A 56,674-nucleotide genomic window follows, 5' to 3' on the forward strand; every position below is an offset into this window, starting at 1 on the left:
GCGGCTGCGCACGGCGTCGGCATCTGACGCCACCCTCGCGACGCCACGAGATCGCGTCAGAGAGCGGCCGACTTCTTCTTCTTGCCGCTCTTGCCGCCGCCGGTCGTCGGCGCGGCCTCGGAGGCCGCCTCGGCCGCCTCGGCCTTGTCTTTCGCCCGGCGCTTCGCCTGCGACGCGAGGCGGGCGAGGTCGACCATGCGCAGGGCATCCATACGGGCACGCCGCATCGTCGCGTACTCGGGATCGGCGTCGGCCGTCATCCCCTCGACGTCGAGACGCTGGCTGAGGTTGGCTTCGACGTCGCCCCACGCCGCGATGCGCGCTGCGGCGACGAGCTGGCGCACGCGCTCGGGATCGTCGGCGAGGGCACGAAGCTCTTTGGCGACGCCGTGCGACTGCTTGGCACGACGGCGCAGGTTGCGGGTGTCTCGGTCGCGGTAGTCGTGCGTTCCCGACGAGTCGGAGAATCGGCCCCACGCACGCTTTCGCTGATGCGTCACGCGTTCGGCGGCCTGGTCCTGCTCGTCGGCGAGGGAGCTCAGGGTCTTCCGGGCGAACTCCGCGAAGACGTCACCGTCGAAGTGACCGCCCCGGGCGATCGTCTCGACCAGGATGCGGTTGCGCAGCGAAAGCCGGGCCGCGGCCGTCGCGATCGACAACCCCTCGGCAATGGCTTCCTTCGTGCGCCCCACGTGACCTCCCGCTCCAGGCTATCGGTCGCGCGTCCCCCACGCGGTCCGTCGAGCTCAACCGAGCTTCGTCGCGAGGGAGGTGATGCGCCGCGCGCGGGTGTCGGCCGTTTTGGCCCCCTCGACGTTCGCGACGTGGGCCTTTCGGGCGCTGGGAGCGAGAGCGTCGAACGCGGCGCGCGCGCCCGCCGCGTCGAGAGCCGCGGCGAGATCGTCGGGGACCTCGACGGTGCGCGGAGCGGTGTCGAGTCGCAGCTCGACGACGATCGGATCGCCGCCCGACAACCCCGTCGCCGCGCGTTTGTCGGCCGAGAACGGGATGAGCTGCCGCCCGCCCATGACGGCGAGCGTACTGGGATAGACGTACCCGTTCACATCGACCACGACGGCGGCGCGTCTGCCGCCGCCGAGGGCCTCGACCACCTCGGCGGGCACCTCGATACCGGTGTTGTTGCCCATCTGCGACAGGGTCGTCTCGAAACGCATGACCGCAGTGTGGCAGAACCGCGGGTTACGTGAACAGCGAGGGAAACGCAAGACCCCGAATCCGCATCCGGGGCCCACCTATAGTCGGTGACGTAGCGGAGGGCCTCGGAGAGTACTCGGGGGCCTTCTGTCGTTTATCGGAGCGGATCGACGCGCCCGGGTTCTACCGGATCGCCTGCCACTGACGCAAAGGCCAATCCAATCCATGCATTGCCTTCGAAGATGAGGTGACGCGGCCGGACGGTCGCTGCCAACTCTCTGGGAGGTTCATCATGAGCTCATCACCCAACCGTCTCGTGGCCACCGTCTTCGGCGCTGTCTACCTGCTCGTGGGTCTGCTCGGCTTCGCCGTCACCGGCGGTGTCGGATTCATCGCCACGCAGGGTGGCCTGCTGCTGGGCATCTTCGAGGTCAACCCGCTGCACAACATCGCCCACCTTCTGATCGGTGGCGCCCTGCTCGTCGCGGGTCTGGCCAACGCACGTGCCGCCAAGGGCGTCAACACGACCGTCGGCGCCGTCTACCTGCTGCTCGGTATCGTCGGCTTCTTCCTGGTCGGCACCTCGGCGAACATCCTCGCCCTGAACGTGCCCGACCACTTCCTGCACCTCGGCAGCGCCGTCGTGCTGCTGGGTGTCGGCCTGGGCACCGAGCGCAACGTCCCCCGCACCGCAGCGGTCTGACGATGACCGCCGCGACGTTCGTACGGTCGTGGCCCTCCGTGTCCGCATGGGGGGCCGGGCTCATCACCGCCGCCCTCGGTGCGGGCGCCATCATCACCACCGGCTCCGGGGTCGCCGCGCGCGGCCTCGGAGTCGGGGCGGTGGTCCTCGGACTCGCCGCCCTCGTGTGGGGCGCCGCGGTTCTCTCCGCCGGGCGCCTCGTCACCCCCCGGGCCGCTCTCGCGGGCAGCCTGGTCTCTCTGTTCACCGTCTTCGCCCTGATGTTCGCCGCTTCCGCGCGCACCAGCATCGTGGCCGTCGCCGCGGCATCCTTCCTACTGGTGGTCGTCGGCGCGACCACGGCCGTGCACCTGCGCCGGCAACGCCGAGCCGCCGCACCCGAGCGCACCGCCAAACCCATGAGCGTGATCGGCCTGCTGGTCGCCGCCGCCGTCATCGCCGTCGTCGTCACCCCCGCCCTCGGCGCCACGCAGAACGCCGTGCTGCTGCGCGACGACGGCACCGTGCCCGTCATCACCCACGAAGGTCACTGACCCTCTCTCCACGGAGCCCACCCGCTCAGACGGTGGCACGCTGGAAGGGTGACCGACGCTCCCCACTCCCCCGCTCCCGACTGGATCCAGTCGCTGCGCGGGAAGATCCTCGTCGCCCTCGCGGGCGACCCGACCGGCATGGCCCCCTACGTGCGCGCGATCGCCGAGGGCGACGACGCCGGCTACTTCGTCGAGAACGGTCCCGCGTGGACCGTGCACGCCGGAATGGGCACGCTGGTCGCCGGCATCCGTGCCCTGCTGCTGCAGGCGCTGCACCCGGGGGCGCTGGCGGGCGTGCACGACTGGTCGCGCTACCGCGAGGATCCGATCGGACGCCTCACCGGCACGGTGCGCTGGGTCATCACGTTGACCTACGGCTCGCGCACGCAGGCGGATGCCGAGACCGCCCGCGTCGGACGCTTCCACCAACGGGTGAAGGGCGAGTACCAGGCGGGCGACGGGGAGGAACGCCGGTACACGGCCGAGGCGCAGGACCTCGTGCGGTGGGTGCACCTGGCCTTCACCGATGCGTTCCTCGCCGGGCACGAGGCCTCGAAGAAACCCATCCCCGGCGGACCCGATGCCTACGTCGCCGACTGGGCGACCGCGGGGCGGCTCATGCGGGTCGTCGACCCGCCCCTCACGCGCGCGGCCCTGCGCGCCGAGATCGACGGGTTCTGGGAGCGTGGCGAGCTGCGCGGAGACGAACGGGTCGCGGACGTGGTCTCGTTCCTGCGCCGACCGCCGTTCCCCGGCGTCATGGGGTTGTCGTACCGCGTGCTGTTCGCGGCGGCGGTGGCGACGATCCCCCGCCGCTACCGGAAGATGCTCGGCGTGCGGCGCTGGCCTCTTCCCGTCCTGACGCTCACGCGCGTGATCCTGCGCGTCACCGAGCGGGCCCTGGGCTCCGGCCCGCGGGCCCAGGACATGGCGCGCGAGCGGCTGCGGCGCCTGGAGCGTGAGGGGCGGGAAGCCGCGTGAGCGACGACCCCCGCCAGGCAGCCGAACGGTATCGCCTCGATCGCGCGCTCCGAGACGACGGCCTGCTCGAACCCGCGTCGGATGAGCGTCCGGCGCGGGGGTCGACGGCCGCCGAACGCGCCGCCTTCGTCGAGACGGCGATCCAGCAGGCGATCCGTCGCGGCGAGTTCGACGACCTCCCCGGCGCGGGCAAGCCCCTGCCCGACCTCGGCGGCGCTCACGACCCCGACTGGTGGATCCGCCGCAAGATCGAGACCGAGCAGCTCACCGGCCTCGGACCGCCCGCGCTGACCCTGCGCGTCGAGCACGCCGAGATGGCGCAGAGGCTGGACGCGCTCACGCGCGAGCCCGAGGTGCGGGAGGCCGTGGAGGACTTCAACCGCCGGGTCATCGAAGCCCGCCGTCAGCTGCAGGGCGGGCCGCCGGTGGTGACGCCGACCGTCGACGTCGAGGCCGAGGTGCGGGCATGGGGTGAGCGGCGGCGTGCACGCGAGGCGGCGGTCGCTGTGGCACCGGCTCGGCGTCGGCGTTGGTTCGGGCGGGGCCGCTGAGGCGCCGACCGGCTGGGGGCCCGGGGCGCTGAGACGGAGACCCGGCGACAGACGGATCCCGACCTCGTCGACACCACCGGGGCCTGAATGCGGGCCGGCCCCGCGACAGGCTCAGGGCTGCGGTCAGAGCGAGGCCAGCGCTTCGGCGCGCTCCACCAGGGCGCGGGCACGCGCGAGGGTCGGGGCGTAGGAGCCGTCGACCGGACCGTCGGGCGTCGCCGACAGCAGCGCGAGAGCGGCGTCGACCTCGGCCGGCGACGGCGTGAACGCGGCATGTGCGCCGGCGACGGCGGCATCGTGGAGCGCGAGCGTGCCTGTGAATCCCATCGCGACGGCGTGCGCGGCGGCATCCTGAGCCTGATCCACCGGGCCGCACGGGCCGTCGATCGGTCCGGCGATACCGGCCGCGGCGGAGGCGACGACCAGCTGCGCCCGCGGCCACGACAGGGCGAGACGGTCGGTGCCCATGCCGGTGTCGCGGCGGAAGTCGCCGGTGCCGAACGCGAGACGGCGGGTGGCCGGGTGCGCGGCGATCGCGGGGGCGGCCAACAGGGCCGCGGCCGATTCGACCATGGCGACGATGGGAGCACCGGCGGGAAGGGATGCCGCCACATGGGCGACGTCGGCAGGCCCGGCGCACATCGCCAGCACGACGCCGGCCAGGCGGTCATCGAGCTCGCGCCCGAGAGCGAGGTCGGCCTGACCGTCGCGGGTTCCGGCGGCGCTGATGCGCAACCACACCGGAGCGTCGGAGGCCGCGGCGCGGGCGCGGTCGCGACCCTCGGCCTTGCGGCCGGCCGGGAGGCCGTCTTCGAGGTCGAGCACCAGCACGTCGGCCGACGTCTCGAGTCCGCCGGCGAGCGGCGACCGCAGCATCCACGTACGCGCGAGGTCGACACGCGCCGGGGCGGGGGCGGCCGAAGCCGCCCCCGCCGAGGTGTCGTGCGTCAGGCTCACGAACGACCCCGCGCCGCTGCCTCCGCCGCCGCCTGGGCGCGGAAGGCGTCGAGCGACTGCGTGTCGACCTTGACGGCGGGGCCGGCGCCGACCTCTGCCGAAGCGAGCTCCTTGGCATCCGCCGCCGGGGTGGCCGAGTGGTCGTGTCCGGTGAGCAGGGTCTCGTCGAACGGGATGTTGCCGGAGAGGACCTCGCGCACACGCTGACCGTCGTACTGCTTGGTCCAGACGCCGATCAGCATCGTGGCCACGGCGTTGCCGGTGAAGTTGGTGACCGCACGGGCCTCCGACATGAACCGGTCGATGCCGACGATCACGCCGACGCCGTCGACCAGGTCGGGGCGGTAGGCCGAGAGGCCGCCGGCGAGGGTGGCGAGGCCCGCACCGGTGACACCGGCCGCCCCCTTCGAGGCGATGATCATGAAGATCATGAGGCCGATCTGCTCGCCGATCGACATGGGCGAGCCCATGGCCGAGGCGATGAACAGCGACGCCATCGTGAGGTAGATCGCGGTGCCGTCGAGGTTGAACGAGTAGCCGGTCGGGACGGTGATGCCGACGACGGGCTTCGAGACACCGAGGTGCTCCATCTTGGCGATGAGGCGGGGAAGAGCCGCCTCGGACGAGGAGGTGCCGACGATGAGCAGGTACTCGCGACCGAGGTACTTCATCAGCGTGAAGATGTTGGTGCGGGTCACGACGTAGAGCAGCGTTCCGAGCACGAGGGTGATGAAGAGGAAGCACGTGAGGTAGAACGCGCCCATCAGGACACCGAGGCTGATCACAGCCTGGAAGCCGGTCTTGCCGACGACCGCGGCGATCGCGCCGAAGGCACCGATCGGGGCGAGCCAGAGGATCATGCCGAGGATGCGGAAGACGAGCACCTGGAAGTTGCGGATGCCCTCGACCATGCGAGCACCGCGCTCGCCCATGCCCTGCAGGGCGAAGCCGACGAGGAGGGCGATGAACAGCACCTGCAGGATGCTGCCGCCGGTGAACGCCGAGAAGAACGTGGTTGGAATGATCCCGAGGATGAAGTCCTGGGTCGTGGTCGCTTCCGCGGCCGCCTCGTACGTCGAGCCCGAGATGTTGAGGCCCTCGCCGGGGTGGATGATGTTGCCGACGACGAGGCCGATGATGAGCGCGAACGACGACATCACGAGGAAGTAGACCATCGCCAGGCCGCCGATCTTGCCGACCGTGGAGGCCTTGGCGATCGAGCCGATGCCCACGACGATCGTGCAGAAGATGACCGGGGCGATCATCATCTTGATGAGGCTGACGAAGCCCTTGCCGACCGGCTCGAGCGTGGTGGCGAACGCCGGAGCGACGAGACCGACGACGACACCGGCGACGACGGCGATGATGACCGAGATGTAGAGCCAGTGGTTGCGGTCGATCTTCTTGCGAGGCCGACCGTCTCGGGTGGTGCGGAGTGAGAGTGCCATGGGCGACTTCCCCTTTTCTGAACGCCTTCGTTGAGTCCGGCGGGGGTGCCGGTCGATGTCATGACTTTGATCGACGCGGGACGCGGGAGCGATTTGTGGTCGTATTGTTCACGGCAAGCGCGACGAAAGGTGCGGTGATGCGACTGAGCGTGGGTGGACGCCTGGCGCTCGTGGCGCTCGGCGTCGTCGTGCTCGTCGCGGGAGTCCTCGCCGCCCTGCTCTCGATGCAGCTGAGCGACTCCGGCCAGCGCGAGGCCGAGCAGGTCACGCGCTCGGTCGCCGAGACGTTCGCGCACGAACCCGACGTCGCCGACCTCGTCGAACGCGGCGACTCCGACGCGCTGCAGCCCATGGTCGAGTACATCCTCGACGACGCCTCACTGTCGTTCGTGACGATCATGACCCCCGACGGCATCCGGCTCACCCACCGCAACCGCTCCGAGATCGGGCAGCAGTACCAGGGCTCGCGGGCCGAGGCCCTCGCGGGCGAGTCGTTCACCGAGGTGTACGAGGGGACGCTCGGCCCCTCGGTGCGCACGATCGTCCCGATCCGCGACGGCGGCGACGAGAACGGCACCATCGTCGGACTCGTGGCCGTGGGCGTGACGCTCGGCGCCGTGCAGCAGGACCTCGCCGCCCGCGTGCCGGTGATCGTCGCCGCCGCCGCCGCCATCGTCGGCTTCGGCGTGCTGGGCGCCCTCTACATCCGCCGCAGTGCGCGCCGCGTGACGGGGTCGTACACCCCGGGCGAGCTGTCGCGCCTCGTCGAGAGCTACGAGACCGTGCTGCACTCGCTGCGCGAGGGGCTCGTGGTCACCGATCGCGACGGACGCATCGTGCTGTACAACGACGAAGCCGCCGACCTGCTCGCCCTGCCACCGGCGACGAGCGGGCAGGTCTCGCTCGACCCCCGCGACGTCGAGATGGACGCCGCCCTGGCCGACGCCATCGTCACCGGGCGGCGCATGGTCGAGGAGACCATCGTCAACGGGGACCGCGTGCTCCTGGTCAACCAGGAGGAGGCCCGCGACCTCGCCGGCCGCCGCGCCCCCGAACGCGGACACGTCATGACCCTGCGCGATCGCTCCGAGCTGCAGGCGCTGCTCGGCGAACTCGAGGGCGTGCGCACCCTCAGCGACACCCTGCGCTCGCAGACGCACGAGCACGGCAACCGGCTGCACGCGCTGCTGGCGCTTCTCGAACTCGGGCGGATCGACGACGCGCGGCGGTTGATCGTGGCATCCACGGGGGAGCGACAAGAACTCGCCGACCGCCTGGTGTCCGACGACGAGGGCGCCGTGGTCGTCGCGTTGCTGCTCGGCAAGCTCGACGAGGCCGCCGAGCGGGACGTGCGCCTCGACCTCGACGTCGCCGAACCGACGCCCGCACTGCCCCTGGCCCCGGCCGAGGCGGTCACGATCGTGGGGAACCTCGTCGACAACGCCCTGGATGCCGCGAGCTCGGGCGCCGAGCCGCGGTGGGTGCGCGTGGTGGTGCGCGAGGGCGGCGGCGACGTCGTGCTCGAGGTGAGCGACAGCGGAGCCGGGTTCGACCCCGCGCTGGACGACCCCTTCGCCTTCGGGGCGTCGACCAAACCCGCCCACGCCGTCGGCGGGCGCGGCGTGGGCCTGGCCCTCGTGCGCGACATCGTCGCGGCGCACGGAGGCACCCTGCAAGTGGGCACCGACCCCACGACCGTGCGCGTGTTCCTGGCGGGGGCGCCGTCGTGATCCGGGTGCTGGTCGTCGACGACGACGCACTCGCCCTCGAACTGCACACCGCCTACGTCGCGCGAGTGCCGGGCTTCGAGGTGGTCGGGCAGGCCGCCGGCGCCCGGGCCGCGCTCACCGCCCTGTCGGACGCGCAGCGCCGCATCGACCTCGTGCTGCTCGACATGACCATGCCCGACGGCTCGGGTCTCGACGTCGCCCGGCGCGTGCGCGCCGCGGGCTCGCGCGTGGACATCATCGCCGTCACGGCGGTCCGCGACGCCGCGACCGTGCGCGCCGCGGTCTCGATCGGCGTCGTGCAGTACCTGATCAAGCCGTTCGCGTTCGCCGCGTTCCGCGAGCGCCTCGAGGCGTACCGCGCGTACGTCGAGGGCCTCGACCGCGCAGCCGGAGAGGCCACGCAGTCCGAGGTCGACGCGCTGCTCGGGTCACTGCGCACCGTGGCGCCGCCCCTCATGCCGAAAGGCCTGAGCGACGAGACGCTGCAGGCCGTGGCGGAACGGGTGCGCACGGCATCCGGAGCCGTGTCGTCGACCGAGGTCGGCGAGAGCGAGGGCATGTCGCGCGTCACCGCCCGGCGCTACCTCGAGCACCTCGCCGACGTCGGCCGCGTGCGCCGCGAGCCCCGCTACGGCGGACAGGGGCGCCCCGAGATCACGTACGCGTGGGTGCGGGGCTGAGTCGCTCGAGCCCCCGTCGAGTGTCCAGGACACGCCGCTCGGGCGCGCAGGCGCGCGGCGTGTCTCGGACACTCAACAGGGGGTGAAGGACGTCTGGGGAGTCAGAGCGAGAAGGCGGCGCGGACGCCCTCGTTCACCACGACGCCGGCGCGCACGTTCAGCCCCCTCGCGAGGGCGGGATCGGCGGATGCCGCGGACTCCCAGCCCGCGTCGGCGATCCGCGTGATGTAGGGGAGCGTTGCGTTCGACAGCGCCCGCGTCGAGGTGTGCGGAACGGCGCCGGGCATGTTGGCGACGCAGTAGTACAGCGCCTCGTGCACGCGGAACGTGGGGGCGTCGTGCGTGGTCGCGCGGGAGCCCTCGAAGCAGCCGCCCTGGTCGATCGCGATGTCGACGAGCACCGAGCCGGGCTTCATCGACGCGACCATCTCGTCGGTGACCAGCTTCGGGGCGGCGGCGCCCGGGATGAGCACCGAACCGATCACGAGGTCGGCGTCGGCGAGCTGCTCCGCGATCTCGAGGCGCGTCGAGACGCGGGTCTCGATGGCGCCGCCGAAACGCTCCTCGAGCTGGCGCAGCTTGGGCAGCGAGATGTCGACGACCGTCACCCGAGCGCCGAGGCCCAGCGCGTTGGCCGCGGCGTGCTCGCCCGCGACGCCGCCGCCGATCACGACGACCTTGGCCCGCGGGGTGCCGGGAACGCCACCCGGAAGCAGGCCGCGCCCGCCCGACGCGCGCAGCAGGTGATGCGCGCCCTCGATGATCGACAGGCGTCCCGCGACCTCGCTCATGGGCGCCAACAGCGGGAGCGCACGGTCGGCGGTCTGCACGGTCTCGTAGGCCACGGCCGTGGTGCCCGCGGCCATGAGCGCGTCGGTGAGAGGGCGGTCGGCGGCGAGGTGCAGGTAGGTGAAGAGGGTGAGGTCGCGGCGGAGGAAGCCGTACTCGGGCGCGATGGGCTCCTTCACCTTGACCAGCAGCTCGGCTCGCGCCCACGTCTCGTCGGCGGTCGGGACGATCTCGGCCCCCGCCGCGCGGTACTGCTCGTCGGAGAAGCCGCTCCCGACCCCGGCACCGGCCTGCACGAGAACCTCGTGGCCGCGGTGCACGAGCGCGTCGACCCCGGCGGGGGTCATGGCGACGCGGTTCTCGTTGTTCTTGATCTCAGTCGGCACAGAGACGCGCATGGGTTCCTCCTCGAGCGGATGGGCGTGCCGGAAGAATCGCAGAACAGGGTGTTTCGGTGGTGTAAATCCGTAGATTCTTCGCGCAGTGGTCGAGGAGCGCGCGTATCGTCGGATCCTGACGCTCCGAGCGCGACCGACGGCCGAAGGATCTGCGATGCCCGACGACGAACTGCACCCGCACGACGCCCGCATCATCGAGCTGCTCTCGGTCGACGCGCGCATGACCAACGCGGCACTGGCCGAGGCGCTGGGGGTCGCCCCCTCGACCGCGCACTCGCGCCTGCGCTCGCTCGTCGACCGCGGCCTCGTCACCGGGTTCCACGCCGCCGTCGATCAGCGTCGCCTCGGCCGCGGGCTGCAGGCGATCGTCGGCGTGACGCTGCGGCCCGGGCAGCGGCAGGAGAGCATCCACGCCTTCGCGCACGAAGTGCGCCGGCATCCCGACGTCATCCAGCTGTTCTTCCTGGGCGGCGCCGACGACTTCCTCGTGCACATCGCCGTCGACGACTCCTCGGCCGTGCGACGCTTCGTCGTCGATCACCTCTCGGCGCGGCACAGCGTGGCATCCACGCGCACGAGCATCATCTTCGAGTACCACCGCAACGCCGTGGCGGCCGATTTCGACTGATCCCGCGTACGGCGACGTCGACTCCCTGTCACGTTCCACGCCCGGCGTCAACACCCGCCCCCACTCCACGGCGCGTGCGGCGCGGCGGCATGATGGGGCGCGGGGGTGCCATGCTGCTGTCGATCGGGGTGCTCGTGATGTGCGCCGGCCTGGCCGCCGGCATCATCGTCATCGTGCTGCCGCGCGTGGGAAGCCCCACCCCTCTCGGCGTCTTCCTGCGACTGTCATCGGTGGCGGGCGCCATGTCGGTGGGCGCGGGAACCCTGTACGTGGTGCGCTTCAACGGCGGTGGAGCGGTGTCACAGGTGATGGCCGACACCGCCATGGTGCTCGGCCCGGCGACGATGTGCCTCGCGGTGTCGGCGCCCCGCGGGCGGCGCCTGCGCGCGGCCGTGGCTTTCGTGCTGGTCGTCGGGGCGGGGGTCGCGGCGAGCTCCGCGCTGCTTCCGCACGGCGGCGCGCTCGTGGTCAAGGCGGCCGCTCTCGCCCTCAGCTGCACGGTCTGCGCGCTGCTCACCGTGCGCAACCGCGCGCTCCCCCGAAGCTCTCGACGAGTGCTGCTCGTGACGACGGCCGCTTACGCCCTCTACTCGGCGGGTCGGGCGGTGACGGCGCTGCCCGGTCTGGGATCCCCCGCCGCCGACCTCGTCTTCTCGCCCGCGGGGATCGTCGTCGCAGCCATCACGGCGATGATGCTGACGGGACTCTCGGTCGCCCTCGTGGGGCGCCCGGCGACCGTCGGAACCTACGCCGATCGCCGGCCCCGCACCGCCGTGGTGATCGGCGACTGGAAGCTCGCGACCGCGGCGTACGGAAGAGACCGCGTGCTCGCCCTGCTGCTGGACCTGCGCTTGGCCGCCCGCGAGGTCGACCCCTCGGCCGTCGACGCGATGCACGGCGTCGAAGTCGCGCACCCCTCGGCCGTCTCGACGCTCAGCGCGCGCATGCGCGACTCCCACGGCTGGAAACCCGAAGAGGTCGCGCTGCTCACCACCGCCGCTCCGCGTTCGCTCCGCCGCAGCGATCGGGAGCTGCCGCCGTCGGTGACTCCGCTCGCCGGCGGGGAGGTCGTCGACGGGGACGGCGCCGCGCTCCCCGGGGTCGACGCGCGGTGACCGTGCGGGGTCAGCGCACCGCCGCCGCGATCGCGGCGATGTCGACCGGCATCGAGCGGCAGCAGCCTCCCACGATGCGCGCTCCCGCGGCGACCCACGCGGGTACGCCTTCGGCCAGCGGGGCGGTGCCGCCGTGCCAGGTGCGGGTCTCGGCATCCCACCGCTCCCCCGTGTTCGGGTAGGCGACGAGCGCCATGCCGGGCGCCTCGGCCAGCGCGGGCAGCACCGTGTCGGGCGCGCAGCAATTCACGCCGACGGCGAGGACACCGGGAACGGATGCCGCGAGGCGCAGCGCCGCGGCCCGAGAGCCGGGAACGGAGAAACCGGTGCTGTCGGCCGAGAGGCTCACCACCGCGGGGACTCCGAGGTCGGCGAGCTCGAGCGCCACCGCCTCGAGCTCGAGGGGAGAGGGGATCGTCTCGACCGCGAGCACGTCGGCCCCGGCGTCGGCCAGCACGTGCAGGCGCCGTCGATGCGCGCGACGCAGCTCGTCGAGCGACAGGCCGTACTCTCCCGTGTACTCACTGCCGTCGGCGCGCAGCGCTCCGACCGGACCCACGGATGCCGCGACCACGACGTCGGCGGGCTCTCGCGCGAGCGACACCGAACGCCGCAGGAGCGTCTCGACCTCGTCATCGGGGATCTCTCCGCCGAACCCCACCTGATACGACGCCGTGATCACGATCTCGGCGCCCGCGGTCGCGAACTGCGCGTGCGCCGCGCGGATCTCGTCGGGGGCGTCGCGCAACACCTGCGCCGACCAGAGGGCCGACGATACGTCGTTGCCACGGGCCTCGAGCAGGGTGCCGAGGCCACCGTCGAGCACGACGGGACGCTGCCGTAGGGTCGCGGCGAGGTCGATCACGCCTCGTGCGTCTCGCCCGCAGCGAGCACGCGCAGGGCGCTGGCGAGCAGGGCCTGGTCACCGCGGCTGACATCGCGCAGGGCCTCGCCCTCGAGGCGGACGAGCTCGGTCATCGCGGCGTCGACGCGCTCGATGCCCTCGGGAGTGATCGCGACGAGGATCGCGCGGCCGTCGGACGGATTGGGGCGTCGGTGCACGAGAGCGCGCTCGGCGAGCTTGTCGAGACGGTTGGTCATGGCCGCGCTGCCGATCATCGTGGCGGTGATCAGGCGCGTCGCGCTCAGCTCGGTGCCCGCGCGGCGGAGCACGGCCAGCACATCGAACTCCCACACGGCGATGCCGGCGCTGGCGAACGCCTTCGCGCGCAGCTTCGACAGGTGGAACGCCGCACGGCGCAGGCGCGACATGACGTCGAGCGGGGTGAGGTCGACCTCGGGCAGCAGCTGCGACCAGGCGTCGATGAGCAGGTCGACCTCGTCGTCTTTGCTGCTGGCGGTAGTCACACCTCGACGGTACCGGAGCCGCGAGGGGATGCGGCGCGCGACGGGGGCGTGTGCGGGGCTTTGGGAGGTGCGCCGGCCGAGAGGCGCGGCGCCCTACGTCGGCCGGAGGGCGTCGAGTGTCCGAGACGCGCCGCGCGACGAGGGGCACGACCGGCGTGTCTCGGACACTCGACCTGGGGGAAACGCCGAGGAGGCGCAGCGGTCAGCGACGCCCGGCGGGCACCGGCGCGTCGCGGCGGGCGGCGGCCTCGAGGCGCTCGCGGCGCGCATGGCGGGCGTGCTGCAGCACGCTCACCGTCACGATGATCGCGAGCAGCGCGTACAGCACGATGGTCAGCGGCGAGGCGACGAGGATCGTGGGGTCGCCCTCCGACACGGCGAGCGCCCGGCGCAGCTGCGTCTCGGCCATGGGTCCGAGGATCGCGGCGATGAGCACCGGAGCGAGCGGGATCGAGAAGCGCCGCATGACGAACCCGACGACGCCGATCGCCAGCGCGAGCCACAGGTCGACCACGCGCGAGGCGATCGCGTAGACACCGAGCATCGCGACGACGGTGATGCCCGCGTACAGGTAGTGGCGCGGGATGAGCAGGAGCTTGGCCCAGACCGCCGCGAACGGCAGGTTGATGATCAGCAGGATGATCAGGCCCAGGAACAGGCTCGCCAGCAGCGGCCAGACGAGATCGCCGGAGCGTTCGAACAGCAGTGGGCCCGGCTGCATCCCGTACTGCTGGAACGCGGCGATCATCATCGCCGCCGTGGCCGAGGTGGGGAGGCCGAGTCCGAGCAGCGCGCCCATGGCGGAGCCGGCGGTGGCGTTGCCGGCAGCCTCGGGGGCGGCGACGCCCTGAATCGCTCCGCGCGAGCCGAAATCGGTGTCACCGCGGCGGCGGGCGAGGCGCTTCTCGGTGCCGTAGGCCAGGAACGTCGGTACCTCCGACCCGCCGACCGGGATCGCCCCGAACGGGACGCCGAACGCCGTGCCCCGCAGGAACGCGGGCAGGGCCTGACGCCATTCGCTCCGTGACAGCAGCGGCGAGCCGCTGGGTGTGACGAGCTTGCCCGGTCCGCCCGCGCGGCGGATGTGCGACGACACGTGCAGCACCTCGCCGATGGCGAGCAGACCGACCGTGATCACGATGATCGAGATCCCGTCGAAGAACACGGGGCTGCCGCCGGTGAAGCGTTCGGCTCCCGTCATCCCGTCGATACCGACCAGCGCCAGGGCGAAGCCGAGCCCCAGGGCGACGAGACCGCGCACGATCGAGTCGGCCACGACGGCCGAGATCGCCACGAACGCGAAGACGGCGAGCGCGAAGTACTCCGCGGGGCCGAAGACCTTGGCGAGTTCGACGATGTACGGGGCGAAGAACACCACCAGCACGCACGCGATCGTGCCGCCGATGAAGGCGCCGATGGCCGACGTGCCGAGCGCCTTCGCCGCCCTGCCGCTCTTGGCCATCCGATGACCCTCGAACGTCGTCGCGATCGCCGAGGAGTTGCCGGGGGTGTTGAGCAGGATGCCGGCGGTCGAGTCTCCGAAGAGCCCCCCGAAGTAGATGCTCGCGAACATGATGAACGCGCCGGTGGGGTCGAGGCTGAAGGTGACCGGCAGCAGCAGCGCGACCGCCATGGCCGAGCCGAGGCCCGGGAGCACGCCCACGGCGGTGCCGAGCACGGCGCCGATGACGAGGAAGAGCAGGTTCTGCGGTGTGAAGGCGACCGCGAATCCATCGGCGAGGTTGATCAGCTGATCCACGGCGAGAGTCCTTCCAGGATGCCGGCGGGAAGCGACAGGCCCAGGCCCGCGCCGAAGGCGAGCTGCACCAGCGACGACACGATGATGCTCACGCCGATGTCGAGAAGGGGCCGGCGACTGCCGAACGCCCACGAGAGCACCCAGAACAGGGCCGCGGCCGAGAGGAGCCAGCCGAGCACCGGCAGCACCACGATGAACGCGGCCAGGCTGACGACGGTGATCCCGAGGGTCCGCCAGTCGACGCGTGCCGGCGCCGACGACGAGGCGACGTCTTCGGGTGAGACGACACGGATCTCGCCGGTCTCGTCGATCGCGCCGAGGTCCTCGAGCATCTCGTTCGAGATCTCGACGGGGTCGTCGGCGACGTGGGAGCGGCGGGTCGTGCGGAGCACCTCGACGAGCAGGCCGACACCGGCGAGCCAGAGGAAACCGCTGACGAGCATCGGGAAGAACTGGGGACCGGGGACGGCGACATCGGCGGGCACCTGCATGGTGACCGTGCCGTGGGTCATGAACCCGGCGAGGACGAAGACTCCCGCGACGACCACCAGCTCGCTGCGGCCGGTGTACCAGCGGGGCGTGCGCTGCACGCGCAGCGATCCCGTGGTGAGGGTGGACGGTTCGGTCACAGACCCAGCTCCTTCATGATCGCGGTCGTGCGTTCGGTCTCGTCCGCCAGGTATGCGGCGAACTCCTCGCCGGCGAGGAAGCTGTCGACCCAGCTGTTGCGGGCGAGCACCTCTTGCCAGGCGTCGGTCTCGCGCATCTCGGATGCCATGGCCACCAGTTCCGCGTGCACCTCGTCGTCGATGCCGGGCGGCGCCACGAGCCCGCGCCAGTTCGACATGGCGACATCGACCCCCTGCTCGCGGAAGGTGGGCACGTCGACGTCGTCGAGCGGCTCCTCGGCCGACAGCGCGAGGGCGCGGAGATTGCCCGACTCGATCTGGTCGCGGAACTCGTTGTACCCCGAGAGCCCCGCCTGCGTGGTGTGGGACAGCAGCGAGGTGACGACCTCGCCACCGCCGGGGTACGCGAGGTAGTTCACGCGCTGCGGATCGATGCCGCCCTGCTGGGCCAGCATGCCGGCGAGCAGGTGGTCGATGCCGCCGAGCGACCCGCCCGCGATGGCGGTGCCCTCGGGGTCGGCGAGGAACGCGGCCATGAAGTCGTCGAGGGTCTGGAAGGGCGAGTCGCCGGGCACGACGAGCACGTTGAAGTCGTCGGCGAGGCGCGCGATGGGCCGCACGTCCTCGAGGCTCACGGGCGAGCGGTTGACGATCACGCCGCCCACCATGACGCCGCCGGTGACGAGCATGATGTCGTGCCGATCGCCCATCTCGGCGACCGCGCCGAGGCCGATGGTGCCGGCGGCTCCCGGGATGTTCATCACCTGCACGGCGCCGGCGATGCCCTCTTCGCGCATGACCTGCTGGGCCTCGCGGCCGAAGGTGTCCCACCCGCCGCCGGGGGCGGCCGGGGCCACGATGGTGAGCTTCGTGCGGGGGTTCGCCACCCCGCCGCTCGCTGCCGCGCTCAGACCCGCCGTCACGAACAGGGCGGCGGCGACGACGCCCACGATCGCTCCGGTGATCCGCTTTCGCGCTGATGACTGCATCGTCGCCCTCCCGGGACATCGTCGTTGCCGGATGAGAAGCTAGGTTGACAGCGCCGTCCCCCCTGCGGCGCCGTGCGAAGGCATTGCGCTCTTAGATGCTCACGATTCGCACTCACCCGCGATGCGCACGAGGAGGTGCCCATGTCGACCGCCCCCGTCGACCGCGCGGCCGACCGTGCGCCGGTGCGCGTGCGCCTCGCCGTGCTGCTCGCCCTGCAGTGCACCGTCGTGCTGGTGTGCGTGCTCGCCACGACCCTCGTCGCCATGTCGACGCAGGAGCGCAGCATCCGCACCGCGACCGAGGAGCGCGTTCTCGACGTCGCTCGGAGCCTCGCCGAGCTCGATCAGGTGCGGCGTGCCGTGCTGCTCGACGCCGACGCCGCCACCGCGGAGCTCCAGCCCCTCGCCGACGTCGTCGCCGCGGCATCCGGGGTGGATTACGTCGTGGTGACCGATGCCCGCGGCATCCGTCTCACCCACCCCAACCCGGCGGAGCGCGGGCGCAGCGTGTCGACGGATGCGACGGCGGTGCTGGCCGGCGAGACGTTCCTCGGCACCGAGACCGGCACGATCGGCCCGAGCCTGCGCGCCAAGGTGCCCGTGCGGGCGGGTGATGCGGAGACGGGGGCGGTCATCGGCACGGCCTCGGTCGGCGTGCTGGAGTCCGAGATCGCCGGCAGCTACGAGGAAGCCGTCGGCGGGTTGCTGCCCTGGGTCGCCGGGTCGATCGTGCTCGGCGTCGTGCTGAGCGGTCTGCTGACGGCGGCACTGCGTCGACGCGTGCGACGACTCGAAGCCGACGCGCGCGAACTCGAGACCCAGCGCCGCATCTCGGGCGCCCTGCGCGACCAGACGCACGAGTTCCACACGCGGCTGCACGTCATCCGCGGGCTCGTCGCCGAGGGCGAGACCGGCGACGCGCTGACCTACATCGGAGGGCTGGCGCCCGTGGCGTCCGGTCTCTCGATCGACGACCCGGCGCTGCGCGCCCTGCTCGACGGGCTGGCGGCCGAGCACCGGGGCCTGCGGGTCGATCCGGCGAGCCTCGTGCCGCGCGGAGTCGTCGACGACGACGCGCTGAGCGTCATCGGCAACCTCGTGCGAAACGCCGCCGAAGCGGCCGGTCCCGGCGGACGCGTCGACGTGCTCGTGCTCGCCGGCGACGAACGGCTCACGATCGACGTCGCCGACGACGGCCCCGGCGTGCCGCCCGCCGACGTCGCCCGCATCTTCGACCGCGGCGTCAGTTCGAAGGCCCCCTCGGGCCGCGGCGTCGGCCTCGACCTCGTGCGCCGCATCGCGGGAGCGCGCGGCGGTTCGATCACCGTCGGCGCGGCGGCCGCGGGCGGGGCGCGCTTCACGGTGGAGCTGCCGCACGCGGGGGTGCGGGCATGACCCCGGATGCCGCGATCCGCACCGTGATCGTCGATGACGACCCCGCGGTGGTGCGGCTGCACACCGCCTATCTCGAGTCGCTGCCCGGGTTCCGGCTCGTCGGGACGGCGCGGACGGGGGCCGCGGGGGCGGCGCTGGCGACGGGCACCGACGTCGAGCTCGTGCTGCTCGACATGAACCTGCCCGACTTCAGCGGCGTCGAGGTGCTGCACCGACTGCGGCTCGTGCGGGAGTGGAACGTCGACGTGCTCGTCATCAGTTCAGCCCGTGACACCCTGACGATCCGGCAGGCCGCGGCCGCCCACGTCGTGGGGTATCTCGCGAAGCCCTTCACGCGCGAGGCGTTCGTGCGCCGGCTCGAGGAATACCGCCGCGGTCGCGCCGCCCGCCCCGCCGAGGTGCCGGTGAGCATGGGGCAGGGCGACATCGACCGACTGGTGGGTCCGGCGACCGCTCCGGTGCGTGCGCTGTCGGCATCCGAGCCCCTCCTCCCCAAGGGCCTCGCGGAATCGACCCTGCACACCATCCGCGCGGCGCTGCACCCGGTGACCCCGGCGAGCGCCCGCGACGTCGCCGCCGCGTCGGGCGCCTCGCGTGCGACCGTGCGCCGGTACCTCGACGCCCTCGTGGCTCGCGGCGAGGTCGATGTCTCGCACCGCTTCGGCGCTCGCGGACGACCCGAGGTGCTGTACCGGCTGGCGGCGCGCTGACGCGGGGGTTCGAGTGCGCGGCGCCACCGGAGCTCGGCGCCGCGCGCGGTGTCAGCCCGCCCGCGGCGGCGCGGTCGTGCCACGCGCGACCAGGCGCGTCGGCAGCTGGATGTGCGTCTCGGGCAGTTCCTCGCCGGCGAGCAGGGCCAGCACCATCCGCACCGCCTCGGCGCCGAGGCGCTTCATCGGCTGGCGCACGGTCGTGAGCGCCGGTTGGGCGCGGGCGGCCTCGGGCACGTCGTCGAACCCGACGACCGAGAGGTCTTCGGGCACCCGCAGCCCGCGGTCGGCGGCGACGTCGATGATCGACAGGGCCGACAGGTCGTTCGCGGCGAACACCGCGGTGGGCGGGTCGTCGAGCGACAGCATGGCCTCGGCCGCTTCGCGCGCGACGTCTTGGGCGTAGCGCCCCACCCCGACGAGGGCGGGATCGAAGGGGATGCCGGCCGCCGACAACCCCGCGCGGTACCCCGACGCGCGGGCGACCGCCGAACGCAGATCCGGGCGCCCCGCGATGAAGCCGATGCGGCGGTGGCCGAGCTGCACGAGGTAGTGCACCGCCTGCTGCGCACCGGTGAAGCTGTCGGATTCGACGGTCGGTACGACCCCGCGGCCGGTGTGCGGGTCGATCGCGACGATCGGCACCTCGCTCGCGACCGTGACGATGGTCGGCGTGACGATGATCGCGGCGTCGATGAGCGTGCCGCTCAGACGGCTGAGCGAGCGGCGCTCCCACCCCTCGCCGTCGCGGCGCGCGCCGGTGTAGGCGAGCAGGTCGTATCCGGTGTCGGACAGGGCCCCGCCGACGCCCTTGAGGATCTCGGCCGAGAAGGGCTCGATGTCGGCCACGAGCACGCCGATGACCCCCGTGCGGCGCGAGCGCATGCTGCTCGCGACGAGGCTCGATTCGTAGCCCAGGGTCTTCACGGCGTCCAATACCCGGCTCACCGTCGTGGGCGAAACCCCGTAGCGGCCGTTCACGGCTTTCGACACCGTGGCGACCGAGACGCCGGCCGCCGCGGCGACGTCGTGGATGGTCGGGCGCCTCGTCATGGCATCCGACCCTAGCGTGGAAATCATTTTCGAAAACGTTTGACGACCCTTCCGCACGGGGCGACACTGCTCAGACCCGGGGCGCAGCAACACCCCGGGAAACGGCAACGCTGCCCATGACAACCGACGCCTCCTCACGGACGCACCTCGACGAAGAGAAACGGGAATCACATGAACACGCGCAAGATCCTCGCCGGAGCGGCCCTCGCCGTCGCCGGCACCCTGGCCCTCGGCGGCTGCGCCGGCGGCGGCGGCGCAGAGAACGCCGACGGCTCGGTCACCCTGACCCTGTGGCACAACTCCACCACCGGCGACGGGAAGCAGTACTGGGAAGACACCGCCAGCGCCTTCGAGGCAGCCAACCCCGGCGTCACCGTCGAGATCCAGGCCGTGCAGAACGAGGAGATGGACGGAAAGCTCCAGACCGCCCTCAACTCCGGCGACGCCCCCGACCTGTTCATGGCCCGCGGCGGCGGCAAGCTCGCCGACATCGTCACGGCGGGTCAGGCGATGGACCTCACCGACAAGATCTCGGCGGAGGCCAAGACCGCCCTCGGCACCTCGCTCGACGCCTTCGAGGTCGACGGCAAGAACTACGGCATGCCCGTCGCCGTGCTCCCCTCCGGCATCTTCACCGCGCAGGACCTGCTGAGCGCGGCAGGCGTCACCGAGGCCCCGGCCACGATCGAGGACCTCGAGGCCGCCGACGCGAAGATCCGCGCCACCGGCGTCGCCCCCATCGCGGTCGGCGCGAAAGACGCCTGGCCCGCCGCGCACTGGTACTACAACTTCGCCCTGCGCGCCTGCGCCAAGGACGTGCTCGACGAGGCCGCGCAGAGCCGGAGCTTCGACGACCCGTGCTGGCTCGAAGCCGGCGAGAACCTGCAGTCGTTCCTGCAGACGCAGCCGTTCAACGACGGCTTCCTCACCACCGCCGCCCAGCAGGGCGCGGGATCGTCGGCGGGCCTGCTCGCCAACCACCAGGCCGCCATGGAGCTCATGGGCGCGTGGAACCCCGGCGTGATCGCCTCGCTGACCCCCGACGAGAAGCCGCTCGCCGACCTCGGCTGGTTCCCGTTCCCCGAGGTCGCCGGTGGCGACGGTGAGCCCGGCGCGATCATGGGCGGCGTCGACGGGTACTCGTGCTGGGTCAACGCTCCCGCGCAGTGCACCGACTTCCTGAACTTCCTCGTCAACAAGGAGAACCAGGAGAGCTACGCCGACGCCTTCCAGACCATCCCCGCCTCGAGCGAGGCCACAGAGGCCGTCACCACCCCCGCCCTGCAGTCGGCGCTCCAGGCCTACACCGACGCCCCGTACGTCTCGGTCTGGCTCGACACCCTGTACGGCCAGAACGTCGGCAACGCGCTGAACGTCGCGGTGGTCGACCTGTTCGCCGGCAAGGGCAGCCCGCAGGGCATCGTCGACGCCGTCAATGCCGCGGCCTCGCGCTGAGGACGACGGCCATGACCACCCAGCTCGCCACCTCGGCGACCGACGCCGGGTCTCGCCGCCCGGCCGGGGAGGGCGCTCACCGCGTCCCCTCGGCCGGGCGGCCGCCCGCGCGGCGCCGACTCGAGAATTGGCGCATCCGCGGCGAACTCGCGATCCTCCTGGGCCCCGCCCTCGTGGTCTTCGTGTCGTTCGTCATCCTGCCCGTGGCCCTGGCCGCCTATTACGGCTTCTACAAATGGTCGGGCTTCGGCACCCCCGTCGACTTCGTCGGCATCCGGAACTACGTCACGATCCTCACCGACCCCGCCTTCCACGAGGCGCTCGGTCACAACGCGTTCATCGTCGTCGGCTCGCTGGTGCTGCAGGGACCGCTCGCGCTCGGTCTGGCCCTGCTGCTGAACCGCAAGATGCGCGGCCAGTCGCTCATCCGCGTGCTGATCTTCGTCCCCTACGTCATCTCCGAGGTCGTCGTCGGCCTCGGGTGGGGCCTCATGCTGCAGTCGGGCGGCGCGCTCAACGGGGCGCTGGACAGGATCGGCCTCGGCGCCCTGCGCGCCGACTGGATCTCGGATCCGGCGCTCGCGATCTGGACGCTGCTCATCATCATCACGTGGAAGTACATCGGCTTCGCGGTGATCCTCTTCCTCGCCGGGCTCCAGGGCATTCCCGAGGAGCTCAGCGAGGCCGCCGCCATCGACGGCGCCTCGTACTGGCAGATCCAGCGCTACATCGTGCTGCCCCTCATGGGCCCGACCATCCGCATCTGGGCGTTCCTGTCGATCATCGGCTCGCTGCAGCTGTTCGACCTCGTCTGGATCATCTGGGGCCAGTACGTCGCCTCGACAGCGGGCACCTCGACCATGGCCACGTACATGGTCGCCAACGGCCGCAACGCCGGCAGCTTCGGGTACGGCAGCGCCGTGGCCGTGGTGATGTTCCTCATCTCGCTCGCGGTCGCCCTCATCTACCAGCGCTTCGTGCTCCGTCGTGACACGGCCGGCGCCCTCACCGGAGGCACCAAGTGACCGCCACCGCCACCCTCGTCACCCCGCGCGGAAGCAGGACCCCGCGTCGGGCCCCCGTCGGATCGAGCCGCGGCACCTCGGTGATCGTCGGGTTCGTCGCCCTGCTGCTGATCGGCATGATGCTCGCCCCCGTGGTGTTCATCATCCTGGGCGGGTTCCGCTCGAACGCCGAGATCACGGTCGACCCCTCGGGCTTTCCCACCCGATGGAACTGGGAGAACTACTCCGACGTCCTCACCAGCGGCATCTTCTGGGGGCAGGTCGGCAACTCCGCCATCGCCGCGATCGCGACGACGCTGTTCGTCGTGGCCCTCGGCCTGATGGCGGCCTACGCCCTCGCCCGTTACCGCTTCCGCGGGCGCGGGGCCGTCTACGCCCTCTTCACCGCCGGGCTCATGTTCCCGATGACCGTCGCCATCACGCCCCTGTACATCCTGGTGCGCAACCTCGGCCTGATGAACTCCCTCGCGGGCGTCATCGTGCCGCAGATCGCCTTCGCGCTGCCGTTGACGATCATCATCCTGTCGCCCTTCCTCGCCGCGATCCCCGCCGAACTGCAGGAGGCCTCCTCGATCGACGGCCTCGGCCGCCTGGGCTTCTTCTGGCGCATGGTGCTGCCGCTCGCGGTCCCCGCGGTGGTGACGGTCGGCATCCTGGCGTTCGTCAACAGCTGGAACTCGTACATGCTTCCGCTGTTCATCCTCAACAACGAGGCCGCGTACACGCTGCCCCTCGGCACGCAGGCCTTCGCCTCGCAGTACTCCGTCGACACCGCGCGCGTGCTCGCGTTCACCTCGCTGTCGATGATCCCCGCTCTGCTGTTCTTCAGCGTGTTCGAGCGACGGATCGTCGGCGGTCTCACCGGCGCCGTGAAGGGCTGACCCCGCCATGACCATCCACAACACCGACGTCGGCGCTGCCCTGGCGGCGGGCTTCTCGCCCCGGGTGCAGGCTCTCGTGGCCGACATGACCCTCGACGAGAAGCTCGCGCAGCTCGTGGGCTACTGGGTCGACCAGGGCGACGAGGTCGTCGCCCCCCTCTCGGGCGAGAAGGTCACCTCGGCCGCGTACACCGACGCCACCGTGCACGGCCTCGGCCACCTCACCCGCGTGTACGGCACCCGGCCGGTCGATCCGATCGAACGCGCCGCCTGGTTGTGGGGCGAGCAGCGGCGACTGAGAACCGAGACGCGCCTGGGCATTCCCGCCCTGGTGCACGAGGAGTGCCTGACGGGCTTCGCGGCCTGGCAGGCGGCGACCTTCCCGACCCCGCTCGCCTGGGGCGCGTCCTTCGATCCGGATGCCGTGGAGCTCATGGCATCCGCCATCGGTCGCTCGATGCGCGAACTCGGGGTGCACCAGGGCCTCGCGCCCGTGCTCGACGTGGTGCGCGACGCTCGCTGGGGCCGCGTCGACGAGTGCATCGCCGAAGACCCCTACGTCGTCGGCACGATCGGCACCGCCTACGTCCGGGGCCTGCAGGGCGCGGGCGTGCACGCGACCCTCAAGCACTTCGTCGGCTACTCCGCCTCGCGCGCCGGTCGCAATCACGCGCCCGTGCACGCCGGTCAGCGCGAGCTGCAAGACGTCTTCCTGCCGCCGTTCGAGATGGCCGTGCGCGACGGCGGGGTGCGCTCGGTGATGAACTCGTACACCGAGATCGACGGGGTGCCCGTCGCCTCGTCGCCCGAGCTGCTGACCGACCTGCTGCGCCGTCGGTGGGGTTTCGACGGCACCGTCGTCTCGGACTACTTCGCCGTCGAGTTCCTGCGCTCGATGCACGGTGTCGCCGGGTCGCTCGGCGAGGCGGCGCAGCTGGCGCTGGAGGCGGGGATCGACGTCGAGCTCCCCGGGCCCGACGCGTATCCGCACCTGGCCGAGCGGGTGGCATCCGGCGCCCTGCCCGAGGCCGTGATCGACCGCGCCGTCGCCCGCGTGCTCGCCGAGAAAGAAGACCTCGGGCTGTTGGATGCCGACTTCGACGACGTTCCGACCGCGGTCGACCTCGACGACACCGAGCACCGGGCGCTGGCCCGCCGCATCGCCGAGGAATCGGTCGTGCTGCTGCGCAACGACGGCGTGCTGCCGCTCGCCACCCCCGGTCGCATCGCCCTGATCGGGCCGAACGCCGACAGCGCCGAGGCTCTGATGGGCTGCTACTCGTTCGCGAACCACGTGCTCGCGCATCACCCGGGCTTTCCGATGGGGTTCGAGATCCCCACCGTGCGCGAGGCCGTGGCCGCGCGCTTCGGCGAGGTCGCGTACGCCGAGGGCTGCGCGGTCGAGGGCTCCGACACCTCGGGCTTCGACGCCGCCGCCGAGGTCGCACGCGGCGCCGACGTCGCGATCGTCGTGGTCGGCGACCGCGCCGGGCTCTTCGGCCGCGGCACGGTCGGCGAGGGCAACGACGCCGACTCGCTCGAGCTCCCCGGCGTGCAACGGCAGCTCGTCGAGGCCGTCGTCGCCACCGGCACCCCGGTCGTGCTCGTGCTGCTGACCGGCCGCCCCTACGCGATCGGGTGGGCGCTCGACACCGTCGACGGCCCCGCCGCGGTGCTGCAGGCGTTCTTCCCGGGCGAAGAGGGCGGCCCCGCGCTCGCCTCACTCCTGTCGGGGGATGCCACTCCCTCGGGGCGCCTGCCCGTCTCGCTCCCCCGCTCGGCGGGCTCTCAGCCCTACTCGTACCTGCACCCGATCCTCGGCGGCCCCTCGGGCGTGACGAGCACCGATCCGACGCCCGTGCGGCCGTTCGGCTTCGGACTGTCGTACACGTCGTTCGAGCGCGACGAGTTGCGGGTCGATACGGCACCGGCCGGGGTCACGGCATCCGGGACCGCCGCCGAGGTGCGCGCGGGCGACGCGTTCCGCATCAGCGCTCGGGTGACGAACACCGGGCGGGTGCGGGGGGCCGACGTCGTGCAGGTGTATGCGCATCGCGCCGTGGCCAGCGTCACCCGCCCCGTCGCGCAGCTCGTGGCCTACGCCCGCGTGGAGCTCGAACCCGGCGAGAGCGCTGACGTGCGCTTCACCGTGCCCGCGTCGCGGCTGGCCTACAGCGACCGGGCGCTGCGCCGAGTGGTCGAGGCCGGCGAGGTGGAGCTGCGCCTGGGCCCGTCGTGCGCCGCGTTCGACGCCGTCGCTGCGCTGCGCATCACCGGCCCGACGTACGAGCTGAGCGTCGACGACGCCCGCGTGGTCGACGTGGAGGTGCGCCGGGGCTGAGGGCGGCGCGGCGCCCTGGGTTGGTGTGGAGCCTGTTGAGTGTCCAGGACACGCCACGTGACGAGGGGCGCGAGCGGCGTGTCTCGGACACTCAACAGGGGGGGCGGCGGGGGCTCGCGAGCCCGCCGAGTGTCGGGGGCGGCGGGGTGACGCGAGCCCGCAGAGCGTCGGGGGCGGCGCGGTCGCACAAGCCTGTTGAGTGTCCAGGACACGCCGCGTGACGAGGGGCACGAGCGGCGTGTCTTGGACACTCAACGAAAAGAGGGAGGCACGCGACGCGAGCGGAGCGACGCGCGGCGGCGAGCGGGCCGCGCATCCGCGTTAGCGTTGACCCACGCCGCCGACGCCGCGAGAGGACCGGATGACCCTGCACGACGAGACCCCTCCCCCGGCCGCGGACGCGCTCGCCACCGCCCCGACGCACCCCGACACGGTCGTGGGCAACCCGGCCTCGCGGGTCCACCCCGATCGCGACGACGCCCGCGCCGACCCGTGGTCGATCGATCTGGAGCGCATCCAGTTCTCGCCGTACTTCTCACGCCTCTCGGCCGTGACCCAGGTGGTGTCACCGTCGATCGGCGGCGCCCCCGTGCACAACCGCCTCACGCACACGCTCAAGGTCAGCGCGATCGCCCGCGTGGTGGCCCTGCAGCTGAACACCCGGTCGCGCCGAGCGGGCGAAGGCGACGTCTGCAACGCCACGGTCGTCGAGGCCGCGGCCTACGCGCACGACCTCGGGCACCCGCCGTTCGGACACCTCGGCGAGTCGACGCTCGACCGCCTCGCCCGCACCGAGCTCGGCCTCGCCGACGGCTTCGAGGGCAACGCGCAGACCTATCGCATCCTCACCGCCCTCGACGTCGTCGAGAACGCGCCCCGCGGACTCAACCTCACCGCGGCGGTGCGTTCCGCCTCGGCGAAGTACCCCTGGGCGCCAACGGTCGACGCCGCCGACATCGAGCGGATCGGCCCGCCCCGCGGCATCCGTCGCTCCTCCGACGGCGCGTACCGCGTGCACAAGTACTCGGCGTACGACCTCGATCTCGACGACCTCGTCGAAGCGCGTCGGGGAGTGGATGCCGAACCCCTGCGCCAGAGCATCGAGGGCGCCGTGATGGACCTGGCCGACGACATCGCGTACTCGGTGCACGACGTCGACGACTTCTACCGCGCGGGGATCCTCGACCACGCCCCCATCGCGGCGGAGTTCCGCGGCTGGCTCGACGACGTGCTCGAGTGGCGCTCCCGCGACGACACCGAGGTGCGCGCCGAGCTCGCCCCCGGTGCGGGGCTGGAGCGGCTGCGCCGCAAGATGCGCCGCGACGACCCGTGGATCGCCGACGACGAAGCCTTCCTCGCCGCGGTCAGCGACGTGGATGCCGAGATGGTCACCGACCTGCTCGCCCGCCCGTTCGACGGCTCGTTGACGGCCGAGCGGCGCCTGGCCTCGTTCACCGACCGGTGGATCCGCCGGTTCCAGGAGTCGGCGCAGCTACGCCCGCTCGACACCCCGCGGGCCGGTCCCGTCGTGCTGTCGCCGTGGGCCTGGCACCACGTCGAGGTGCTGAAGTTCGTGCACAAGCGGTTCGTGCTCAGCCGACCCGACCTGGCGATCCAGCAGCGGGGGATGAGCCGCATCCTCGCCCGCTCGGTGCGCGCCCTCGGCGAGTGGCTCGACGACGACCTCGACCGCGCGCGCACGCCGCGGCGCCTGCGCGAACTCATCGCCCTCGCGCACGAGCAGTACGCGCAGCTCCCCGCCGATCGCCGCCCCTCGGATGCCGATGCCGAGACGCTCGCGCGCTCCCGCGGAATCGTCGATTACGTGGCATCCCTCACCGATTCGCAGGCATTCGCGCTGTCGGAGGCGATCTCGGGGCGAGCGGATCGGCTGTGGGCACTGGGGCAGCGACTGTGATGCCCCGGCGCCGACCGGCCGGCGGCGCCCCGCTCAGGGAATGAGACGCGCCGCGCGGTACCGCTCGAAGAGCCGCGTGAAGGAGTCCCGCGTGCGGTGATGCTCGGTGAAGCCCGCGAGACGACTCTTCGACATGTCGGTCATCACCTCGATATCACGCCCCAGATCGGCGTCGGTGTGCCACCACGAGGCCACCCGCGTGAGGTCGGACTCGATCAGGCCGTGCTGCTCCACGATCTCGGCCCACAGGGGCGCCGCGTCGGCCATCTGCTGCTCGAAGGGGCGGGGAGCGGTGTCGAATCCTTCGGCCTCGACACCGAGGTCGGCGGCGATCCGCGGCCACATCCAGCGCCAGCGGAACACGTCGCCGTTCGCCGTGTTGAACGCCTCGTCCGCGCCCTCGGGATGGGTGGCCGCCCACACCATCTGATTCGCCAACAGATCCGCATCGGTCACGTCGGTCAGCCCGTTCCACTGCGTCTCGCTGCCGGGGAAGATGAACGGTCGACCGGTGTGGCGACTGATCGCGGCCGCGACGGCGATCGTGAGGCCCATGTTCATCGCGTTGCCGACCGCGTGCCCCAAAACGGTGTGCGAGCGGTGCACCGACCAGGTGAATCCTTGACGATGCGCGGCCGCGAAGACCTCGTCTTCTTGCGCGTAGTAGAAGTTGTCGACGTCGAGGCGCGGCTCGTCCTCGTGGAACGGAGTGTCGGGCATGTCCCCCTGGCCGTAGGCCTCGAAGGGGCCGAGGTAGTGCTTCAACCCGGTCATCAGCGCGACGTGGCGTACCGGGGCGTCGGTGAGCGCCGCGAGCAGGTCGCGCACCATTCCCCCGTTGACGGCGATGTTCTCGGCCTCGGTGTCCTGCCGCGACCACGCGGTGAAGAACACGTGCGTGACCGGAACGCCTCGCAGCGCATCGGTCAGCGCGGTCGGCGAGCGCAGATCGGCGGACCGCCACGTCACTCCCGTTCGCGCCGCACCGGGCCGACGCGACAGTGCCGTCACCTCCCAGCCGTCGTCGACCAGACGGTCGAGGAGGGCGCTCCCGGCGATACCGGTGGCGCCGACGACGAGGGCGTGTGAGGAGTCTGTCAAAACGGGGGTTCCCATCGGGTCGAGGTGAACCGGGGGAAACCACCCTCTCTCAACGACTATTCCCCGGACGGGTCCCGGTGCCGACGTGCGCCACCGCAGCGAGCACGCGGACGACAGCGGTCATCGGAGAGGAAATGCCCCGGTACCTCCGCAGCCCACCGCTGCGACGGCACCGGGGCACCATCCGTGCATCGGGGCGTCCGTCGGACACCTCAGCGCACGGGCCGCGCCCCGAGCGAACGGGACGCGTGCATCCAGCACCGTCCCCGGATCTCGAAGGATCCGGGGACGGCGGGTCTTACAGGCCCTGGGCCAGGCGGTAGTACGCCTGGTTCCAGCGCAGCTCACTCTGGAAACCGCGGACCGTGGTGTCCTCGTCGATGACGACGAGCTCGGTCTTGGCGATCTCGGCGAAGTCGCGGAACACCTCGATGCCCACCGCCGTCGTCATGACGGTGTGGTGCGCGGCACCCGCGGCCAGCCAGCACGAGGCCGACGTCGCGAAGTCGGGCGCGGGCTTCCACACGGCGCGGCCGACGGGGAGCTTCGGCAGGTCGGGCGCCTCGACGTTCTCGACGACGTTGGCGGTCAGGCGGAACCGATCGCGCATGTCACTGAGGGCGACGACGAGCGCGGGGCCGGGGTCGGCGGTGAAGACCAGGCGCACCGGGTCGTCCTTGCCGCCGATGCCCAGCTCGTGGATCTCGAGGCGCGGCTTGGCCGTGGTGAGCGAGGGCGAGACCTCGAGCATGTGCGCACCGAGGATGCGCTCGGCCCCGGGAACGAGGTCGTAGGTGTAGTCCTCCATGAGCGACGCGCCGCCGGGGAGGCCGGCGCCCATCACGTTCGCGACGCGCACGAGGATCGCCGTCTTCCAGTCGCCCTCGGCGCCGAAGCCGTAGCCCTCGGCCATGAGGCGCTGCACAGCGAGACCGGGGAGCTGCTTCAGCGCACCGAGGTCTTCGAACGACGTGGTGAAGGCGCCGAAGCCGCCCTCCTCGAGGAACGAGCGCAGGCCCACCTCGATCGCGGCGCCATCACGCAGCGACTGGTGACGCGCGGCGCCGGGGAGCAGCTCTTCGGCGACGTCGTAGCTGTCGACGTACTCCTGCACGAGCGCGTCGATCTCGGCATCCGAAGCGCTTTCGACGGCCTCGACGAGTTCGTTGACGCCCCAGGTGTTGACCTGCACGCCGAAACGCAGCTCGGCCTCGGTCTTGTCACCCTCGGTGACGGCGACGAAGCGCATGTTGTCACCGAAGCGGGCGAGCTTGAGGGTTCGCGACGCGGTCCAGCCGGCGGCCGCGCGCTCCCAGTCCTCGATCTGCTGACGCACGGCGGGGTTCGACACGTGGCCGACGACCGTCTTGCGCGCGACTCCCAGACGCGTCTGGATGTACCCGAACTCGCGGTCGCCGTGAGCGGCCTGGTTGAGGTTCATGAAGTCGAAGTCGATGTCGTTCCACGGCAGCTCGACGTTCGCCTGCGTGTGCAGGTGCAGCAGCGGCTTCTGCAGGGCGTCGAGCCCCGAGATCCACATCTTGGCGGGGCTGAACGTGTGCATCCACGCGATCACGCCGATGACGTCGTCGCGGCCGTTGATCTCGAGCGCCATGCGGCGGATGCTGTCGGAGTCCTTGAGCACGGGCTTCCAGACGACCTTCACCGGCAGGCCGTTGAGGCCCTCGACGACGGCCTGCGACTGTTCGGCGACCTGCTTCAGCGTCTCTTCGCCGTAGAGGTTCTGGCTACCGGTGACGAACCAGACCTCGTAGCCGTCGAGGTCGTTCTTGAGGGGGGTGCGGGTCATGACGTTTCCTTTTCGGGTGATCAGAGGGATGCCACGGCGGCGGCCTCGACGGCGAGGCCTGCGCGATAGCGGTCGAGGTAGGTCGAGAAGCCGGCGACGTCGGAGGCGTCGGGCTCGGCGGTGACGATCGGCGCGTCGGCGAAGATCGCTTCGCGCAGGTACGTGTCGAGGTCGCGGCCCTGGCCGTCGACCACGTAGGCCGCGAGCACCGCGATGCCCCACGCGCCGCCCTCGGACGCCGTCTCGGCGACGGCGACGGGAGCATCGAGCGCCGCTGCGAGGAAGCGCTGTGCGACACCCGCGGTGCGGAACATGCCGCCGTGCGCATACATGCGATCGAGCTGCACCCCCTCGCCGTGGAGCACGTCCATGCCGAGCGCCAGCGTGCCGAAGACGCCGTAGAGCTGCGCGCGCATGAAGTTCGGCAGCGTCAGGCGGCTGTCGGGCGTGCGCACCACCAGCGGTCGCCCCTCGGCGAGGCCCGCGATGGGCTCACCGGCGAGGTGGTTGTACGCCAGCAGCCCGCCCGCGTCGGCTTCTCCCGACAGGGCGGCGTCGAAGAGCGCCGCGTAGGTGGCATCCGGGGTCACGGGCGTGCCCGCCGCGGCGGCGAAGGCGGTGAAGAGGTTCGCCCAGGCGGCCAGTTCGCTCGCGCCGTTGTTGCAGTGCACCATCGCGACGGCGTCGCCCGACGGGGTCGTGACGAGGTCGAGCTCGTGGTGCACCTGGCTGAGCGGACGCTCCAGCACGACCATCGCGAAGATGCTCGTGCCGGCGCTGACGTTGCCCGTGCGCGGAGCCACGGCGCCGGTGGCGACCATGCCCGTGCCGGCGTCGCCCTCGGGCGGAGCGAAGGGGATGCCAGGATGCAGGGTTCCGCTCGGGTCGAGCAGGGCCGCACCCTCGGCGGTGAGGCTGCCCGCGGAGGCTCCGGCCACGAGCGACTGCGGGAGCAGGTCGCGGAGGGCCGGCAGCCGGCCGGCGGCGAGCGCGTCGTAGCGGGCGACGAGGTCGGCGTCGTAGTCACGGGTGGCGGAGTCGATCGGGAACATGCCCGAGGCGTCGCCCACGCCGAGCACCTTCTCGCCGGTCAGCTTCCAGTGCACGTACCCGGCGAGGGTGGTGAGGAAGCGGATCTCGGGGACGTGCGGCTCGGCGTCGACGACGGCCTGGTGCAGGTGAGCGATCGACCAGCGCAGCGGGATGTTCACGCCCAGCAACTCGGTGAGTTCGGCCGCCGCGACGCCCGTGTTCGTGTTGCGCCAGGTGCGGAAGGGGGCCAGCAGCTCGCCATCCGAGTCGAACGCGAGGTAGCCGTGCATCATCGCCGAGACACCCATGGCGGCGTAGCGCTCGGGGGTGACGCCGAACTGCTGTCGGACGTTGTCGACCAGCTCGGCATAGGCGGCCTGCAGGCCCGACCACACAGCATCCAGGGAATAGGTCCACAGCTTATCGGCGTAGACGTTCTCCCACTCGTGGGAGCCGGTGGCCAGTACCTCGGCGTCGGGGCCGATGAGGCAGGCCTTGATGCGGGTGGATCCGAGTTCGATGCCGAGGGAGGCCCGGCCTTCGGTGATGGTGGTGCTCATCGGCGGTCGTCCGAGCTCTGTCCGTAGACGTTCTGGTAGCGGTTGTAGAGGGCGTCGATCTTGTCCTGCGGGATCGGGATGAGCGGGCCCGCTTCGCGCGCGATGTGCACGGTGCGGGCGACGTCTTCGAGCATGACGGCGGCCTTCACGGCATCCTTCGCGTTCGTGCCGATCGTGAAGGGACCGTGGTTCTGCATGATGACGCCGCGCGAGCGGTGCCCCCGCAGGGTGTCGACGATGCCGCGCCCGATCGAGTCGTCGCCGATGATCGCGAACGGACCGACCGGGATGGGGCCGCCGAACTCATCCGCCATCGCCGTGATGACGCACGGGATCTCTTCGCCCCGCGCAGCCCACGCGACGCCGTAGGTGGAGTGCGTGTGCACGACACCGCCGACCTCGGGCATGTTCCGGTAGACGTAGGCGTGGGCCGCGGTGTCGCTGGAGGGGCTGCGCTCACTGCCGGGAGTACCGGGGATGGCGTTTCCGTCGAGGTCGCACAGGATCATGTTCTCGGGGGCCAGGTCGTCGTACGAAACGCCGGAGGGCTTGATCACGAACAAATCGGCACCGGGGACGCGGCCCGAGACGTTGCCGCCTGTCCAGACGATGAGGTTGTAGCGCACGAGTTCGGCGTGCAGCTTCGCGACGTCGGCGCGCACGGCGTCGATCGCCTGCTGCACCTCGGGCGCGAACGGGGCGGCATCGGTCACGCGGGGTCTCCTTCGACTCGTTCGGGTGGGGCTTCGGTCGCAATGTTACCGGTAACATCGCGGCGGCGCGAGAGGTAATTCGGCGTGCGGGCGGGCGCGGCGGCGCAAGAGGTAATTCGGCGGGCGGGCGTCCGGCCGTGCGGGGCGGCGCCGCGCGGTGCGGGCGGCGCGGGGCGGCGGGGCGGTGCGGGGCGCCGGGGCGGCGGGGCGCGGTGCGGGCGGCGCGGGGCGGCGGGGCGGTGCGGGGCGCCGGGGCGGCGGGGCGCGGCGGGGCGCGGCGGGCGGGGCGGGGAGCGACGCAAGGCGACCCGGGCGCAGCGGGAAGAGCGAGCGCGAGAGACACGCAACGTCGTACGGTGGGCGGATGCTGTGCGCCACCGACCCGCTCCCCGCGCGACCTCGACGCATCGTCGTGGCGGGGGTCTCCGGTGTCGGCAAGACCACGCTGGCGCGACGGATCGCCCGCGTTCTCGGCATCCCTCACACCGAGATCGACGCGCTGTTCCACGGTCCGGAATGGGCCCCTCGTCCCGACTTCCTCGACGACGTCCGAACGCTGTCCGCCCAGACCGCGTGGGTCACGGAATGGCAGTACTCCGAAGCGCGTCCGTTGCTGACCGCACGCGCGGACCTGCTCGTGTGGCTCGACCTTCCCTTCGCGACCGTGACCCTCCCCCGGGTGATCGGGCGGACACTGCGCCGTCGCCTCCGCCGCGAGCGCCTGTGGAACGGCAACGTCGAGCCGTCGCTGCTGACGTTCTTCACCGATCGCGAGCACATCGTGCGCTGGTCGATCTCGACCCGCAACATCTACCGCGAGCGGATCCCCTCTCTGCGCGCAGACCTGCCCGTCGTGCGGTTGCGCCGCGTGAGCGACGTGGAGCGGTGGTTGGCCGGCCCGTTGTCCGACGCGTCGCGCTGAGTTCCCGGGGCCGCTCCCCGGCGTCCAGGCCGCGCAGGACGGCGCCGAGATCACACGGTCCTGCCGAGAACACCCGCTTTACGCTGGGACCTCGAAGCCGGACCCACGCCGCGCGAAGCCGCCGTCAGCGCGGAGCGGTCACCGAATCCCGCGCCACGAGCACGGGGGCCGCGGGTGCCGGGGCCGCGTCGCCGAGGACGGCGGCGACCGCGTACTCGGCCTCACCCTCGACGTCGAGGCGCACCGTGGTGAGCGCGGGCGTGTAGAACGCGGCATCCGGGTTGTCGTCGAACCCGGTCACCGAGACGTCGGCGGGAACACGCCTGCCCCGCGCGGCGAGACCGGCGATGAGACCCAACGCCATCTGGTCGTTGGCGGCCGCCACGGCGGTGGCACCTTCGGCGACCCGCGCGGCGACGGCGTCGGCTACGGCGGATCCCGAGGCGGCGCTCCAATCCCCCTCGACCCGGTCGACGATCTCGAGCCCCCGCCGGGCGGCGGCGTCGGCCACGCCCGCGGTACGAGCGAGCGCCTCGCGCCAGTCCGACGGGCCCGCGAGCTCGACGATACGGCGATGTCCGAGGTCGGCGAGATGATCCACGACGAGGGCGGCTGCGTCGCGTTGGCGGATCCCGGATTCGCCGTACAGCGGCACGATCGGCACGTCGTACCCCTCGAGAGGAGTGGCTCCGTGCGCGGCGACCAGCACGATCCCGTCGACCCCCTGATCCAGCAGGTGCCGCACGGCGGCGTCGATGTCGGCGGGGTCGTCCGAGTCGGTGTAGGCGGTCGTGATCCACCGACCGCGCGTCCGCGCGGCCCGCTCGAGCGCCGCGATGCCCGCCGAGGGACCGTGCAGAACGGCATCGGATGCCACGACCCCCACCGTCCGGGTGAGGCTCGTGCCCAGCGCCCGCGCGGCGTTGTTCACCCGGTAGTCGAGGGCGGCGACCGCGTCGAGCACGCGCTCCCGCGTCGCCGCGCGAATGCCGGGATAGCCGTTCAGCACCCTCGACACGGTCTGCGTCGACACGCCCGCGGCAGCCGCGACCTCGCGCACGCCGCTGCGCTTCGCCCCGACCTCGCCGCTCATGGTCCCTCACAGTAGCGTCGCGAGACTCCCTCGGCCGCAGCGGCGACGCGTCCACCGAGCCCATCCGCCGCGGAAAGCAGAGACCGCCGACATCCCCCTTACAAGATGTCGACGGTCCCAGGTCTACTCTGCCGCACGCAGCGCTGCGACGACGTCGTAACGTTCGCGAATCTGCGGCCGGTGATCGGTGTCGACAGCGCGCGTCGTCGCGACCGACCAGTCGACCGGTCCGCCCGCGAGCACACCCGCGGCCTGTCGCGCCGCACCGAGCGCGACGTACTCCCCCGCCGCGGGCACCACGATCTCGGCGTCGAAGACCTGTGCAGCGATCCGCGCGACACCCTCGTTCGCGGCCGCGCCGCCGATGAGCAGGATGCGCCGCACGTCGACGCCCTGCGCCTGGATGGCCTCGAGCCCCACGGCCAGACCGCTCAGCATGCCCTCGATCGCGGCGCGCGCGAAGTTCGCGCGGTTCGTGGATGCCAGGGTCAGCCCCGTCAGCGACGCCTGCGCCCGCGGAAGGTTGGGTGTGCGCTCCCCCTCGAACCACGGCACGAGCACGACGCCGTCGGCGCCCGGCGCAACCTCGAGGGCGAGCGCTCCGAGCTCGTCGTGCGTCACACCGAGCAGCCCCGCGAAGGCGTCGAGCACCCGGGCAGCGTTCAGCGTCGCCACCAGGGGCAGGAACTTGCCGGTGGCGTCCGCGAATCCGGCGACGGTGCCCGTGGTGTCGCGCGTGGGTGTGTCGGCGACGGCGAAGACGGTGCCCGAAGTGCCGAGAGAGACGACGACGTCGCCGACCCCCGCGCCCAGGCCCAGCGCTGCGCCGGCGTTGTCACCGGCGCCGGGGCCGACGAGGGCGCCGCCCGAGAGGGTTCCGGCGCTCTCCCACGGGCCGAGCACGCGCGGCAGCACGGCGTCGTGCCCGAGCGCGCGGCGGAACAGCTCGAGGTCGTACCCGTCGGCGCCCCAGTACGCGGTGCCCGAGGCGTCGGAACGGTCGGTGACGAGCTCGTCGAGCACGGCGTTGCCGGGACCGAAGCCCCGCAGACGCCAGGTCAGCCAGTCGTGCGGCAGCGCCACGGCGGCGACGCGCGCGGCGTTGTCGGGCTCGGCATCCCGCAGCCATCGCAGTTTCGTCCCGGTGAACGAGGCGACCGGCACCACGCCCGTGCGCTCGGCGTACGCGTCGGCACCGACCTCGTCGATGAGGTCGCGCGCCGCCTGCGCCGAGCGGGTGTCGTTCCACAGCAGGGCGTCGCGCACGACGCGACCCTCGGCATCGAGGGCGACCATTCCGTGCTGCTGCCCGGCGATCGAGACCGCGGCGACGTCGTCGAGACCGCCGGCCTGGGCGATGGCATCCTGGAGCGCGCTCCACCACGCCTCTGGATCGACCGCGGTGCCGGAGGGATGCGACGCGCGCCCCTCGCGCACCACGCGTCCGGTCTCGGCGTCGACGACGACGACCTTGCACGACTGCGTCGACGAATCGACTCCCATGACGAGCGCCATGCTCACCCTCTCTGCCGTCCGCACCGTCATCGGCGCGGGATGTTCGTGTGGTGTTCTCGTCGAGTGTCCACGACACCCGGATGTTCCCGGAAGGCGTCCGGGTGTTCCTCGACACGCGACGCGGATGCCGCGAGGTGCAGCTGAGTGTCCAGGAAACGCCGCGTCCACTCGGTCCGGAACGGCGTGTCCTGGACACTCAACGGGGTGATGACACGGCGGTTGGGCGGGCCGGACGGGCGGCGCCGCCGCCGGGCGGGGCGGCCGGGCGGGCAGGCCTCCCCTGGTCGAGTGTCCAAGAAACGCCGCACCCGCTCGGTGCAGAACGGCGTGTTCTGGACACTCAACGGGGTGATGACGCGGCGGTTAGGCGGGGCGACCGGGCGGCCCGGCCTCCCCCGTCGAATGTCCAGGAAACGCCCCATCCGCTCGGTCCGGAACGGCGTGTTCTGGACACTCAACGGGGTGCGACGCCGAGACCTGACCCGGGCGGGGCGTCGGGCCCGGATGCCGCGGCATCCGGGCCCGTGCCGTTCAGCGCGCGCCGAGCAGGTGCTCGGTGGCGAGCTGCTGCAGGCGGACGAAGCCGAAGCCCTTGCCGCCGAGGTACGCGTCGGTGTCGAAGTCCTCGTAGGCCGAACGGTCGGCGAGGAAGTCGTCGTAGGTCTCGCCCTCGTTCAGCGTCGGCTGAGCGAGCTCGGGGACCTTCGATGCCTCGAGCGCCGCCTGCACCTCGGGGTCGGCGCGGAAGGCCGCGGCGCGCTCCTTCAGCAGCAGGTAGGTGTTCATGTTGGCCGAGACCGAGTCCCAGACGCCCGTCTCGTCTTCGGTGCGCGAGGGCTTGTAGTCGAAGTGGCGGGGACCGTCGTAGGCGGGAACGCCGCCGGGGCCACCGTTTTCGAGCAGATCGACGAGCGCGAACGCGTTGTGCAGGTCACCGTGGCCGAAGACGAGGTCCTGGTCGTACTTGATGCCGCGCTGGCCGTTGAGGTCGATGTGGAAGAGCTTGCCGTGGTACAGCGCCTGGGCGATGCCGGCCGAGAAGTTCAGGCCCGCCATCTGCTCGTGACCGACCTCGGGGTTGACGCCCACGAGCTCGGGACGCTCGAGCGAGTCGATGAAGGCGATCGCGTGGCCGAGGGTCGGCAGCAGGATGTCGCCGCGGGGCTCGTTGGGCTTCGGCTCGATCGCGAAGCGGATGTCGTAGCCCTTGTCGGTGACGTAGTCGCCGAGCAGGTTGACGGCCTCGCGGTAGCGCTCGAGCGCCTGGCGGATGTCTTTCGCCGAGTCGTATTCGGCGCCCTCGCGGCCACCCCACATGACGAAGGTCTTCGCACCGAGTTCGGCGGCGAGGTCGAGGTTGCGCAGGACCTTGCGCAGGGCGAAGCGGCGCACATCGCGGTCGTTCGAGGTGAAGCCGCCGTCCTTGAAGACGGGGGCCGAGAACAGGTTGGTGGTGACCATCGGCGTGATGATGCCGGTGTCCTGCATCGCGCCCTTCAGGCGGTCGATCTGCTTCTGGCGCTCGGCGTCGGTGGAGCCGAAGGCGAAGAGGTCGTCGTCGTGGAAGGTGAGGCCATAGGCGCCGAGTTCGGCGAGCTTCTCGACGGCGTGCACGACGTCGAGGGCGGGGCGGGTCGGGCCGCCGAACGGGTCGGCGCCGTTGTAGCCGACGGTCCAGAGGCCGAACGAGAACTTGTCATCGCGGGTGGGGGTGGGCATTCCTGCTCCTTCGCATGGAGACGCACGAGTGCGCGGTGACGCACGGCGGGTTTGTTGGTTCTCACAACATATAACCCGGATGCCACGGCGTCCAGCGTTCCGGTCAGATTCCCAGGGCCTCGTCGACGACCGCGAACACCGCGGGGTCCCAGGTCAGCGCGCGCTCCCACGGCAGCCCGAACGCATCGGCGAAGAAGATGCTGTGCACGTCGTCGGGGAACGCGTGACGCCTCGCCTCGGGAAGCACCTCGGCGGGGATGTCGTCGGCGCGTCCGCTGCGGAGCGAGACGAGACCGTCGTGCGGCCAGAGGCGCGCCGGCTCGACCGCCGCGGCGAAGTACCCCGCGCCGATCGCGGTGACCGGGATGCCGTCGAGCACTCCCGTCTGCGCCCGATTCCACTCGCGCAGGTATCGATGGGACACCTGCTCGGCCGCGCCCTCGGAGTTCGCCGCGGCGTACGCGCGCGCCTGCAAGAGGATCGTCGTCGTCGACGGGTCGCCGTGCGCGTCGGCATCCGTGATCTCGCCCGCGACGGCATCACCGAGCACCGCGCCGTCCCACGGGGTGCCGAGGGTGATGAGCCGCTCGGCACGCGGGTCCTCGTCGCCCAGCTCGCGGATCGCGGCGCGGGCGAACAGCCCGCCCATCGAATGCCCCACGAGGTCGACGCTCGTCACCGCGTGCTCGGCGGCGAGCCGGTGCAAGAACGCGGCGAGCGCGACGCCGGCGTCGTCGATGGTGCCGACCGAGTTGATCGTCATCTCGGCGGGCAACACGACGGGCACGTCGTCGAAGCCCTGCCACCCGGCATCGGCCCGCACCTCGCCGACCCCGAGGCGGGCGGGTGCGGTGAACACCCGCAGGCCACGATCGAGAAGGTGCCGGCGCAGCGCGGTGAGCGTGTTTCCCGCGGCCAGCCCGCGGCCGGCGGCGTGATCGGGGTCGGTGTACGGCGAGACGGCCGCACCACCGGAGACGAGGACGACGGCATCGGCCATGGCGGCTCCTTCACGGGTCAGGTCCCGGTCAGGATAGGGCAGCCCTCCGACATCGACCCGCCGCGTTCTCGTGCCCCGTTCGCGATCCCCCGTCGAGTGTCCAGGGCACGCCGCGCCGCCCCGGGCGGAGACGGCGCGTTCTGGACACTCGACAGGCGGGGCACGCCGCCCTCGGTGTCACGGCTCCGGGAGGGCGCCAGCGCGTCAGGGCGTCAGCGCGTCAGCGCGTCACGGCGTCAGCGCGTCGCCGCGCCAGCGCGTCACGGCGCCAGCGCGCCAGCGCGTCAGAACGTCAGCGCGGGAGCGCCCCCTCGATCGCGGCGATGACCTCGGGGTCGTCGGGCTGGGTCCGCGGGCTGAAGCGCGCCACGCGGCCGTCGGGGGCGACGACGAACTTCTCGAAGTTCCACGAGATGCGACCGGTCTTGCCCTCGGCATCCGGGGTCGTCGTGAGCTCCTTGTACAGGGGGTGGGCGCTGCGCCCGTTGACCTTGACCTTCTCGGTCATCGGGAAGGTGACGCCCCACGTCGCCGAGCAGTACTGCTCGATCTTCTCGCTGTCGCTGAGCTCCTGCAGGAACTGGTTGCTCGGGAAGCCGATCACGGTGAATCCGCGCTCGGCGTAGCGCTTGTGCAGCGCCTCGAGGATCTCGTACTGCCCCGCGAGCCCGCAGCGCGAGGCGACGTTGACCACGAGCGCCGCCTTGCCGTCGGTGAGCGCGCCGAAGGTCGTCTCTTCGCCCTGGAGGGTGGTGATGGGGATGCCGGAAAGGTCCATGCTCCGATCCTGGCACCGCTAGCTAGGCCCGGGGTGGGAACATCGCCTCTTCACGGCAAGCGGCGCAGGCCCCGCACGGGACACCGACGCGCAGGGGCCGAGCGCTCGGCGCATGGCACAGTGGTCGCATGGTCACCGCGGGCACTCGGGGCGACGGCATGCGCCGCGCCAATCTCTCGCTCGTGCTGCGAACCGTGCACCGCGAGGGCCCGCGCTCGCGCGCCGCGCTGACCGAGGCCACCGGACTGAACCGCTCCACGATCGCCGACCTCGTCGGAGAACTGCAGCGCGGGGGGCTCGTGATCGAGCGGGCGTCCGATACTCAGGGTCGCGTGGGCCGCCCCTCACCGATCGTCGCCCCCGACCCCCGCGTCGTGGCCGTGGCGGCCAACCCCGAGGTCGACGCGCTCGACCTCGCGGCGATCGCCCTCGACGGCACGATCCTCGTGCGCGAACGCCTCGACCAACGGGCGCTGCTCACCCCCGAACGCACCGCCGAGATCATCGCCGAGCGGCTGGCGGCCTGGCGTCGCGACCCCCTCGCCGACGCCCGGATCACCGGGGTGGGCGTCGCCGTGCCGGGACCGGTGCGGGCCTCCGACGGACTCGTGCGCGAAGCCCCGCACCTCGGATGGATCGACGCCCCGCTCTCGCAGTTGGTGACGGATGCCACGGCCCTCCCCGCCCACGTCGGCAACGACGCCGCCCTCGGCGCACTCGCCGAGTACCTCTTCGGTGCCGCGCGCGGAGCGCACGACGTCGTCTACCTCAACGGGGGCGCGAGCGGTATCGGCGGCGCCGTGATCGTCGGGGGCACCCCCCTCGGCGGAGCGGGAGGCTACGCGGGAGAATTCGGGCAGAACCGCCCCGGCATCGTCGACATCGCCGACCGGCGGGCGGCCGACGGCGTGCTCGAAGACGAGGTGAGCCGGGCCCACCTGCTCGCCGCCGCGGCGCTCGACGGCGGCGACGACGCCGCCCTCGCCCGTGCTCTGGCATCCCTTCCCGACGTCTCCGAGGTGGATCGCCAACGGCGCATCCTCGCCACGGCCCTGGCGAACGCCGCCAACGTGCTGAACCCGGCTGTGATCGTGCTGGGCGGGTTCCTCGCCGTGCTCGCGGCGCGCGACCTGGCCGGACTCGACGCGGCCGTGCGGGCGCAGACCATCCCCGCGTGCGCCGAGGGTCTGCGCCTCGCCGTTGCGGAGCTCGGCGAGGACCGCCTGCTGGTGGGCGCCGCCGAGGCGGTGTTCGAGGCCGCGCTGTTCCCGGCGCGCTGAGCCGGGGCGGCTGAGCGCTGAGGCGGCGCGGGGCGGGACGAGCGGAGGGCCAGGGACGAACGGAGGGCCGCCGCGCCGGATTCGCCCTCCGCTGGTCCCCGACCCTCCCCTCCACACCACCGCCGCACTCGCACGCGCCCCACCCGAATGTCGGTGGTGCGGGGCAGGATAGGGACATCCACGCGAGGAGAGCACTGATGCAGACACGACCCCCCGGCGCCACCTGGTCGGGCAACCACCGCTACCGTGCCGCCGAGACACTGCTGCCCGGTGACCTCGACGAGCTCGCCGAGGTACTGACCTCGGCCGACGCGGTGCGTGTGCAGGCGACGCGTCACACGTTCAACGACGTGGGCGACACCGACGGCGTGCTCGTCTCGCTCGAGCAGCTGCCCGTGCGCATCGAGATCGACGGGGACCGCGCGCGCGTCGAGGGACTGGTCACCTTCGCCGAGCTCGCCCCGGTGCTCGAGGCCGAGGGTCGCGCCCTGCACAACCTCGGCTCGCTGCCCCACATCTCCGTGGCCGGCGCCACCGCGACGGGCACGCACGGCTCGGGCCTCCGCAACGGCAACCTGTCGAGCGCGGTCCGCGCCGTCGACGTCATGGATGCCGACGGCCAGACGCACCACATCGACCAGACGCACGAGTGGTTCGCCGCCGCGGCGCTCGGCATCGGCGCGTTCGGCGTGATCACCGCCGTCGAGCTGCAGACCGAACCGTCGTACACGGTGACGCAGCAGGCGTACACCGGCGTGGCGTGGGACGACATCGTGGGCGACCCCGAGCGCGTGTTCGGCGGCTCACGCAGCGTCAGCGTCTTCACGACGTGGGGCGACCCGGCGCACGATCTGGTGTGGGCCAAGAGCGACGACGGCGCACCGGACTGGGTGGAGGCGCTCGGGGGCCGCCCCGTCGGCGACGACATCCACCTGGGACGCATCCGCACCGTCGACAACACCACTCCGCGCGGCACACCGGGTCCGTGGCACACGCGCCTGCCGCACTTCCGCGCCGACGCCCTGCCGAGCGACGGCGATGAGATCCAGTCCGAGTACTTCGTGCCGATGGCCTCCGCCCGCGATGCGCTCGCGGCGGTGCGTGCCATCGCCCCCGCGTTCGCCGCGCAGTTGCTCGTCTCCGAGCTGCGCACGGTCGCCGCCGACGAACTGTGGCTGAGCCCCGCGTATCAGCGCGACGTGATCGCCATCCACTTCACCTGGCGCAACGACACCGACGGGGTCCTCGCGGTGCTCCCGCACATCGAGGCCGCCCTCGCGCCGTTCGACGTGCGTCCGCACTGGGGAAAGGCGTTCACCATGCCCGGCGAGGCCGTGCGGGCGAGCCTCGCCCGGATCGACGATTTCACCGCCGCGGCACATCGGGCCGACCCCCGCGGCGTCTTCCGCAACAACTTCCTGCGGCGGACGCTCGGCCTGTAGCCCGGCGCACCGCCCACCGCACGACAGACCGCGGAACGGCGTCGCCCACCGCGACGCCGCCCCGTGGCATCCGGGATCAGCGGCTGGAGTAGCCGCCGTCGATCGGCAGCGAGACGCCCGAGATCATGCCGGCGCCGTCGCTGAGGAGGAACACGATGGGGGCCGCGATGTCGTCTTCGGTGGCCCACTTGTGCAGGGGCATCGCGTCGAGGAACGGGCCCTCGATGTCGGGGCGCCCCCAGTACCAGGCCGACATCGGCGTCATCACGACGGTCGGGTTGACGCTGTTGACGCGGATGCCGTAGCCGCCCAGCTCGAGGGCGGAGACGCGCGTGATGTTGTCGAGTGCCGCCTTCGACGAGCCGTACGAGATGTGGCCGGTGAGGGCGACGAGGCTCGCCTGGCTCGAGACGTTGACGATGGCGCCGCCCTTGCCGACGCGGATCATCTCGCGCGAGGCGTACTTGGTGACCAGCAGCGAGCCGCGGGCGTTGATGCTCATGACCCTGTCGAACACGTCGATGTCGGTCTCCATGGGGGTGGCGATCTCGCCGCCCCATCCGCCGCAGTTGACGACGCCGTAGAGGTCGCGTCCCTCGATCGCGGCGCGGATCTCGTCCTCCGACTCGAGGTCGAACACGACGGGCTCGGCGCCGGTCTCTTCGGCGATGGCGGCGACGCTGTCGGCCGTGCGACCGGCGGCGAGCACGGTCGCACCGGCGGCGACGAGGTGGCGGACGGTGGTGCCGCCGATACCGCCACCGGCGCCGGTGACGAGAATGGTGCGGTCGGAGAATTCGCTCATGGGCGGGGCTCTTTCGGGTTCACGATGTCGGGGGCGACGTCGATGTCGCCGCGGCCCATGATAACCACAGAATCACGCGGATGACTTCGGTGTCATGACGAATTGATCACGGGTGTTGACACCGGTGTCATCACGGGCTTACCGTAACCGGAGTTCGACCGGCGGCCTCCCGCCGGACCCGCTTCACCGACGCAGCACTCCGATGTGCGGCGTCGCCCGGAAGGACCACACCGCTGTGACCCACACCTCGGATAACGCCGCGACGGCCGCCGCCGTCACCGTGCACCTCGACGACCTCGTCGCCCGTGCCCGGAACCTCGCGGCGACCGGCGAGCGCCGCGTGCTGGGACTGGCGGGCACCCCTGGCGCGGGCAAGTCGACGGTGAGCGATGCGCTGCTCTCCGCCCTCGGATCCGACGCGGTCCTGGTGGGGATGGACGGCTTCCATCTCGCCAACGAGGAGCTCGAGCGCCTCGGTCGCCGCGACCGCAAGGGCGCCCCCGACACGTTCGACGTCGAGGGCTACGTCGCCCTGCTCGATCGCCTCCGCGCCGGCCACGCCGTCTACGCCCCGCGCTTCGACCGCGGCCTCGAGGAGTCCATCGGCTCGGCGGTGCTCGTGCCCGCCGACGTCCCCCTCGTCATCACCGAGGGCAACTACCTGCTGCACGACGACTTCGGGTGGGATGCCGTGGCATCCCGTCTCGACGAAGTCTGGTTCCTCGACATCGAGGCCGACACCCGCCGCGAACGTCTCGTCGCACGCCGCCTGTCCCACGACCATCCCCACGACGACGCCGTCGCCTGGGTCCGCGACGTCGACGAGGCCAACGCTCTCGTCGTCGAGCGCGGGCGCCACCGCGCCGATCTCGTCATCACCGTCTCCGACGCCCCCGCCGGGGGCGTCGGCCACCACGAAGGAGCTGCCTCATGAGCACCACCACGACCGTGCCCGTGCTGCAGGCGCGGGGTCTGTCGCGTCAGTTCGGATCCGTCCGCGCCCTGCACAACGTCGACTTCGAGGTCTACCCCGGAGAGGTCACCGCCCTCATCGGCGACAACGGCGCCGGCAAGTCGACGCTCGTGAAGGCCCTGTCCGGCAACCTCGCCACCGACGAGGGCGAGATCCGCTTCGACGGCACCCCGATCGACATGTCGAACCCCCAGGTCGCCTCGGGCCTGGGAATCGAGACGGTCTACCAGGACCTCGCGCTCGCCCCGCACCTCGACCCGGTGCAGAACATGTACCTCGGCCGCGAACTCCGCCGCCCCGGCCTCGCCGGAGCCCTCGGGTTCATGAAGACCAAGGACATGGCCGTCGCCTCCCGCGCCGCGTTCGACGAACTCGGCGCCACCGTGCGCTCGCTCACCTCGCCCGTCGGTGAGATGTCGGGCGGACAGCGTCAGGCCATCGCGATCGCCCGCGCCGTGCACTGGGCGTCGCGCGTCGTCTTCCTCGACGAGCCCACCGCCGCCCTCGGCGTGCGTCAGACGAAGAACGTGCTCGAGACGATCCGCCGTGTGCGGGACAAGGGCATCGCCGTGGTCTTCATCTCGCACTCGATGCCGCACGTCATCGACGTCAGCGACCGCATCCAGGTGCTGCGCCTCGGTACCCGCGTCGCCAACATCAAGGCCGCGGACACCTCCATGGAAGAACTCGTCGGACTCATGACCGGCGCCGTCACGAAGGACGACCAGAAGTGAGCACGCAGACGCCTCCCACCGAGACGGTGGCCATCGGCACCTTCGACAACCACAAGACGAACCCGATCAAGGCCGTCCTGCGCACGCAGGCGTTCCAGATCCTGCTGGTACTGCTGGCCATCATCATCGTCTTCAGCATCCTGGCTCCCGAGTCGTTCGCCCAGTGGTCGAACTTCCGCCTCATCATCCAGAACGCCTCGATCCTCGCCGTGCTCGCGGTCGGCATGACCTACGTCATCATCACCGCCGGCATCGATCTCTCCGTCGGATCGGTGCTCGTGTTCTCGGGTGTCGTCTCGGCGCTCGTGATGCGGGCCCTGGGCGGCGAAGGCTGGGGCGTCGCCACCGTCGGCATCATCGTCTCGATCCTCAGCGGCGTCTGCTGGGGGCTGCTGAACGGCTTCCTCATCGCCAAGGCGAAGATCCCGCCGCTCATCGTGACGCTCGGCTCGCTCGGCATGGCCCTGGGCCTCGCTCAGATCCTCACCGGCGGCGTCGACGTGCGCGACGTGCCCACCGTGCTGACGGTCTCGATCGGGTACGGCAACGTGTTCGGCAGCGTCCCGATCATCAGCGTGATCGCCCTGGTCGTCGTCATCATCGGCGCCATCGTGCTGCACTACACGCGCTTCGGCCTCTACACGCTGGCCGTCGGCTCGAGCGAGATCGCAGCACGCCGGGTCGGCGTGAAGGTCGACGCGCAGCTGATCAAGATCTACACGATCTCGGGCGCCCTGGCCGGGCTCGGCGGCATCCTCTCGCTGTCGCAGTTCTCGACCACCGCCATCGCGGGTCAGACCCAGACCAACCTGAACGTCATCGCCGCCGTCGTGATCGGTGGCACGTCGCTCTTCGGCGGCGTCGGAACGATCATGGGCACGGTCGTGGGTCTGTTCATCCCCGCGGTGCTGCAGAACGGCTTCGTCATCACCGGTGTGCAGCCCTTCTGGCAGCAGGTCGCGGTGGGCGCGGTGCTGATCACCGCCGTCTACGTCGACCAGGTGCGCCGCACCGCCGCCACCCGAGGCAACTCGCAGGGCCTCTGGCGCAAGTTCATCAGCGGAGGTCGGCGCGGCTGAGCCGCGGCGGCACCCCTGCTCCCTTTCCCCTCGAACCCCACCCCACCAAGAAGAACCCGACACAGGACAACCCGAAAAAAGAATGGTGATCACAATGAAGTGGAACAAGAAGGCGACCGCACTGACGGTCTTCGGTATGGCAGCGACGCTCACCCTCGCGGGGTGTTCGGGCGGAGCCGCCTCGGGCGGCGCGTCGGCCGGTGCCGACGGGTACAAGATCGCGTTCGTGCAGGGCGTCGCCGGAGACGAGTTCTACATCTCCATGCAGTGCGGCATCCAGGCCGAGGCCGAGAAGGAAGGCGCCACGGTCACGACCCAGGGCCCCGAGAAGTTCGACCCCACCCTGCAGAAGCCCATCGTCGACGCCGTCGTCGCCTCCCAGCCCGACGCGCTGCTCATCGCCCCCACCGACGTGTCCGCGATGCAGGCCCCCATCGCCGCCGCCGAAGCCGCCGGGATCAAGGTCGTCCTGGTCGACACCACGCTCGAGGACCCCTCCGGTGCCGTGTCGCAGATCTCGTCCGACAACGAAGGCGGCGGTGCCGCAGCGTTCGAAGCGATCCAGAAGGCCAACCCGAACGGCGGCAAGGTGCTCGTCGTGTCGACCGACCCCGGTGTCTCCACCACCGACGCCCGCGCCCAGGGCTTCGAAGACGCCGTCGCCAAGGACAGCAAGTTCGAGTCGGTGGGTGTGCAGTACTCGCACAACGAGCCCTCCACCGCCGCCGAGATCGTCACCGCCGCGCTGCAGAAGGACCCCGACATCGTCGGCATCTTCGCCGCGAACCTGTTCGCCGCCGAAGGCTCCGCCACCGGTGTCCAGCAGGCCGGCAAGCAGGGATCGATCACCATCGTCGGCTTCGACGCCGGCCCCGCCCAGGTGAAGGCCCTCGAAGCCGGCACCGTCCAGGCCCTGGTCGCCCAGGAGCCCGCCACCATCGGCTCCGACGGCGTGAAGCAGGCCATCGCCGCGCTCAAGGGCGAGGCGACGGAGGAGAAGATCCAGACCGGCTTCACCATCCTCACCAAGGACAACATCACCACCGACGGCGCCGACGCCGTCTACAAGTCCAGCTGCTGACACCCCGGATGCCGGGACCCCCACACCCGCGTGGGGGTCCCCGCATCCCCCCTTCGCGTGAGTCGCCACACTTCGTCGCTTCGGACACCACGCCGGCGACAAGTCTTGGCGACTCACGCGCGGCGCGAAGCGCCACCGCCGCGAAGACCCCTCCCGAGCCCGTCGACGGCCCGGGCCCCCTGCCACCGCCGCACCCACGGAGTCCCGCATGACCGATCTCACCGCCGCCGCCCTCCCCTCCCTCGCGGCGAACGTCTCCGTCCCGACGTACGACCGGGCGGCCGTGCGCACGCGGATCGTGCACTTCGGCGTCGGCGGCTTCCACCGCGCGCACGAGGCGATGTACCTCGACCGGCTGCTCGAGGCCGGGCACACCGAGTGGGCCCTCTGCGGCGTCGGCGTGCTGTCGTTCGATGCCGCCATGCGCGATGCGCTGCGCGCGCAGGACACCCTCTACACGCTCGTCACCGAGGCTCCCGACGGCACCTCGACCGCACGCGTGGTCGGTTCGATCGCGCAGTACCTCTTCGCCCCCGACGACCCCGAGGCCGTGGTCGCCAAGCTCGCCGACGCCGACACGGCCATCGTCTCGCTGACCATCACCGAGGGCGGCTACGGCATCGACGACGCGACCGGCGCCTACGCTCCGCGCGACGAGGCCACCCTCGCCGACCTCGAGGGCACCGACGCCCCGCGCAGCGTCATGGGCTTCCTCTCCGAGGGGCTGCGCCGCCGACGGGATGCCGGCACCCCGGCCTTCACGGTGATGTCGTGCGACAACATCCAGGGCAACGGCCACGTCGCCCGTGCCGCTCTGCTGGGCTTCGCCGAACGGCTGGACCCCGAGCTCGCCGCCTGGATCGCCGAGAACGTGTCGTTCCCGAACTCCATGGTCGACCGCATCACCCCGGTCACCACCGACGCCACCCGTGACGCGATCGCCGACGAGTTCGGCATCCGGGACCTCTGGCCCGTGCGCTCGGAGTCGTTCGAGCAGTGGGTGCTCGAGGACTCCTTCTCGGCGGGCCGACCGCCCCTCGACGAGGTCGGGGTGCAGCTGGTCGCCGACGTCGAGCCGTACGAGCTGATGAAGCTGCGGCTGCTGAACGCGTCGCACCAGGCGATGAGCTACCTCGGCATCCTGTCGGGAGCCGAGTTCGTGCACGAGGTCTGCACCGACCCGCTGTTCGTGGCGTTCCTGCAGGGGTACATGCACACCGAGGCCATCCCGACCCTGCGTCCGGTGCCGGGCATCGACCTCGATGCCTACTGCGACCAACTCATCGAACGCTTCGGCAGCGAGGCCATCCGCGACACCCTCGCGCGTCAGGTCGTCGACGGCTCGGACCGTCTGCCCAAGTTCCTGCTGCCGGTCGTGCGCGAGCAGCTCGCCGCGGGCGGACGCATCGACCACGCAGCCCTCGTGCTGGCGGGCTGGAGCGTCTTCCTCGAGGGACGCACCGAAGCGGGCGAGGCGACTCCGGCCGTCGACAGCCGTCTCGACGAGCTTCGGGCGATCATCGCCGAGGACCCCGCAGCCCTGCTCGACTACGCGCCGGTGTTCGGCGACCTCGGCCGGAACGCGCGACTGCGTGAGGCGTACCTGGCGGCGCGGGCCTCACTCGCCGAGCGGGGCGCTCGCGGCGCGATCCAGGCCGTGCTCGACGCCTGAGCGCGGGCTCGAGGCTCCGCCCTCTCCGCGCGCGGCGGCGGCGCGGGCGACCTCGCGCAGGAAGCCGGCGATGGCGTCGTGGAATCGCTCGGGCTGCTGGTTCGCCTCGTTGCAGTGCCCCGACGAGTCGAACGCGACCAGGGTGGCCTCGGGATGCCGAGTCACGTACGCCGCCGAACCCGCGAACGGCACCACCGGGTCGGCGCGGCCGTGCACGATGAGCGTCGGCAGGGCCGCCCCCGGGCGCGGCCCGTCGACCCAGTTCAGGGCGCGGGCGTCGACGGCCTCGATCAGGCCCAGGGCGCTCGCGCCCGCACGACTGCCGAGCACCCGCAGAGCCGACGCGCCGATCGAGCGGGGCAGGTGCGCGCCGTCGACGGCGCTGTGCACGATGCGGGTCCAATCCAACGCGGGCGCGACGAGCACGAGGCCGGTGATCCGTGCGCGGTGCCGGGACTCTTCGAGCGCGAGCATCGCGATCGTCGCCCCCATCGACCAGGCCACCAGCACGATCTCGCGGGCCCCCCGCTCGACCGCGTAGGCGATGGCGTCGTCGACGTCGCGCCACTCGCGCGTGCCGAGGGTCGAGGGCAGGGCGTCGGCGGGGGCGGCCTCGTCGTCGCCGGCGTACGACACCACGAGCGACATCCATCCGGCGTCGTTCGAGGCCGGAGCCGAGCGCAGCGCGCCGTGGCGACTCGAGCGCAGCCCGTGCACGTGGATGGTCCAGCCGCCGTCGGCGTTCGCGGGGTCGCCGATCTCCCACGCTTCGGCGGTTCCGCCTCGGCGCAGCGGAATCGCGACGTGACGCGTGGGGCCGACGTCTTCGGGCGCGCCGATGTTCTGCGAGGTCCATGCCGCTGTGGCGGTGCCATCGCCGAGCCCCGCCGGGCGGGTGAGGATCGAGCGGACCACGCGGTCCCCCTCGACGCGGATGACGTCGCCGACCATCAGGTGCGCTCCGTCGTCGAGGCGCAGTCCGTAGGTGCCGGGCTGTCGACTGTCGTCGGTCGCCGGCACCGACACCGTGTCGCCGGCGATCGTGACGGGCTCGAAGACCTTCGCGGCGCGCGGCGCGATCAGACGCCGTGCGACGTAGCCGGCGAGCGCCGTGTGCGCGACGGCGAGCGTGGCCGCGGCCACACCCGCGCCGATGACGAGCGGTCGGATCATGCGCGGACTCCCGGGGTTCGGCGGGTGAGGTGGGCGTCGACGTCGTCGAGCAGCGCGCGCTGCGCGGGCGTCAGGGGCACGGACCGCGCGATCGCGTCGTCTTCGATGGCGACGCGCAGGGCGTACAGCCGCGTGTCGAGGGCCGGGTCGAGGGCGATGCCCGAGAGGTCGGTGGCACCGCGCTCGCGCGCGAGGTTCTCGAGACGCTCGAGCAATGACGCGCCCCGACGCCGGATGGTGGTCGCGGCGCGCGACGCGACGAAGATCCCCGCCACGAACGACACGACGCCCAGGTAGAACAGCGGGTCGAACAGGGCGCTGACCACGGCGTTCGCGGTGAAGAACCGCGTGAGGGTGAGGTCGACGATCTCGCTGAGGCAGCCGAGCACGATGGCGACGGCCCCGAGGCGGAACAGCAGCCGACTCACGGGCAGCGAACCGCGTGCCGAGCGCAGCAGCAGCACGCCCACGAGCGCGATCCCGCCCATGTGCAGCACGCCGTACGCCCACGCTCCGGTCGAGGTCTCGGCCGCGGTCTCGAGGAACAGGAACGACGAGGGGCCCCGATCGGGCACCGCCACGAAGAACACGACCGCGAACAGCGCCCCGAGCAGCAGGGGGAAGCGCCACCGCAGGGTGGGGATGCGCGCGGTCGCCGGGGCCGTTCCCGCCTGGATGCCGAGCCACAGGGCCACCATGGTGAGCACGTTCTGCACGAGCTTGAGGATGTTCGTGCCGCCCAGTGCCCCGTCGAGCACCTCGATCGGGATGACCGTCCCCTGGGTCAGCAGGGCGATCGCGCCGACGAGCGCGGCGAGCCAGGCGATGCGGGCTCGGGGCTGTCGCCAGGCGACGCGCGCACGTCCCACCACGACGAGGACGAGTCCGACCAGCGCCGCATCGATCAGCAGCACGGTCACCACGACAGCTCGGCGACCCGGGGGCTGGTGTACATGAGCTTCGCGATGGCGTGAGCGACGTGCTCGGCCACCAGCTCCGCCTCGACCTCGGGCGTGGTGAGGGCGGGGTTCGCGTGGGGCGAGACCGAGGAACGCTCGTGCAGCGCTCCCGTGCAGTGCGCATCGTCGAGCAGGTGGCCGAGCTCGTGCGACGCGGCGAACTGGCTGTACAGCGGCGCGTCGGCGGCGCGCACGTGGATGGTGCCCTCACGCCGGTCGGGGAAGTAGGCGAGGAATCCCGTCAGGGTCCCCCACGTGGCGGTGTCGGACTCCGCGACGACGGTGAGACGGATGTCGACGGCCGCTTCGACGGCGCGGACGACCTCGGCGAACGTCATCCCCGGCGCGAGCGCGGCGCGCGCGAGCGCGCGATCGACCCGGGCCTGCACCCGGGCACGCGTCTCGTCGGCCTGCGTCATCGCCGGTCCCCCTCGCGGTCGATCATGGTGTCGGCGGCCTGCCACGGAGCGAGTGGGCGATCGCGCGCAGGGCGTCGGGCGACATCTGCCCGAGGGCGCGGAACTGGATGCTCTCGGCCCCCGCCGCGCGCATCGCCTCGCGCAGTTCGAGTTCGGCCTCGGTGCGGTCGGTGAGCGCCTCGTCGGTGTGGTCGGTGAGGTATTCGACAGGAACGTCGGCCCACTGCGTGATCTGCCGCAGCACCTCTTCGTCGACCACGACCGTGTTCGTCGTGGCGTCGAGCAGGCCTCGGGCACCGGCCGCGACCGACGGGTCGGCATCGTCGAGGTGCCCCAGGAGCTCGGTCTCGGTGGCGGCCTGGCTCGAGATGAGTCGGCGCACGCGTTCGCTCACGGCACCGGCGGGAACCCGCATCTCGACGCGCGGCGCCGACTCCGGGCTCGCGAGCTCTTCGGGGGCGACGCCCAGGACGGCGGCGAGCGATTCGATGTCGTTGGTGTTGTACGGCAGCGAGAAACCGGCCCGCGACTGGTAATAGCTCTTCGTCATTCCGGCGCGACTGATGAGCTCACCCACGGTGAGCCCTTTCGCCTTGCGCAGGCGATCCACATTCGCCACCACTCGTCGGGAGTACCGAGAGGGTGGTCCGACAGCGCCACGACCCACGTCTTCGATCGTAGACGACCCTCACCCGGGGGGAGGTGATCGTATTTACGTGACGCCGGGAGTGCTATTTACGATCCTCTGTGCTTGGATGAATACGAGACATCGCGTGCGGCCCCCCGGCTCGTTCCGCCCGCGTGCGTCGGATGACGCGGGGCTGCCGCTTTTCTCGCCTACGGGCGCGGCGGCATTGGGGGACGCCGCGCCCGTTCTCCCCTCTCGGCGAGACGGTCAGGCGATGCGTCGCTCCCCCGGACGGATGACCCGCCACCAGCTGTGGCCGTAGCCCTCGAGGGCGACCTCGAACCTCCCGTCCTTCAGCGGCACCGGACCCTCGGTGTCGCTCAGCAGGTTCACCACGCTCCACCCCTCGGCATCCGCTCCCTCGAGAGTGAGGTGAAAAGTGCGTCCATCCGGGGCGAAGTTGTGCGCGGCGACGACCATGCCGAGTTCGCTCGTCACCGAGTGAGCCAGCACGCAGGCGTGGGGCTGATCCAGGATGCCGAGCTCCCCCCACCCGATCTCGGGCGAAGCGCGGTAGTGGCGCACCAGGTTCTGGACGAACCTCAGCATCGAGTCGGGGTCGTGGCGCTGCTGGGCGACGTTGACGTGCTGCGGGCCGAAGCCGCCGGGAACCACCTGTGCGACGAGATCATCGCCGTCGGCGTGCGAGAAGCCCGCGTCTTCGGCGCCGGTCCACTGCATGGGAGTGCGAACGGCGGCGCGGCTGCCCTCGATCTCGGGGTTCTCGCCCATGCCGATCTCTTCGCCGTAGTACAGCACGGGCGCGCCCGGCAGCGAGAAGACCAGGCTGTAGACCATGCGGATGCGACGAGGGTCGCCCTCGAGCATCGACGGCAGGCGGCGGGTGATTCCGCGGCCGTGGATGCGCTGACCCGCGTTCGGTGCGAACGCCTCGAACACCTCGTCGCGCTCGTCGGCCGTGAGCTGGTCGAGGGTGAGCTCGTCGTGGTTGCGCACGAAGTTGCCCCACTGATTGCCCCGGGCGATGTCGGGCCGCGAGAGGAGCGCATCGCGGAGCGGACCGGCATCCTGACGGGCGAGCGAGAGGAAGAGCCGCTGATTGGCGACGAAGTCGAACTGCATGGTCAGCTCGTCGCCGTCGGCGTCGCCGAAGAAGCGCAGCTGCTCGTCGTAGGGCAGGTTGACCTCGCCGAGCAGCATGGCGTGACCGCTGCGGCGCGAGACGTAGCCGCGGAGCTCGCGCAGGAACTCGTGCTCGGGTCCCTCCTGCCCGTCGATGAGGTGGGGCACGGCGTCCACCCGGAAGCCGTCGATGCCCAGTTCGAGCCAGAAGCCGATGGCTTTCGCGATCTCTTCGCGCACCTCGGGGTGGTCGGTCGCGAGATCGGGCTGGTGCCGGTAGAACGAGTGCTTGTAGTACTGCCCCGCCGTCTCGTCGAAGAACCACACGCCGTCTTCGACATCGGGGAACATGCTCGCGGGGGCGTCGTCGGGCACGTCGTCGCGCCACTGGTAGAAGTGGCGGTACCGGTTGTCGCGACTGGTCCGCGCCTGCTGGAACCAGGGGTGCTGGTCGGAGGTGTGGTTGACCACGAGGTCGACGATCACGCGCATTCCCCGGTCGTGCGCGGTCCGCAGCACCTCCACCATGTCGCCCAGCGAGCCGTAGCGGGGGTCGACGCCGTAGTAGTCCTCGATGTCGTACCCGTTGTCGCGCTGTGGCGAGGGGTAGAACGGCGCGAGCCACAGGCACGTGACCCCGAGCTCGGCCAAGTGGTCCAGGCGCTGCGCGAGGCCCCGAAGATCTCCGATGCCGTCGTCATCGGCATCCAGGTAGGTCTTGACGTCGAGGTTGTAGAAGACGGCGGTCTTCCACCACAGGTCGCTGGTGTCGGTGAGTCTCATGCCGTCGTCACCCCCGTCGCGGTGTCGGGGTGGCGCGCGGTGGTCGCGGAGGTCGTCATCGGAGCCCTCTTCTCGGGAGCGGTGGCGGCTGGTCCCCTTCGTTCTACCCACCGCACCTGATCATCGGCGGCCTCTTGCCTCGGTCGCGGTGATGTGCGTCGTGCGGTGTCGCGTGGCGGGCGGAGGAGCAGGGACGAACGGAGGACGCACCACCCGCGAGGGCCCTCCCCCCGACCCACGCCCTCCGCCCGTCACCGGCCGCGGGGCAGCGCCACCAGCAGCGGAGCGCGGGTCAGAGGCGGCAGGACTCCCGCTCGACCAGCGACACGTCGATCACCGTGAGCTCGTCGAGGCCGAGGCCGGCGTCGGGCCGCAGGCGCGCGAAGACGCGCTCCGCGGCGAGCGCTCCGATGCGGCGCGGATCCTGGTCGATCACGGTGACGGCCGGGGTGAGGGTGTCGGCCATCGGGAAGTCGCCGAAGCCGACGAAGGGCATCGGCGCCCCGCGCAGCACGTGCGCGAGCGCCATCGAGGAACGGGCGTTGGCCGAGAACAGCGCCGTCGGCGGCTCCGCCAGATCGCGGAGCCGTGCGAGGGCGGATGCCGCGGACTCGCGGTCGGAGACCTGTGAGGCCACGAGCTGCTCGTCGATCTCGACGCCGGCGTCGCGCAGCGCCCGGCGCCAGCCCTCGACGCGCTTGGTCTCGGTGGACAGGTGCACCATGTCGCCGACGTACGCGATGCGGCGGTGCCCGTGCGAGAGCAGGTGGCTGGTGGCGAGGTGAGCGCCGGCCTCGTCGTTCTCGGTGAAGGTGTCGGTGAGCAGACCCACGGGGGCACGGTCGACGAAGACGATGGGCGTGTGACCGCGCCAGCGCTCGAGCCACGAGTGGTCGGTGCCGACGGGCGCGATGACCAGCCCGGTCAGCTGGCGACCGAGCAGGGACTCGAGCGCGGGGCGTTCGTCGTCGGGATCCTCGCCGAGGCTCGTCACGAGGGTCGACAGGCCGTGGCGGCGCGCGGTGTCCTCGACGGAGCGCGCGATGGCCGCGAAGAACGGGTCGACAACGTCGGGCACCGCGACGCCGATGACCGAGGCGCGACCGGCGCGGAACGTCGTGGCCAGGGCGTTGGGCACGTAGTTGAGGTCGCGCATGGCCGCCTCCACCAGCGCGCGGGTGTCGGGCAGTACGTGGGGGTCGTCGTTGAAGACGCGCGACACCGTCTTGGTGCTCACACCGGCGCGCAGGGCGACGTCGCGCATCGTGGTCACGAGGCACCTCCGGGGTGTGGGCGAGTGGCGGGTCCGACGAGCCACCCTATCCGGCGGTCACCGCCGACCAGCGCCGAGACGGCGGGGGCCGACGCCGCCCCCCGCCGGGCGGAAGAGGCGTTCTCCCGCCCGGCACCGTGGCATCCGTCCCCCGCGCGCACCCGCGGCGAGATCGGCCGAGGGGCGTCGGACGCGATCATGGACGGACCCGGCGCCGGGCGGGCGTGGTCATCTCAGCGGCCGTCGACGGCGTCGGCGAGCTCGCGCAGGCGCGGCAGGGCGCGGCCCGAGAGCAGCTCCTCGCGGCGGTCGGCGTCGATCGAGAGGCTGTCCTTCCACAGTGACCGACCGGCCATCGCGCCCGACGCACCGTTGGCGACGGCCGTGCGCACCTGCTCGATGAAGGTCTCGTGGTCGACACCGGCCGACAGCACGGCCCACGGCACACCCTGGGCGACCTCGGTCACGCGGGCGCTGGCCTCGGCCGAGCCGGGGTACTGGAGCTTCAGGATCTTCGAGCCGCACGCGACCGCCAGTTCGGCGCCGTCGACGACGAGGTCGGCGAACTTCGCCTTGTACTCCTCGTCGCTCTCTTCCTCGAGCTGGTACGTGAGCAGCTCGACGATGAGCAGCAGGCCCTCGGCCTCGCAGGCGGCGACCAGGTCGCGGATCTCCTGAGCGACGCGGGAGTCGGCATCCTGCTTGTCGGGGCGCGTGTAGTAGAGCATCTTCGCGACGGTGCCGCCCATGTCGCGGACCGTGCGGGGGGTGACGCCGGGCACGAAGCGCGTGTACTTGAGGCCGTCGACGGTCTCGAAGCCCGAGGCGTCGAGGCCCACGACGAGTCCGGTGTCACGGTCGAGAACACCGTCGTCGACGATCTGCGGCAGCGCGACCTCGGGGTCGAGCAGGATCGCGGGAGCGTGGTTCGCGAGGTGGCGGACGAGATCGGCCTTCACCTCGGCGAGCTCCTCGCGCGTGATGGCGTCGGAGCCGTTCGGGGCGTCCTTGATCGCGGCCTTCATACCGTTGCGCTGGTCGGCGGCGACGATGAGCATGTGGCCGTCGGGGGTGCTGATCGACTGGAGCGCGCGGCGCTCGAGCGTGGTGAGTTCGTTCATGTTTCTCTCTTCTCTGGGGTGTGCGCGCGCGTGCGGTCGGTCGGGGCAGGCGCGAGGGTCGGGTCAGGAGGGGACGGATGCCGAGACGAGGCGCCGCGCCATGTCGGCGGCTCCCCACGCGACGTCCTGCTCGCGGGCGGACAGGGCGAGGTCGGGCAGGGCGTGGGCACGGGCGCGTCGGACCGAGGCCATGCCCGCCCACCCGCCGGTGAGCGTGGAGTGGGTCGCCGGGGCGACCTCACGGTCCATCGCGGCGATGAGCTCGGCGATCTCGGCGTTGCTGTGCCGGAGGGCGGCCCCGAAGATCTCGGCGGGAGAGGCCTCGGCGTGCAGCGTCAGGCGCAGGACGCCGTCGTCGTTGCGCGCCCCGGTGACCTCGATCGCGCCGGCCGGCAGCTCACCCTCGTAGGGAAGCGCCATCACCGCGGCGTCGAGGGCGTCGCGCCCCGCGCGATCGCTGATGCCGCTCGCGTGCAGCACGCGACGCAGCAGGAGCCCGGTCTTGACGCCGGCGACGAGCACGTGTTTGCCGGGCACGACGTGGCGCACCTCGTTGATGAGGGCGTCGGCCAGGCGCTGGCGCGCGGCGTACCCCAGGGGCGCGTCGAGCACGCGCAGCAGTACCTCGGCCGTGCCGAGCGAGACGTGGTACCCGTCGGCATCCAGCGTGCCGTT

At 71.7% G+C, this 56,674-nt stretch carries 52 protein-coding genes (1 of these 52 only partly in view); 23 read left to right on the forward strand and 29 right to left on the reverse strand.

Going from position 1 to position 56,674, the window contains the following annotated elements:
* Positions 1-56: 56 nt before the first annotated feature.
* Both ASG45_RS14730 and ASG45_RS14735 read right to left on the reverse strand, forming a co-directional pair.
* Complete coding sequence (locus tag ASG45_RS14730) at positions 57-692, reverse strand: hypothetical protein (RefSeq protein WP_055839237.1); 636 nt, start codon at positions 690-692, stop codon at positions 57-59.
* A gap of 54 nt (positions 693-746) precedes the next feature.
* On the reverse strand, positions 747-1,175 hold the full coding sequence (locus ASG45_RS14735) for a YdeI/OmpD-associated family protein (protein ID WP_055839238.1): 429 nt from the start codon (positions 1,173-1,175) through the stop codon (positions 747-749).
* 272 nt (positions 1,176-1,447) lie between these two features.
* On the opposite strand from ASG45_RS14735, the gene ASG45_RS14740 reads away from it, so the two are divergent.
* From ASG45_RS14740 to ASG45_RS14755, 4 genes are read left to right on the forward strand one after another with little or no spacing between them, the layout of a single operon-like run.
* Positions 1,448-1,858 (forward strand): DUF4383 domain-containing protein, encoded by a 411-nt coding sequence (locus tag ASG45_RS14740; protein WP_055839241.1) that lies wholly within the window; start codon positions 1,448-1,450, stop codon positions 1,856-1,858.
* Between the two features lie 38 nt (positions 1,859-1,896).
* Positions 1,897-2,391: a hypothetical protein gene (locus ASG45_RS14745; RefSeq protein WP_156459474.1), complete on the forward strand. Its 495-nt coding sequence runs from the start codon at positions 1,897-1,899 to the stop codon at positions 2,389-2,391.
* A 48-nt stretch (positions 2,392-2,439) separates the two neighbouring features.
* Positions 2,440-3,372, forward strand: a complete 933-nt coding sequence (locus tag ASG45_RS14750) for an oxygenase MpaB family protein (protein ID WP_055839245.1) — start codon at positions 2,440-2,442, stop codon at positions 3,370-3,372.
* The gene (locus ASG45_RS14755; protein ID WP_055839248.1) at positions 3,369-3,923 is read left to right on the forward strand and encodes a J-domain-containing protein; all 555 of its coding nucleotides are present in this window, start codon (positions 3,369-3,371) and stop codon (positions 3,921-3,923) included. The genes ASG45_RS14750 and ASG45_RS14755 overlap by 4 nt, the downstream gene beginning before the upstream one ends.
* Positions 3,924-4,046: 123 nt before the next feature.
* Here the strand turns inward: ASG45_RS14755 and ASG45_RS14760 are convergent, their stop codons facing one another.
* Together ASG45_RS14760 and ASG45_RS14765 are read right to left on the reverse strand one after the other, a co-directional pair.
* Positions 4,047-4,880 (reverse strand): aldolase/citrate lyase family protein, encoded by an 834-nt coding sequence (locus tag ASG45_RS14760; RefSeq protein ID WP_055839251.1) that lies wholly within the window; start codon positions 4,878-4,880, stop codon positions 4,047-4,049.
* Entirely contained in the window at positions 4,877-6,328 is a 1,452-nt protein-coding gene (locus tag ASG45_RS14765; RefSeq protein WP_055839253.1) for a cation:dicarboxylate symporter family transporter, read from the reverse strand. Before ASG45_RS14765 ends, ASG45_RS14760 begins: the two co-directional genes overlap by 4 nt.
* A gap of 137 nt (positions 6,329-6,465) precedes the next feature.
* Between ASG45_RS14765 and ASG45_RS14770 the strand changes: the two genes are divergently transcribed.
* Positions 6,466-8,058, forward strand: coding sequence for a sensor histidine kinase (locus tag ASG45_RS14770; RefSeq protein WP_055839256.1), 1,593 nt, complete (start codon positions 6,466-6,468; stop codon positions 8,056-8,058).
* Complete coding sequence (locus tag ASG45_RS14775) at positions 8,055-8,738, forward strand: response regulator (RefSeq protein ID WP_055839260.1); 684 nt, start codon at positions 8,055-8,057, stop codon at positions 8,736-8,738. The genes ASG45_RS14770 and ASG45_RS14775 overlap by 4 nt, the downstream gene beginning before the upstream one ends.
* Before the next feature lie 101 nt (positions 8,739-8,839).
* On the opposite strand, the gene ald is transcribed toward ASG45_RS14775, so the two are convergent.
* Positions 8,840-9,925, reverse strand: a complete 1,086-nt coding sequence (ald, locus tag ASG45_RS14780) for an alanine dehydrogenase (RefSeq protein WP_055839263.1) — start codon at positions 9,923-9,925, stop codon at positions 8,840-8,842.
* A gap of 154 nt (positions 9,926-10,079) precedes the next feature.
* Between ald and ASG45_RS14785 the strand changes: the two genes are divergently transcribed.
* Entirely contained in the window at positions 10,080-10,553 is a 474-nt protein-coding gene (locus tag ASG45_RS14785; protein ID WP_055839265.1) for an Lrp/AsnC family transcriptional regulator, read from the forward strand.
* A 110-nt stretch (positions 10,554-10,663) separates the two neighbouring features.
* Positions 10,664-11,668 (forward strand): hypothetical protein, encoded by a 1,005-nt coding sequence (locus ASG45_RS14790; RefSeq protein ID WP_055839268.1) that lies wholly within the window; start codon positions 10,664-10,666, stop codon positions 11,666-11,668.
* A 10-nt stretch (positions 11,669-11,678) separates the two neighbouring features.
* Here ASG45_RS14790 and mmuM read toward each other — a convergent pair whose 3' ends face one another.
* The 5 genes from mmuM to ASG45_RS14815 all read right to left on the reverse strand — a co-directional run bounded on the left by mmuM (position 11,679) and on the right by ASG45_RS14815 (position 16,413).
* On the reverse strand, positions 11,679-12,533 hold the full coding sequence (gene mmuM / locus ASG45_RS14795) for a homocysteine S-methyltransferase (RefSeq protein WP_055839271.1): 855 nt from the start codon (positions 12,531-12,533) through the stop codon (positions 11,679-11,681).
* Positions 12,530-13,036 (reverse strand): MarR family winged helix-turn-helix transcriptional regulator, encoded by a 507-nt coding sequence (locus tag ASG45_RS14800; protein WP_055839275.1) that lies wholly within the window; start codon positions 13,034-13,036, stop codon positions 12,530-12,532. The genes mmuM and ASG45_RS14800 overlap by 4 nt, the downstream gene beginning before the upstream one ends.
* Before the next feature lie 202 nt (positions 13,037-13,238).
* A complete protein-coding gene (locus ASG45_RS14805; RefSeq protein ID WP_055839278.1) occupies positions 13,239-14,795 on the reverse strand; it encodes a tripartite tricarboxylate transporter permease in 1,557 nt (518 codons plus the stop codon).
* Positions 14,783-15,424, reverse strand: a complete 642-nt coding sequence (locus tag ASG45_RS14810; protein WP_055839282.1) for a tripartite tricarboxylate transporter TctB family protein — start codon at positions 15,422-15,424, stop codon at positions 14,783-14,785. Before ASG45_RS14810 ends, ASG45_RS14805 begins: the two co-directional genes overlap by 13 nt.
* Positions 15,421-16,413, reverse strand: coding sequence for a Bug family tripartite tricarboxylate transporter substrate binding protein (locus tag ASG45_RS14815; protein ID WP_055839284.1), 993 nt, complete (start codon positions 16,411-16,413; stop codon positions 15,421-15,423). Before ASG45_RS14815 ends, ASG45_RS14810 begins: the two co-directional genes overlap by 4 nt.
* 141 nt (positions 16,414-16,554) lie before the next feature.
* Here ASG45_RS14815 and ASG45_RS14820 point away from each other — a divergent pair, with 141 nt between their 5' ends.
* Both ASG45_RS14820 and ASG45_RS14825 read left to right on the forward strand, forming a co-directional pair.
* On the forward strand, positions 16,555-17,808 hold the full coding sequence (locus ASG45_RS14820) for an ATP-binding protein (RefSeq protein ID WP_055839288.1): 1,254 nt from the start codon (positions 16,555-16,557) through the stop codon (positions 17,806-17,808).
* A complete protein-coding gene (locus ASG45_RS14825; RefSeq protein WP_055839290.1) occupies positions 17,805-18,518 on the forward strand; it encodes a response regulator in 714 nt (237 codons plus the stop codon). The genes ASG45_RS14820 and ASG45_RS14825 overlap by 4 nt, the downstream gene beginning before the upstream one ends.
* A 51-nt stretch (positions 18,519-18,569) precedes the next feature.
* On the opposite strand, the gene ASG45_RS14830 is transcribed toward ASG45_RS14825, so the two are convergent.
* Positions 18,570-19,571, reverse strand: coding sequence for a LacI family DNA-binding transcriptional regulator (locus ASG45_RS14830; protein ID WP_055839293.1), 1,002 nt, complete (start codon positions 19,569-19,571; stop codon positions 18,570-18,572).
* Between the two features lie 171 nt (positions 19,572-19,742).
* Here ASG45_RS14830 and ASG45_RS14835 point away from each other — a divergent pair, with 171 nt between their 5' ends.
* The 5 genes from ASG45_RS14835 to ASG45_RS14855 all read left to right on the forward strand — a co-directional run bounded on the left by ASG45_RS14835 (position 19,743) and on the right by ASG45_RS14855 (position 27,191).
* The gene (locus ASG45_RS14835; protein WP_055839296.1) at positions 19,743-21,026 is read left to right on the forward strand and encodes an extracellular solute-binding protein; all 1,284 of its coding nucleotides are present in this window, start codon (positions 19,743-19,745) and stop codon (positions 21,024-21,026) included.
* 11 nt (positions 21,027-21,037) lie between these two features.
* Entirely contained in the window at positions 21,038-22,051 is a 1,014-nt protein-coding gene (locus tag ASG45_RS14840; protein ID WP_055839300.1) for a carbohydrate ABC transporter permease, read from the forward strand.
* Positions 22,048-22,932, forward strand: coding sequence for a carbohydrate ABC transporter permease (locus ASG45_RS14845; protein ID WP_055839302.1), 885 nt, complete (start codon positions 22,048-22,050; stop codon positions 22,930-22,932). Before ASG45_RS14840 ends, ASG45_RS14845 begins: the two co-directional genes overlap by 4 nt.
* Positions 22,933-22,939: 7 nt before the next feature.
* The gene (locus ASG45_RS14850) at positions 22,940-25,273 is read left to right on the forward strand and encodes a glycoside hydrolase family 3 N-terminal domain-containing protein (protein ID WP_055839305.1); all 2,334 of its coding nucleotides are present in this window, start codon (positions 22,940-22,942) and stop codon (positions 25,271-25,273) included.
* A 361-nt stretch (positions 25,274-25,634) separates the two neighbouring features.
* Positions 25,635-27,191: a deoxyguanosinetriphosphate triphosphohydrolase family protein gene (locus ASG45_RS14855; protein ID WP_055839308.1), complete on the forward strand. Its 1,557-nt coding sequence runs from the start codon at positions 25,635-25,637 to the stop codon at positions 27,189-27,191.
* Positions 27,192-27,224: 33 nt separating this feature from the next.
* On the opposite strand, the gene ASG45_RS14860 is transcribed toward ASG45_RS14855, so the two are convergent.
* The 4 genes from ASG45_RS14860 to ASG45_RS14875 form a co-directional block, all read right to left on the reverse strand.
* Complete coding sequence (locus ASG45_RS14860; RefSeq protein ID WP_055839311.1) at positions 27,225-28,307, reverse strand: SDR family oxidoreductase; 1,083 nt, start codon at positions 28,305-28,307, stop codon at positions 27,225-27,227.
* Between the two features lie 283 nt (positions 28,308-28,590).
* Positions 28,591-30,102 (reverse strand): L-arabinose isomerase, encoded by a 1,512-nt coding sequence (araA, locus tag ASG45_RS14865; protein ID WP_055839320.1) that lies wholly within the window; start codon positions 30,100-30,102, stop codon positions 28,591-28,593.
* 20 nt (positions 30,103-30,122) lie between these two features.
* On the reverse strand, positions 30,123-31,694 hold the full coding sequence (locus ASG45_RS14870) for a xylulokinase (protein ID WP_055839323.1): 1,572 nt from the start codon (positions 31,692-31,694) through the stop codon (positions 30,123-30,125).
* Entirely contained in the window at positions 31,691-32,407 is a 717-nt protein-coding gene (locus tag ASG45_RS14875; RefSeq protein ID WP_055839326.1) for an L-ribulose-5-phosphate 4-epimerase, read from the reverse strand. The genes ASG45_RS14870 and ASG45_RS14875 overlap by 4 nt, the downstream gene beginning before the upstream one ends.
* A 364-nt stretch (positions 32,408-32,771) precedes the next feature.
* On the opposite strand from ASG45_RS14875, the gene ASG45_RS14880 reads away from it, so the two are divergent.
* Positions 32,772-33,329, forward strand: a complete 558-nt coding sequence (locus tag ASG45_RS14880; RefSeq protein WP_200934096.1) for an AAA family ATPase — start codon at positions 32,772-32,774, stop codon at positions 33,327-33,329.
* Between the two features lie 124 nt (positions 33,330-33,453).
* Here ASG45_RS14880 and ASG45_RS14885 read toward each other — a convergent pair whose 3' ends face one another.
* The 5 genes from ASG45_RS14885 to ASG45_RS14905 form a co-directional block, all read right to left on the reverse strand.
* The gene (locus ASG45_RS14885) at positions 33,454-34,422 is read right to left on the reverse strand and encodes a LacI family DNA-binding transcriptional regulator (protein WP_055839328.1); all 969 of its coding nucleotides are present in this window, start codon (positions 34,420-34,422) and stop codon (positions 33,454-33,456) included.
* A 123-nt stretch (positions 34,423-34,545) separates the two neighbouring features.
* A complete protein-coding gene (gene xylB / locus ASG45_RS14890; protein ID WP_055839331.1) occupies positions 34,546-35,937 on the reverse strand; it encodes a xylulokinase in 1,392 nt (463 codons plus the stop codon).
* A 531-nt stretch (positions 35,938-36,468) separates the two neighbouring features.
* Positions 36,469-37,656, reverse strand: coding sequence for a xylose isomerase (gene xylA, locus ASG45_RS14895; RefSeq protein ID WP_055839334.1), 1,188 nt, complete (start codon positions 37,654-37,656; stop codon positions 36,469-36,471).
* Positions 37,657-37,759: 103 nt separating this feature from the next.
* Positions 37,760-38,656, reverse strand: coding sequence for a lipase family alpha/beta hydrolase (locus tag ASG45_RS14900; protein WP_055839337.1), 897 nt, complete (start codon positions 38,654-38,656; stop codon positions 37,760-37,762).
* Positions 38,657-38,948: 292 nt separating this feature from the next.
* The gene (locus ASG45_RS14905; protein ID WP_055839341.1) at positions 38,949-39,434 is read right to left on the reverse strand and encodes a glutathione peroxidase; all 486 of its coding nucleotides are present in this window, start codon (positions 39,432-39,434) and stop codon (positions 38,949-38,951) included.
* Between the two features lie 128 nt (positions 39,435-39,562).
* Between ASG45_RS14905 and ASG45_RS14910 the strand changes: the two genes are divergently transcribed.
* Together ASG45_RS14910 and ASG45_RS14915 are read left to right on the forward strand one after the other, a co-directional pair.
* Complete coding sequence (locus ASG45_RS14910; protein WP_055839343.1) at positions 39,563-40,714, forward strand: ROK family transcriptional regulator; 1,152 nt, start codon at positions 39,563-39,565, stop codon at positions 40,712-40,714.
* Between the two features lie 197 nt (positions 40,715-40,911).
* On the forward strand, positions 40,912-42,156 hold the full coding sequence (locus ASG45_RS14915; protein WP_055839344.1) for a D-arabinono-1,4-lactone oxidase: 1,245 nt from the start codon (positions 40,912-40,914) through the stop codon (positions 42,154-42,156).
* A 76-nt stretch (positions 42,157-42,232) separates the two neighbouring features.
* Here ASG45_RS14915 and ASG45_RS14920 read toward each other — a convergent pair whose 3' ends face one another.
* Positions 42,233-42,961, reverse strand: coding sequence for an SDR family oxidoreductase (locus ASG45_RS14920; RefSeq protein WP_055839347.1), 729 nt, complete (start codon positions 42,959-42,961; stop codon positions 42,233-42,235).
* Between the two features lie 235 nt (positions 42,962-43,196).
* Here ASG45_RS14920 and ASG45_RS14925 point away from each other — a divergent pair, with 235 nt between their 5' ends.
* From ASG45_RS14925 to ASG45_RS14945, 5 genes are all read left to right on the forward strand, one after another.
* Positions 43,197-43,895, forward strand: a complete 699-nt coding sequence (locus ASG45_RS14925) for a nucleoside/nucleotide kinase family protein (RefSeq protein WP_235561637.1) — start codon at positions 43,197-43,199, stop codon at positions 43,893-43,895.
* The gene (locus tag ASG45_RS14930) at positions 43,892-44,668 is read left to right on the forward strand and encodes an ATP-binding cassette domain-containing protein (protein ID WP_055839350.1); all 777 of its coding nucleotides are present in this window, start codon (positions 43,892-43,894) and stop codon (positions 44,666-44,668) included. The genes ASG45_RS14925 and ASG45_RS14930 overlap by 4 nt, the downstream gene beginning before the upstream one ends.
* Entirely contained in the window at positions 44,665-45,747 is a 1,083-nt protein-coding gene (locus tag ASG45_RS14935) for an ABC transporter permease (protein ID WP_055839353.1), read from the forward strand. The genes ASG45_RS14930 and ASG45_RS14935 overlap by 4 nt, the downstream gene beginning before the upstream one ends.
* 94 nt (positions 45,748-45,841) lie before the next feature.
* Positions 45,842-46,828: an ABC transporter substrate-binding protein gene (locus tag ASG45_RS14940; RefSeq protein WP_055839355.1), complete on the forward strand. Its 987-nt coding sequence runs from the start codon at positions 45,842-45,844 to the stop codon at positions 46,826-46,828.
* Positions 46,829-47,036: 208 nt separating this feature from the next.
* Positions 47,037-48,500 carry a mannitol dehydrogenase family protein gene (locus tag ASG45_RS14945; RefSeq protein WP_055839357.1) on the forward strand — a complete coding sequence of 488 codons (1,464 nt, stop codon included), beginning with the start codon at positions 47,037-47,039 and terminating at the stop codon, positions 48,498-48,500.
* On the opposite strand, the gene ASG45_RS16405 is transcribed toward ASG45_RS14945, so the two are convergent.
* The 8 genes from ASG45_RS16405 to ASG45_RS14985 form a co-directional block, all read right to left on the reverse strand.
* Positions 48,447-49,673, reverse strand: a complete 1,227-nt coding sequence (locus ASG45_RS16405; protein WP_055839360.1) for an alpha/beta fold hydrolase — start codon at positions 49,671-49,673, stop codon at positions 48,447-48,449. The genes ASG45_RS14945 and ASG45_RS16405 overlap by 54 nt on opposite strands.
* The gene (locus ASG45_RS16410; RefSeq protein ID WP_162239425.1) at positions 49,670-50,593 is read right to left on the reverse strand and encodes a hypothetical protein; all 924 of its coding nucleotides are present in this window, start codon (positions 50,591-50,593) and stop codon (positions 49,670-49,672) included. The genes ASG45_RS16405 and ASG45_RS16410 overlap by 4 nt, the downstream gene beginning before the upstream one ends.
* Positions 50,590-51,051, reverse strand: a complete 462-nt coding sequence (locus ASG45_RS16415; RefSeq protein WP_055839366.1) for a hypothetical protein — start codon at positions 51,049-51,051, stop codon at positions 50,590-50,592. The genes ASG45_RS16410 and ASG45_RS16415 overlap by 4 nt, the downstream gene beginning before the upstream one ends.
* 22 nt (positions 51,052-51,073) lie before the next feature.
* The gene (locus ASG45_RS16665; protein WP_199858839.1) at positions 51,074-51,628 is read right to left on the reverse strand and encodes a hypothetical protein; all 555 of its coding nucleotides are present in this window, start codon (positions 51,626-51,628) and stop codon (positions 51,074-51,076) included.
* 318 nt (positions 51,629-51,946) lie between these two features.
* Positions 51,947-53,605 carry an alpha-amylase family protein gene (locus ASG45_RS14970; protein ID WP_055839373.1) on the reverse strand — a complete coding sequence of 553 codons (1,659 nt, stop codon included), beginning with the start codon at positions 53,603-53,605 and terminating at the stop codon, positions 51,947-51,949.
* Positions 53,606-53,897: 292 nt separating this feature from the next.
* Positions 53,898-54,869 (reverse strand): LacI family DNA-binding transcriptional regulator, encoded by a 972-nt coding sequence (locus tag ASG45_RS14975; protein ID WP_083285975.1) that lies wholly within the window; start codon positions 54,867-54,869, stop codon positions 53,898-53,900.
* Positions 54,870-55,111: 242 nt separating this feature from the next.
* The gene (locus ASG45_RS14980; protein ID WP_055839379.1) at positions 55,112-55,999 is read right to left on the reverse strand and encodes a tagatose-bisphosphate aldolase; all 888 of its coding nucleotides are present in this window, start codon (positions 55,997-55,999) and stop codon (positions 55,112-55,114) included.
* Positions 56,000-56,062: 63 nt separating this feature from the next.
* On the reverse strand, positions 56,063-56,674 hold the 3' portion of the coding sequence (locus ASG45_RS14985) for an FGGY family carbohydrate kinase (RefSeq protein WP_055839610.1). It continues 741 nt past the right edge of the window; only the last 612 of its 1,353 coding nucleotides appear in the window; its start codon lies beyond the right edge, outside the window — the gene reads right to left on this strand; it ends in the stop codon at positions 56,063-56,065.

The organism is Microbacterium sp. Leaf436 (assembly GCF_001424715.1).
Lineage (GTDB): Bacteria > Actinomycetota > Actinomycetes > Actinomycetales > Microbacteriaceae > Microbacterium.

Excerpts from the sequence above, each read along its gene's own strand:
- ASG45_RS14855 (WP_055839308.1), top strand. The coding sequence starts at position 25,635 with ATGACCCTGCACGACGAGACCCCTCCCCCGGCCGCGGACGCGCTCGCC.
- ASG45_RS16405 (WP_055839360.1), bottom strand. The coding sequence starts at position 49,673 with ATGATCCGACCGCTCGTCATCGGCGCGGGTGTGGCCGCGGCCACGCTC.
- ald (WP_055839263.1), bottom strand. The coding sequence starts at position 9,925 with ATGCGCGTCTCTGTGCCGACTGAGATCAAGAACAACGAGAACCGCGTC.
- ASG45_RS14790 (WP_055839268.1), top strand. The coding sequence starts at position 10,664 with ATGCTGCTGTCGATCGGGGTGCTCGTGATGTGCGCCGGCCTGGCCGCC.
- ASG45_RS14820 (WP_055839288.1), top strand. The coding sequence starts at position 16,555 with ATGTCGACCGCCCCCGTCGACCGCGCGGCCGACCGTGCGCCGGTGCGC.
- ASG45_RS14850 (WP_055839305.1), top strand. The coding sequence starts at position 22,940 with ATGACCATCCACAACACCGACGTCGGCGCTGCCCTGGCGGCGGGCTTC.
- ASG45_RS16415 (WP_055839366.1), bottom strand. The coding sequence starts at position 51,051 with ATGACGCAGGCCGACGAGACGCGTGCCCGGGTGCAGGCCCGGGTCGAT.
- ASG45_RS14980 (WP_055839379.1), bottom strand. The coding sequence starts at position 55,999 with ATGAACGAACTCACCACGCTCGAGCGCCGCGCGCTCCAGTCGATCAGC.
- ASG45_RS14945 (WP_055839357.1), top strand. The coding sequence starts at position 47,037 with ATGACCGATCTCACCGCCGCCGCCCTCCCCTCCCTCGCGGCGAACGTC.
- ASG45_RS14740 (WP_055839241.1), top strand. The coding sequence starts at position 1,448 with ATGAGCTCATCACCCAACCGTCTCGTGGCCACCGTCTTCGGCGCTGTC.
- ASG45_RS14970 (WP_055839373.1), bottom strand. The coding sequence starts at position 53,605 with ATGAGACTCACCGACACCAGCGACCTGTGGTGGAAGACCGCCGTCTTC.
- ASG45_RS14785 (WP_055839265.1), top strand. The coding sequence starts at position 10,080 with ATGCCCGACGACGAACTGCACCCGCACGACGCCCGCATCATCGAGCTG.
- ASG45_RS14975 (WP_083285975.1), bottom strand. The coding sequence starts at position 54,869 with ATGCGCGACGTCGCCCTGCGCGCCGGTGTGAGCACCAAGACGGTGTCG.
- ASG45_RS14930 (WP_055839350.1), top strand. The coding sequence starts at position 43,892 with ATGAGCACCACCACGACCGTGCCCGTGCTGCAGGCGCGGGGTCTGTCG.
- ASG45_RS14940 (WP_055839355.1), top strand. The coding sequence starts at position 45,842 with ATGAAGTGGAACAAGAAGGCGACCGCACTGACGGTCTTCGGTATGGCA.
- ASG45_RS14900 (WP_055839337.1), bottom strand. The coding sequence starts at position 38,656 with ATGGCCGATGCCGTCGTCCTCGTCTCCGGTGGTGCGGCCGTCTCGCCG.
- ASG45_RS14735 (WP_055839238.1), bottom strand. The coding sequence starts at position 1,175 with ATGCGTTTCGAGACGACCCTGTCGCAGATGGGCAACAACACCGGTATC.
- ASG45_RS14815 (WP_055839284.1), bottom strand. The coding sequence starts at position 16,413 with ATGCAGTCATCAGCGCGAAAGCGGATCACCGGAGCGATCGTGGGCGTC.
- ASG45_RS14770 (WP_055839256.1), top strand. The coding sequence starts at position 6,466 with ATGCGACTGAGCGTGGGTGGACGCCTGGCGCTCGTGGCGCTCGGCGTC.
- ASG45_RS14885 (WP_055839328.1), bottom strand. The coding sequence starts at position 34,422 with ATGAGCGGCGAGGTCGGGGCGAAGCGCAGCGGCGTGCGCGAGGTCGCG.
- ASG45_RS14840 (WP_055839300.1), top strand. The coding sequence starts at position 21,038 with ATGACCACCCAGCTCGCCACCTCGGCGACCGACGCCGGGTCTCGCCGC.
- ASG45_RS14915 (WP_055839344.1), top strand. The coding sequence starts at position 40,912 with ATGCAGACACGACCCCCCGGCGCCACCTGGTCGGGCAACCACCGCTAC.
- ASG45_RS14870 (WP_055839323.1), bottom strand. The coding sequence starts at position 31,694 with ATGAGCACCACCATCACCGAAGGCCGGGCCTCCCTCGGCATCGAACTC.
- ASG45_RS14910 (WP_055839343.1), top strand. The coding sequence starts at position 39,563 with ATGGTCACCGCGGGCACTCGGGGCGACGGCATGCGCCGCGCCAATCTC.
- xylA (WP_055839334.1), bottom strand. The coding sequence starts at position 37,656 with ATGCCCACCCCCACCCGCGATGACAAGTTCTCGTTCGGCCTCTGGACC.
- ASG45_RS14830 (WP_055839293.1), bottom strand. The coding sequence starts at position 19,571 with ATGACGAGGCGCCCGACCATCCACGACGTCGCCGCGGCGGCCGGCGTC.
- ASG45_RS14835 (WP_055839296.1), top strand. The coding sequence starts at position 19,743 with ATGAACACGCGCAAGATCCTCGCCGGAGCGGCCCTCGCCGTCGCCGGC.
- ASG45_RS14860 (WP_055839311.1), bottom strand. The coding sequence starts at position 28,307 with ATGGGAACCCCCGTTTTGACAGACTCCTCACACGCCCTCGTCGTCGGC.
- ASG45_RS14905 (WP_055839341.1), bottom strand. The coding sequence starts at position 39,434 with ATGGACCTTTCCGGCATCCCCATCACCACCCTCCAGGGCGAAGAGACG.
- ASG45_RS14880 (WP_200934096.1), top strand. The coding sequence starts at position 32,772 with ATGCTGTGCGCCACCGACCCGCTCCCCGCGCGACCTCGACGCATCGTC.
- ASG45_RS14765 (WP_055839253.1), bottom strand. The coding sequence starts at position 6,328 with ATGGCACTCTCACTCCGCACCACCCGAGACGGTCGGCCTCGCAAGAAG.
- ASG45_RS14825 (WP_055839290.1), top strand. The coding sequence starts at position 17,805 with ATGACCCCGGATGCCGCGATCCGCACCGTGATCGTCGATGACGACCCC.
- ASG45_RS14920 (WP_055839347.1), bottom strand. The coding sequence starts at position 42,961 with ATGAGCGAATTCTCCGACCGCACCATTCTCGTCACCGGCGCCGGTGGC.
- xylB (WP_055839331.1), bottom strand. The coding sequence starts at position 35,937 with ATGGCGCTCGTCATGGGAGTCGATTCGTCGACGCAGTCGTGCAAGGTC.
- araA (WP_055839320.1), bottom strand. The coding sequence starts at position 30,102 with ATGACCCGCACCCCCCTCAAGAACGACCTCGACGGCTACGAGGTCTGG.